This is a genomic window from Pseudomonas sp. (assembly GCF_030683065.1).
In the GTDB taxonomy this organism is placed as follows: Bacteria; Pseudomonadota; Gammaproteobacteria; order Pseudomonadales; family Pseudomonadaceae; genus Aquipseudomonas.
Genome location: NZ_JAUXMX010000043.1, coordinates 1 through 56,506, shown reverse-complemented (window position 1 = coordinate 56,506; position 56,506 = coordinate 1). Strand labels below are relative to the sequence as shown.

Below are 56,506 nucleotides of genomic sequence, written 5' to 3'. Positions count from 1 at the left end.
GCAGCAGACTGGGTTACCATTAATCGTCAGTCGCCTGGCCGCGCGCGTCGCCATTATCCGGCGAGCACCGCGCCCGCCAAGGCCTGGCGAGCAAACGCCGCCAACTGACAACGCTCTCGCCGGAGGCCGAACCCAGGTCTTGTGTGCGCTCTGCAACTCGCCAAGGATCAGTCGTCATGCTCAGCCAACAGACTCCGCTCAACCCCGCGCCACTTTCGCCCGAGCAGCTGCGTAAGCTCGATGCCTACTGGGCTGCGAGCAATTACCTGGCGGTCGGGCAGATTTATCTATACGCCAATCCGCTGCTCAAGCAGCCGCTGACCCTCGACCATGTAAAGCCACGCCTGCTCGGTCATTGGGGCACCACGCCGGGCTTGAACTTCATCTATGTGCACCTCAATCGGCTGATCAAGCAGCACGAGCTGAACGTGCTGTATGTCGCCGGGCCTGGACACGGTGGCCCGGCGCTGGTGGCCAATACCTACCTGGAAGGCAGCTACAGCGAGGTGTACCCGCACATCTCCCAGGACGAGCAGGGCATGCAGCGGCTGTTCAAGCAGTTCTCCTTCCCGGGCGGGATTCCCAGCCATGTGGCCGCAGAAACCCCGGGTTCGCTGCATGAAGGCGGCGAGCTGGGTTATTCGCTGTCCCACGCCTTCGGTGCGGCCTTCGATAACCCGGATCTGCTGGTCGCCTGCGTGGTCGGCGATGGCGAGGCGGAAACCGGCGCGCTGGCCACCAGTTGGCATTCCAACAAGTTTCTCAACCCGGCGCAGGATGGCGCGGTGCTGCCGATTCTGCATTTGAACGGCTACAAGATCGCCAGTCCGGCCATCCTCGCGCGGATCCCGCATGACGAGCTGTATGCGCTGTTCTACGGCTACGGCTATGCGCCGTATTTCGTCGAAGGTGACGACCCCGCGAGCATGCACCAGTTGATGGCGGCCACTATGGACGCTGCACTGGCCGACATCCAACGCATCCAGCATGAGGCGCGGGTCAATGGCGTGAGCACGCGGCCACGCTGGCCGATGATCATTCTGCGCTCACCGAAAGGCTGGACCGGCCCGGCGCAGGTCGATGGGCAGACGGTCGAAGGCACCTTCCGCGCGCACCAGGTGCCGATGGGCGAGATGAGCAAAACGGGACATGTGCAGATTCTCGAGACCTGGATGCGCAGCTATCGCCCCGAGCAGCTGTTCGATGCAAGCGGCAAGCTGTTGGCCGAACTGGCCGAGCTGGCGCCCCAGGGCAAACTGCGCATGGGCGCCAATCCGCACGCCAATGGCGGTGTGTTATTGCGTGAGTTGCAGCTGCCGGACATACGCGACCATGCCGTTGCTCTGGAGCGCCCGGGTGCGGTCAAGGCCGAGGCCACGCGGGTGATGGGGCGTTTCTTGCGCGATGTGATGCGGCTCAATCTGGGCAGTAACAACTTTCGCCTGTTCAGCCCAGACGAGAACAACTCCAACCGCTGGCAGGACGTGCTCGACGTCACCCCGCGCAGCTGGATGGCCGAGCAGTTCGACTACGACGACAAGCTTGCGCCTACCGGGCGAGTGATGGAGATGCTCAGTGAGCACCAGTGCCAGGGTTGGCTGGAAGGCTATCTGCTGAGCGGGCGCCACGGTTTTTTCTCCTGCTACGAAGCCTTTATCCATATCGTCGACTCGATGTTCAATCAGCACGCCAAATGGCTGAAAAATGCTAACCAGATTGCCTGGCGCCAGCCGATTGCCTCGCTCAACTACCTGCTGTCGTCGCACGTCTGGCGTCAGGATCACAACGGCTCCAGTCACCAGGACCCAGGCTTTATCGACCATGTGCTGAACAAGAAAGCCGAGATCGTGCGGGTCTACCTGCCGGCCGATGCCAATTGCCTGCTGTCGGTCACCGACCACTGCCTGCGCAGCCGCAACTACGTCAACGTGGTGGTCGCCGGCAAGCAGCCCGAGGCGCAGTGGTTGGACATGGACGCCGCCATCGCCCATTGCCGTGCCGGCATTGGCGTGTGGTCGTGGGCCAGTAATGAGCAGGGCGGCGAGCCTGATGTGGTGCTGGCCTGCGCCGGCGATGTGCCGACCCTGGAAGCGCTGGCGGCGGTGCAGTTGCTCTGGGAGCATTTCCCCGCGCTCAAGGTGCGGCTGATCAACGTGGTCGACCTGATGCGCTTGCAGCCGGCCAGCGAACACCCGCATGGCTTGGCCGACGCCGACTTCGATGGGCTGTTCACCACGGATAAACCGATCATCTTCGCCTATCATGGCTACCCGACGCTGATCCACCGCCTGACCTACCGCCGGCGTAATCACGCCAACCTGCATGTGCGCGGCTTCAATGAAGAGGGCACGACCACCACGCCGTTCGACATGGTGGTGCTCAACCAGCTGGACCGATTCCACCTGTTTGCCGAGGTGGTCGCACGCTTGCCACAACTGGCTGAACAGGCTGCGGCAGCCCGGCAATTTGTCGACGACAAGTTGCTGCAGCACCGCCGGTATATCGAGGAACACGGTGAAGATCTGCCGGAAATTCGCCAGTGGCGTTGGCTGGGCAAGGCGGATTGAGCGGCAACAGAGCCTGACAGCCTGTACACATTATTCAGGGAGATTATTTTGAGTTCACGTATTCATCCGTTGGCCGGCAAGCCGGCACCAGCAGACATGCTGGTCGATATTGAGCAACTGCTGGCCGCTTATTTCGACCTGCAGCCTGACCCCAGTGTGGCGGCGCAGCGCGTGGCCTTTGGCACCTCGGGGCATCGCGGCAGTTCGCTGGCCGCCAGCTTCAACCAGTGCCATGTACTTGCCATCAGCCAGGCGATCTGCGATTACCGCAGCGCGCAGGGCATCGATGGTCCGTTGTTTATCGGCGCGGACACCCACGCCCTGTCGCAGCCGGCGCTCGATACGGCGCTGGAAGTGTTGGCCGCCAATGGTGTGCAGACCATGATCTCCGCTGGCGGCGAGTTCACCCCGACCCCGGCGATCTCTCATGCCATTCTGGTGCACAACCAGGGCCGTAGCACGGGCCTGGCAGACGGCATCGTGATCACCCCATCACACAACCCGCCGGACAGCGGCGGTTTCAAATACAACCCGTGCAATGGCGGCCCTGCCGACAGTGACATCACCAACTGGGTGCAGAACCGCGCCAATGCCTTGCTCGAGGGCGGCCTCAAGGCGGTCAAGCGCATGCCGCTGGCCCTGGCGCGTCAGGCGGCGACTACCCATGAGCACGATTACCTGACGGCCTATGTCGGCGACCTCGGTAGCGTGATCGATTTTTCGGTGATTCGTGCTGCCGGCCTGCGTATAGGCGTCGATCCGTTGGGCGGCGCGGGCGTGCATTACTGGTCGCGCATCGCCGAGCAGTACGCCATCGACTTGCAAGTCGTCAGTCAGGTGATAGACCCGCAGTTCGCCTTCATGAGCCTGGACTGGGACGGCCAGATCCGCATGGACCCCTCATCGAGCCACGCCATGCAACGGCTGATCGGTCTCAAGGATGGCTATGACATCGCCTTCGCCTGCGACACCGATTACGACCGCCACGGCATAGTCGCGCCGAGTGTCGGCTTGCTGCCGGCCAACCACTTTCTCAGTGTGGCCATCGATTACCTGTTCCAGCATCGTCCGCAGTGGAGCGCCACCGCAGCGGTAGGCAAGACCCTGGTCAGCAGCGCCATGATCGATCGGGTCAGCGCCCGTCTGGGCCGACCCATGCAGGAAGTGCCGGTGGGCTTCAAGTGGTTTGCCGGCGGCCTGTTCGACGGCTCGCTAGGTTTTGCCGGTGAGGAAAGCGCCGGCGCCACCTTCCTGCGCCGCGATGGTCGGGTCTGGACCACCGACAAGGACGGCATGGCGCTGGCTTTGCTGGCGGCGGAAATGACTGCCAGTTGTGCTCGCGATCCCGGTGAACTGTACCGCGGCCTGACCGAGGAATTCGGCGCGATAGTGGCCGACCGCGTCGATGCGCCGGCCACCCCGGTGCAGAAAAAAGCCCTGAGCCAACTCTCGCCGGAGCAGGTGCGCAGCACCCAACTGGCTGGCGATGCGATCACCCAGGTTCTGGACAAGGCGCCGGGCAACGGCGCGGCGATTGGCGGGATCAAGGTGATCAGCGACGGCGGCTGGTTCGCCGCCCGACCTTCGGGCACCGAGGACATCTACAAGATCTACGCCGAGAGCTACCGCGACCAGGCGCACCTGCAGCAGATTCTTGGCGAGGCGCAGCAGATCGTCGACGTGGCGCTGAGCAAGGATTGAGCGCGTGTGAAAAAACGCTCGCCTACTGCGATCGCCCCCTAGCGTCCGCTGCTGGCGCGGCCGCGGAGATGGGGTCGCGCCAGCGCTCAAGCCGGTAAAAACTGTACGCTCACGGCAAACCCGTCGGGTTTGCCAGGTGCCGGTGAAGCAAACAGCAGGCTGGCGCCCACCCCCTGGGCAATAGTCGTGGTGATCGCCAGGCCAAGTCCCGATCCTTGCGCCTGGCTGTTGCCGCGCACAAAACGGCCACTCAGTTGCGCCAGCAGCGCCGGGGGAACCACCGGGCCTGCATTCACCACCTGCAGCAGGGCTGCGCTGGACAGACTCACCTCGATAGCCTGATCGCTTGCGCCATGTTTCATGGCGTTCTCGATCAGGTTGCGCAGCAGAATGGCAAAGGCGTCCGGATCGATTGTCACGAGCACCGCCTCGGCGTTTGGCAATTGCAGCTGCAGACGCATGCTGGCGGTGCGGCGCAGGTCATCGACAACGTGGGCGAGCAGCGGCACTAGGTCTTGCGGCGTCTCGGACAGCAGGCCAGCGCCCTCGGCCTTGGCCAGTTGCATGAGTTTTTCCGAAAGCCGTGTCAGTTCGCGCAGTGACGCCTCGATCTGCGCCGCTCGCTCCTGCAGCGGACCGTCGGGGGCTTCGCGGCGCAGGCGTTGCACCTGAGCCAGGGTCGCCGCCAGCGGAGTGCGCAATTCATGGGCACTGTTGGCGGTAAAGCTGCGCTCGGCCTCCAGCGCTCGGCGCAGTCGTTCCATCAGGTGGTTGACGGCGTCCGCCAGCGGGTTGATCTCGGCGGGTAACTGCGCGGCTTTGATCGGCGACAAATCACCGGCTCCACGGGTCTCGATGGCGTGCCGATAGGCCAGCACACTGCGCAGGCTCAGGCGCACCCATAGCCAGGTGCCGAGCAGGCTAAGCGGAATCAGCAGCAGCAATGGCAGCAGCAGTGCCAGGGATGTTTCCCAGGCTGCTTCGCGGCGATGCGCCAGGGGCTCGGCGACCTCGATGAATACAGTTTCGCGCAGCGCGCTGGCAGCATAAAGGCGGTGCGTGGCGGTCGTGGAAAAACCCTCGCGCGGCTGCGCACTGAACAGTGCCGGGTCGGCATCATGGGATTGCAGCAGGGTAGTGCCGTGGTTATCGCGCACCAGGTAAGTCAGGTACTCGTTGTGTGCTTGCAGCGAGGCAATATGCTGCAGCGCGTCAGGCTCCTCACGACTGACAATCTCGAGGACAGCCAGAGGCAGAATCCGCTGCGCGGTTTCCTCCAGGGCACTGTCGAAGGCTTCACCCAGCTCATGCTGCACAACCATGCCGGCGATGGCCGTAGCGATCAGCCAGAGCAGGGTAATACCCAAGGTCAGACCCAGCCCCAGGCGTTTTTGCAAACTGGCGCCAGCGTTCATTTCGCCCCCAGCCGATAGCCCATGCCGCGCACGGTTTCAATCAGCTCGCGGCCCAGTTTCTTGCGCAGGCGGCTGATGTACACCTCGATGGTATTGCTCTCGATTTCGGCGCCGAATGCGTACAGGCGCTCTTCAAGCTGCGACCTCGACAGCAGTGCGCCGGGGCGCTGGATAAAGGCTTCGAGCAAGGCCCACTCGCGCGCGGTCAGATCCACGGCCATGCCGGCGCGCGCAACGCTGCGCGCAGTCAGGTCGATGTGCAGTTCGCCCAGCTGCACCAGCGGGTTGGGGTTGCCACTGTAGCGACGCGCCACTGCGGCGACTCGCGCGGACAGTTCGAACAGGTCGAAGGGCTTGACCAGGTAATCGTCGGCCCCGGCATTCAAACCGGCAATCCGGTCGGAGATCTGATCCCGGGCGGTGAGGATGATCACCGGGGTGGCATCGCCCGCGCTGCGGCGTTGGCGCAGAAAGTCCAGACCACGCCCGTCTGGCAGCATCAGGTCGAGCAAGATCAGGTCGTAGGCGGTCGTGCGTACGCTCGCTTCGGCATGCGCGAGCCGTTGCACCCAATCCACCGCATGGCCGTCATCGACTATCTGTTCGCGTACAGCGTCGCCCAAGCCTGGCGAATCCTCGACCAGCAATACCCGCATGTCACACCTCTTGTGCTCAGTGGCTGGGCTGCAGATTAACGGTTGTACCTGAAGGCAACCTGAAGGGCGGCCCTTCAGGTTGCCTTCAGAAAGCCGCGCTAGGGTATGCCGCACATGCCCAGGCAGGAGGAAACATCATGAACGCTGCGTTTTTTGTAAGTGTCGCGCTACTCGGTGCGCTGGTGAGCGGCAACGTGCTGGCCAGCGACGATTGTGTAGACCCGGTAGCCGACTGGCAGCCGCGCGAGGTACTGCGCCAGCAGGTCGCGCAGTACGGCTGGACGGTGCAACGGATCAAGGTCGACGACGGCTGCTACGAAGTCCGGGGGATCGATCGCTGGGGTAACAGGTTCGAGGCCAAATTCGCCCCCGCCTCGTTGTCGATTCGCACCCTGGAAATTGACTTCAGACCCGACGGCGATGCCGCCGAATACCTGCAGAGCAGTCAGTAAACCCAGTGACCCGCCTACGTAACTTGCGGCAGCGCATTCAGCGTGCTGTCAGCTCTCGGCGCTAGGGTAGGGGCATAACCATTGAGCCGGAGATACACGATGAAACCCTATGCCATGAAAAAGATTGCGGCCGCCGTTTGTCTGGCCGGCGCCATTGTGCTGCCAGGCGTTGCTCAGGCACGCGAAGTGACCTTGACCACCGAGCTGAAGAGCTATCGAGGTAACGACGCCTACCTGGCGTTCTACCTCACCGATGCAGATGGCCAGTACCAAAGCACGCTCTGGGTCGCTGGCAAGAAGGCCAAGTACTACAAACATCTGCGCGATTGGGCGCGTGGCAGCGGCTTGAACGCCAGTGAGTTCGACGGCGTAAGCGGTGCCAGTGTTGGCAGTGGGCAGACCCTGACAGTGACGGTTGAGCTGGCCGATGCGCTGATCGATGCCGGTTATGAAATACGCGTGGACAGTGCGGTCGAGGACAAACGCGATAACCGTGCCGAGGTCAAAGTGCCGCTGACCCGTCAGGGCGCCGGCCAGCCAGCTAGCGGCAGCGGCTATATCGAATCCTTCAGCTACGACCTGTAATCCCCGTCCAGAGGAGGCACACCATGCTACGCCAGCTTCATTCACTGCCCGGTCTGTTTGCCGCTCTGCTGGTCATGTTGCTGGCGCTCAGCGGTGCAGTGCTGTCGGTCACCCCGGCGCTGGAACGGCTTGACGCCAGCGTGCCAGCCGCCGGCCAGATCAGCGTCGCCGAGTTGGCAGGGCGGGTGGCGCAGCATTATCCGGGAGCCGAGCAGCTGCAGCGCAGCCCCTCCGGCACACTCATCGTGTATTACAGCGAGCACGGCCAGGCCGGTGCCGCACGCATTGACCCGCGCACCGGGCAAGGTATCGGCGCCTATGCCCCGGCGCAATTCTTGTCTTGGGTGAAGGAGCTGCATCGCTCGTTGTTGCTTGATACCCCGGGGCGTGCGGTCTCCGGTGTTGCCGCGCTGCTCATGCTGCTGCTGTCGATCACCGGGGCCGCCTTGTTGGCCAAACGCCTGGGTGGCTGGCAACAGTTGCTGCATCCGTTACGGGGCAGCTTCAGCCCGCGCTGGCATGCCGAAGTGGCTCGCCTGGTGGTGTTGGGCCTGCTGCTGTCTGCGCTGAGCGGGCTTTATATGTCAGCGGCGACCTTCGGCCTGATTGCCGATGGCATGCAGCGCGAACCCGAGTTTCCGCAAGCCGTGGACGCGGGTCCTGCTGCTTCGGTGGCAAGCCTGGCGGCGCTGCGGGCTACCGATTTGAATGACCTGCGTGAGCTGGTGTACCCCAATCCAAACGATTCCAGTGATGTCTATTCGCTGCGTACCGCCCAGGGCGATGGCTATGTCGATCAGGCCAGTGGGGCGCTGCTGTCTTACCAGGCGCATGACGCCGCGCGTCGCACCTATGAGTTGATCTACCAGTTACACACCGGGGAAGGCCTCTGGTGGCTCGGTCTGCTGCTGGGTGTGTGCGCGCTGGGCGTGCCCCTGCTAAGCGTTACCGGCGCGCGGCTCTGGTGGCTGCGCCGCCAGGCCATGCCGCGGCTGGCCAATAACTGCGCCGCGCAATTGGCCGATACGGTGATTCTGGTCGGCAGTGAAAGCAACAGCACCTGGGGTTTTGCGAAAACCCTGCACGATGCCCTGCACCAGGCTGGCCTGCGCGTGCACACGGCAGCAATGAACCAGCTGGCGAGCGAATACCGCCACGCGCAGCGCCTGTTCATCCTCACGGCAACCTATGGCGATGGCGATGCGCCGGCGTCGGCCCGGCAATTTATGGCGCGGCTGGCCAAGACTACGCTCAGACCCGGGGCAGGTTTCGCCGTGCTGGGCTTTGGCGATCGGCAGTTTGCGCAGTTCTGTGGGTTTGCCAAGGCGACTGAAACGGCCCTGCTTGAACGGGGCTGGCCGCGCTTGCTGGCGCTAGAGACTATCGATCGCCAATCCACGCAGGCGTTTGCCCGCTGGGGCCATACCGTCGGCCAGTTACTCGGTAAGGAGCTGGCGCTGGAGCACACGGCCGTGCGTCCGCGCTGTCAGTCCTGGCAGCTGGTGGAGCGGGTCGAGTATGGCGAGCAGGTGCAAGCGCCTACCAGCGTGTTGCGCTTCAAGGCCGCTGCGCCGGCGGGTAAGGTCGGCTGGCTGAAGCGCAGGCTCGGCGCTAATCCCCTGGGCCATTTCGAGGCGGGCGATCTGCTTGGCATCGTGCCGCCGGGCAGTCCTGTGCCGCGCTTCTATTCGCTGGCCAGTGGTTCGCGTGACGGGGTGCTGGAAATCTGTGTGCGCAAGCACCCCAATGGCCTGTGTTCCGGGTTTCTACATGACATGCCGCTCGGTGCCAGGATGGACGCCTTTATCCAGCCCAACCCGGATTTTCGGCCGGCCTCGGGTAAAGCCCCGGTGATCCTGATTGGCGCGGGCACGGGCATCGGGCCCTTGGCCGGCTTTATCCGCAATAACCACGCCAGGCACCCGATGCACCTGTACTGGGGTGGGCGCAATCCGGCTTCCGATTTTCTCTATGAGCCAGAGCTCAACGACTACCTGGCGGATCGGCGCTTGACCCGCTTGAATGCGGCTTTTTCGCGGGTCAACGACTGCAGTTATGTGCAGGACCGGCTCGTTGGCGATGCCTTGCAGCTGCGCCGGCTGATTGAAAAAGGCGCGCAGATTCTGGTCTGTGGCAGCCGCGAGATGGCCAAGAGCGTGGCGCAGGCACTGGATCAGGTGTTACTGCCGCTCAACCTCAATGTGCTGACGCTCAAAACGCAGGGACGATACCGTGAAGATGTCTACTGATACCGCCGCGTTGCAGCGCTACAGCCTCAATGGCGCAACCATGGGCACGCGTTACAGTGCCCTATTCTTTGCCGCGCCGGGGTTGGATGAAGTGGCTATCGCGGCCAGCCTGTTCGCCGCCGTGGACCAGGTGGACCGGCAGATGTCCACCTGGAAAGCCGATTCGGATCTGAGCCGGCTTAACGCCACGCCCGAGCAGCAATGGTTGGACATCCCGCAAGAACTGCTCAGCGTGCTGACGATGGCGTTGCGCATCGGCCGCCAGTCCAATGGCGCGTTCGATATCGGGGTCGGCGACCTGGTAAATGCCTGGGGCTTTGGCCCTGGCCGGCAAGTGCCGCGCAATTTACCGGCACAGCGGCGGCGCCAGTCAGCGGCAGAGCTGCTGGAGATCGACCAACTGCACAGCCGGGTGCGTAAGCGCGCAGCGATTACCCTGGATCTATCAGGCATCGCCAAAGGCTTTGCCGTCGACCAACTGGCCCGCTGTCTGGACGGCTGGGGGATTAACCGTTACCTGGTCGGGATCGATGGCGAAATGCGCGCCTGCGGCCTGAAAGCCGCTGGGCAACCTTGGACGATTGCCGTCGAAAAGCCGCTGCGAGGTGTGCGCGAGGTCATGGGCGTGATGGAACTCAGCGATGTCGCCATCGCCACCTCGGGTGATTACCGGCACTGGGTCGAGATTGCTGATACGCGCTATGCGCATACCATGCATCCCGCGTTGGGCGCGCCTGCCTGCAACCAGCTCGCGGCGGTAACGGTGTTGGCGTCCAGCTGCATGCTCGCCGATGCTTGGGCAACGGCATTGCTGGTGCTGGGTGAGGTGGCCGGGCCTGAACTGGCACAGGCGCGCGGCATGGATGCGTTGTTCGTGGTGCGCGCCTGTGAAGGTTTTCGCCAGCTGTCCTTTGCCGGTGGACAGCTGCAGGCGTAATTCCGGCGACCATGGCTGGTCGGCCCTCAGTTCTCGGTCAGGGTCATCAGGATGTCGGCGTACCAGGTGCAGTTGAGCCCGAGTGCTTCGTCCAGTTGCAGGTCACGGGTGCCCACATCGAGGCGCGCCGAGTGCACGCCCAGGAGCATCCAGGGCAGGTCGCCGAGGCCGTTCTGCGGGGTGTCGGCGACCCGCGTCACCACGGGTGCGCCGCTGATCCCGCGGTGGGTCCGTGCATCGCTGAGGAAGTAGCCTTTGCTCTGAAAACGCAAACCGAATGACGAGGCGATCACCGCCTGGCGCACCACCGGCATGTGGTGCAGGGTGTCGTGGAACCCCAGGGGGAAGCCGACCACCAACAGGGAGGTGCCGACCTCGACCTGGGCGGTCGGGCCATACAGGTGCTCGGGGGTGAAGGCGCGATAGAGCGCGTTCACCGGCAAGGCGGCGCGATCCAGTTCGATCACCGCCACATCGATTTCCCCGGCGGTGTCGAGGCCCTGGCGCCACAGGCTTTCGCCGTCGCGGTAAAGCGGGATCGAAATGCCGATGGATTGGGCGAGATTGTCCGGGTCGGTATGCAGTTCGATCTCGATGCGATCCGGGAAGTGTTGATTCTGCGCGTCGATCATCACGTGCCGGCTGGTGACCAGGAACAGGCGCTCGTCACGGGCGAAGAAAAAGCTGCTGGCATTGGTCAGCTGCCGCCGCTCGTTGAAGGTGCACAGGCGGGCTGCGGTAAGCAGCAAAGGTTCGATGATCATGCTGTCCTTGGATTATCCAGTTTGGCCGGGGCGGCCACGCGTGGCTGGAGGGCTGAGCGGGTGGCGCTGTCTGTTATCGGGCAAGCCTACGCCACCCGCGGCATGCCTGATAGGCGCATCATCAAGTTGTGCATGGGCGATGCCAATATGGCGCAGGGCTACCTGACTCGCGAGCAGGTAATCGATTACCTCTGTTAGCACGAGCAGCGCTGTAAATTCCCGCGTGCAGTGCACCAGCGTTGTGCTGTGTGAAAACACGCATCAGGCATTGCGCAATAGTGGTCTGCAGGCCGAGGTGCTCAAGGTCAGCGAGTTCGCCGAAATTACTGCCTATGGGGTCATGTCGACGCCTGCTCTGGCGATCGACGACCAGGTGCTGACAGCCAGTGAAACAGAGACTTTACTTGCAGACTTGCTGATGCCGTTTTCGGCTGGCGCAATCAGGTACGCTCAAGCCATTGATAAGCAGAGGAGCGTGAGCAATTGGAATTCAAGGATTATTACCAGGTTCTCGGTTTGGACAAGGCTGCCGGTGCAGATGAAATCAAGAAGTCCTACCGCAAGCTGGCGCGCAAATATCATCCGGATGTAAGCAAGGAAGCAGACGCCGAACTGCGCATGAAAGATGTCAACGAGGCCTATGCAGTGCTGGGCGACCCGGAAAAGCGCGCGGCTTATGATCAGCTCGGCAGCCGTTACCGCGATGGTCAGGAGTTCCAGGCGCCGCCGAACTGGAATGGCGGTTCTGGCTTTTCCGGCGCCGACATGGGCGAGTACAGCGACTTTTTTGCCAACCTGTTTGGTCAGTCTGCCCAAGGCCGTGGCGGGCGTGCAGGGCCTCGGCCACGACGTGGCCAGGACAGTCACGCCAAGATCGTCATCGACCTGCGCGATGCCTATCAGGGTGCGCCACGCACCATCACATTGCGTGGTGAACGGGCCGATGCCCAAGGCCGCGTGAGCGTGCAGGAACACAGCCTGAATGTGCAGATCCCCAAGGGCGTGAGGGAGGGCCAGCAGATCCGCTTGGCCGGCCAGGGCAGCCCGGGCACTGGCGGCAGTGCGGCGGGAGATTTGTTCCTTGAGGTGCATTTCAAACCAGATCCGCACTACCGGGTAGATGACCGTGACGTGTACCTGACCCTGCCAGTAACCCCGTGGGAGGCCGCCCTGGGCGCCAGCATCGAGGCGCCAACCCCATCGGGCAAAGTGCAGGTAAAAATACCCGCCAATTCAAAAAATGGTCGCAAATTGCGCCTCAAGGGCCGCGGTATTCCCGGTGAGCCAGTGGGGGATCTGTATCTGCTGCTCGATATTGTGCTGCCGCCCGCCGACACAGAAAAGGCGCGGCAGTTGTATGAAATGATGGCGCGGGAGATGGCCTTCAATCCGCGCCAGGCAATGGGAGTCTGAGCCATGCCACACATTGAGATTGTCACCGGCGTTGTGGTGGATGAGGTCGCCCTCGACCTTGATGAACTGGCCCAGGCCTGTTCGGTTGATGCCCTGTGGATCGTCGAGCGGGTCGAGTCCGGGCTGCTCTGCGAGGAAGCTCAGCAACTGCGCTTCAGCAGTGCCGAACTACTCCGCGCCCGGCGCCTGCTGGCAATCGAGCGCGATTTTGACGCCAACCCTGAACTGGCCGCCCTGGTGGTGGATTTGATCGAGGAAGTCGGGCGGCTCAAGGGGCGGCTCAGGGCGGCGGGCATCGACGACAAATAGTCGCGGCTGGGCTTTCCGAGTGCAGGGGTGAGTTCGCGCAATAAGACTCACAGAGTCGGTTGTGAACCGGCTTGGCTTTGCTGATTGTTCCTGCTGGCCGGCAGGAGCTGATCGCGTAAGTGACTGCAGTGCCTGAGCGGGTCGTTCATGGGCGTGCTGCCGACGGCAATCTTGCGCGCTAATTCTTCATTCCAATACTTCAACAATAGTTGTAGTGTTGGAGCATGGAAAAGATAACCGCCACCAGCATTTTCGAGTCCCTGTCATCCGGCCTGCGCCTGGATGTCTACCGGCTATTGGTCAAACAGGGCAGCGCCGGCCTGGTCGCCGGCGAAATTGCGGCGACCCTCGATGTGCCGCCAACTAATCTCTCGTTTCACCTCAAGGCGCTGACCCAGGCCGGGATGCTGACGGTGCAGCAGGAAGGCCGCTTCCAGCGCTACCGGGCCAATATCCCGCTGATGCTGGACCTGATCGCCTACCTCACCGAGGAGTGTTGCGCCGGCCACCCGGAGCAATGCGCCGGCCTGCGTGCCCAGTCCAGCTGCGCGCCGGCAGTGCTGCCATCGCTGACCTGACGCAAAGCCGAGTACAGGTGAATTGTGTCCCACTGCTATGCATAACCATTCAACAATTGTTGGAGAGTTAAAATGAAAGCCGTTGAAGTTTTGATCCTGCCCTCTGCTGCAATGGCGTGTGCGGCGTCGCAGTCGACCAGGCATTGGTCAGCTTCGCGGCTTACGTGGACTGGGCGCGCCAGCAGGGTGCCAAGATCGCGCCTTTCAATCTGGCCCAGCCGCTGCTGCTGAGTCCAGCGGTTGTGAACACAACCAAGGCCGTCGTGACGATGGCCGCAGTAGGCAGGCCATTTTTTAGCGTCTCTCAGGAGAGCCCCATGCAATTTCTCGATCAACCACCACGCTTTCTGTTTTTTACCGGCAAGGGCGGTGTGGGTAAAACCTCGATTGCCTGCGCCACCGCCGTGCGCCTGGCCGCCGAAGGCAAGTCCGTGCTGCTGGTGAGTACCGACCCAGCCTCCAATGTTGGCCAGGTGTTCGGCGTCAGCATCGGTAATCAGGTCACCCGTATTCCGGCGGTGGCGAACCTGTCGGCACTGGAAATCGACCCGCAGGCGGCCGCACAACTGTATCGCGACCGCATCGTTGGCCCGGTGCGCGGCGTGTTGCCCGAAGACGTGGTGAAGAGCATCGAGGAGCAGTTGTCCGGTGCCTGCACTACGGAAATTGCCGCCTTCGACGAGTTCACCGCGCTGCTCACCGATGCGGCGTTGACCCAGGACTACCAGCACATCATCTTCGATACCGCGCCCACCGGGCACACCATTCGCCTGCTGCAACTGCCCGGCGCCTGGAGTGGTTTTCTCGAAGATGGCAAGGGCGATGCCTCCTGCCTCGGCCCGCTGGCCGGCCTGGAAAAGCAGCGCAGCCAGTACCAGGCTGCGGTAGAAGCCCTGGCCGACCCACGGCGAACTCGCCTGGTACTGGTGGCCCGCGCACAGGCCTCGACCCTGCGCGAAGCTGCGCGCACCCATGAGGAACTGGCCGCGATTGGCTTGCGCCAGCAGTACCTGGTGATCAATGGTGTGCTGCCCGCTGCCGAGGCGGCAGAGGATGAGCTGGCTGCGGCGATTTACACCCGCGAACAGGCGGTCATTGCGGCGATTCCTGGCGTGTTGCAGGCGCTGCCCCGTGACCAGATCGCGCTCAAGGCATTCAATCTGGTGGGGCTCGACGCGTTGCAGCACCTGCTCGGTAACGACGCACCGCCGATTGCCGCCGCGGATCTGCAACAAGCGCCAGCGCTGGATGCGCCAACGCTGGCGGCGATGGTCGATGAAATCGCCGCCGACGGCCATGGCCTGATCATGGTGATGGGCAAGGGCGGGGTGGGTAAAACCACCCTGGCTGCGGCCGTCGCGGTCGAGCTTGCGCAGCGTGGCCTGCCGGTGCACCTGACCACCTCGGACCCGGCTGCGCATCTGAGCGAAACCCTCAGCGAAGCCCTGGACAACCTGCGGGTCAGTCGCATCGATCCCCATGCAGAAACCGAACGCTACCGTCAGCAGGTGCTGCAGAGCAAAGGCGCCAAGCTCGACGCCCAGGGCCGAGCCATGCTCGAAGAAGATCTACGCTCGCCCTGCACCGAGGAAATCGCCGTGTTCCAGGCCTTCTCGCGGATCATCCGCGAAGGCGGCAAGCAGTTCGTGGTGATGGATACCGCTCCGACCGGCCATACCCTGTTGTTGCTCGATGCCACCGGCGCCTATCACCGCGATATCGCTCGGCAGATGGGCGACAAAGGCGTGCATTTCACCACGCCGATGATGCAGCTGCAGGACCCCAAACAGACCAAGGTGCTGCTGGTGACCCTGGCCGAAACCACCCCGGTGCTGGAGGCGGCCAGCCTGCAGGACGACCTGCGCCGTGCCGGTATCGAACCCTGGGCCTGGGTCATCAACAACAGCATCGCCGCTGCCACCACCCGTTCCCCACTGTTGCTGCAACGCGCCGCCAACGAGCGCCACGAGATCGCTGCCGTGGCCAATCTGCACGCCCGTCGTTATGCCCTGGTGCCGCTGCTCAAGCACGAGCCGGTGGGCATCCGCAACCTGCGCGCGCTGGCGCATAGAGAAGAGGTTTGAGTATGAGTGGGACACAGCCGATTGGCTTTTTCGAGCGCTACCTGTCGGTCTGGGTGGCGCTCTGTATCGCCGCCGGGATTGGCCTGGGCAGCCTGTTTCCACAGCTGTTCCAGAGCATGGCCAGCCTTGAGTACGGTTCGGTCAACTTCATTGTCGCCGTGCTGATCTGGCTGATGGTCTACCCGATGATGGTGTCGGTGGACTTCTCCAGCCTCAAGCGTATTCACGAACGGCCCAAGGGGCTGATCATCACCCTGACGGTCAATTGGCTGATCAAGCCGTTCACCATGGCCGGCCTGGGTGTGTTGTTCTTCCATTATTTCTTTATCGACTTGATCGACCCGACTGACGCCAGCCAATACATCGCCGGTTTGATCCTGCTCGGTGCCGCGCCCTGTACCGCCATGGTCTTCGTCTGGTCGCAGCTGACCCGCGGTGACGCCACCTACACCCTGGCCCAGGTGGCGCTGAATGACGTGATCATGATCTTCGCCTTCGCCCCGCTGGTTGCGCTGCTGCTTGGGGTTACCGATATCGAGGTGCCCTGGGCAACCTTGATTCTCTCGGTCGGGCTCTACGTGTTGATTCCGCTGATCGCCGGGGTGTTCACCCGCCTCAAACTCAGTGCCGGCGCCAACACGGCGGTGGAGGCCGAACAGGCCGTTTCGCGCTTCACTGCCCGGGTAAAACCCCTGTCGGTGCTCGGCCTGCTCGGCACCGTGGTGTTGCTGTTCGGCTTTCAAGGGCAGATCATTCTCGATAAGCCGCTGTTGATTGCCTTGATTGCCGTGCCCTTGCTGATTCAGTCCTACGGCATTTTTGCCATTGCCTACGCGGCGGCGCGGCTATGGAAAGTGCCCTTCAATGTGGCAGCGCCCTGCGCCCTGATCGGCACCTCGAACTTCTTCGAGCTGGCGGTGGCGGTGGCGATCGGTTTGTTCGGCCTCAACTCCGGGGCCGCCTTGGTCACCGTGGTCGGGGTGCTGGTGGAAGTGCCGGTGATGCTGTCGCTGGTGGCTTTTGCCAACCGCACCCAGGGCTGGTTTCCGCAGGCGGCGGCCACCTGCGCTGCGACAGTTGCATCTCAATCAGCAGCACCTCAAGCAGCACCTAAAACAGAAGGACAGTTGCACTGCGGGGCACCTGTTAGCCAATCCCCTCCGCGCGGAAATTGATATGAGCAAGCCGCTGCTACATCTGTGTGACAACGACGCGCGCGCTATCTCGACTGCTGCTGCCCTGGCCGGGGTTTCGATCGAGACGCTGAACAGTCGCTGCTTCTGCATCAGTCTGGACCCCGAGGCGCTGCGCGATGCCCTGGAGTCGACCCTGGGCCAGCCCGGTCTGTTCGAGCTGGTGCAGCAGCGTTGTCCCTATCTGTTTGCCGCGCATCCGGTGTTTATCGCGCCTGCGCACTTGCAGCGCATGGCCGAGGTGGTGCGCGCGGTGGAGTCGGTGGTTGCGCTGCCGGCATACCGCGAGCGGGTATTGGCGCGCTCGCCGGCCATCGCGGCGCATGATCCGGGCGGTGCCAAGGGGGTGTTCTTCGGCTACGACTTTCATGTCACCGACGACGCTTTCGGCCTGATCGAGATCAACAGCAATGCTGGCGGGGCGATGCTCAACGCCGTGCTGGCGCGGGCGCAACGGGCCTGTTGCCCGGCCATCGAACAGCTGCTGCCGCCGGCGCTGCGGGCTGAGACGCTGGAGGCCGGGATTATCGCCATGTTCCGACAGGAATGGGCCTTGGCTGGTAATCAACGGCCACTGCGCAGCATCGCTATCGTCGACGAAGCGCCGCAGCAGCAATACTTGTACCCGGAGTTTCTGCTGTTTCAGCAGCTGTTCCAGCGCCATGGCTTGCAGGCGGTGATCGCCGACCCCGGCGAATTGAGTCTGCGCGACGGTCAGCTCTGGCATGGCGAGCTGGCCATCGATCTGGTCTACAACCGCCTGACCGATTTCGCGCTAGAAGCCCCGGCCAATGCCACGCTGCGCCAGGCCTATCTTGAGCACGCAACCTTGCTCACGCCGCATCCCCAGGCCCATGCCCTGTATGCCGACAAGCGCAACCTGGCGCTGCTCTGCGATGCCGAGCAACTACAGGCGCTCGGCGTATCCGAGGATATTCAGCAACTGCTCTTGGCGGCCATTCCGCATACCGAGGTGGTCGAACCGGCCAGTGCCGAGCGTCTGTGGCGCGAGCGCAAGCGGTTGTTCTTCAAGCCCTGCGCCGGTTATGGCAGTCGCGCCGCCTACCGTGGCGACAAACTGACCCAGCGCGTCTGGCAGGAGATTCTTGCCGGCGATTACGTGGCCCAGGCCCTGGTGCTGCCGGGGCAACGGGTGATGGCCAGCGATACTCCGGCGTTGAAGTTTGATCTGCGTGACTATGCCTACGACGGTGCGGTGCAATGGGTGGCGGCGCGCCTGTATCAGGGTCAGACCACCAACTTCCGCACCCCCGGCGGCGGTTTTGCGCCGGTCTACCCGGTGCCGGAGGGCGGTTGTGGGGCGGACTGCGACTGATCAGCGCGCTGGCTGCTCAGCGTGCCTGGGCAGCCCCAGAGAAATCAGCGCGGCGAGCAGGACGAAGGCCGAGGAAATCCACAGGCAGGCTTCCAGCCCATAAGCCTGATAGACCCAACCCGAGAGCAAGGTGCCGAGCAGCCGGCCCATGGCGTTGGACATGTAGTAAAAACCCACGTCCAGCGACACGCCGTCTTCCTTGGCGTAGCTGACGATCAGGTAGCTGTGCAGCGAGGAATTGACCGCGAACAGCGCACCGAACACCAGCAGGCCGCCGAGCAACACCCAGTGCGCCGACACGTCGCTGTATAAGCCGAGGGCTATGGCTGCTGGCAGACCCGCCAGCAAGGCGGCCCAGACGAAGGCGGCACGGCCATCGGGTACCTCGCCGCGCGCATTGCCGGTGATCGACGGAGCGAAGGACTGGACGATGCCGTAACCGATCACCCAGGCCGCGAGAAAGCCGCCGACCATCCAGAAGTCCCAGCCAAATACACTGGACAGGTACACCGGTAGCGCCACCACGAACCAAACATCACGGGCGCCGAACAGGAATAAACGCGCGGCCGAAAGGATGTTGATCGCCCGGCTTTTCGACAGGATGTCGCGAAATTTCGGCTTGGCGCTGGCCTTGCCCAGGTCCTTTTTCAGCAGCATCAGGCTGGCCAGCCAGACCACCGCCAGCAGCGCCGCCATCACCAGAAGTGCACCGCGAAAGTCGAGCAGGGCGAGCAGGGCGCCGCCGAGGAAAAAGCCTACGCCCTTGAGCGCATTCTTCGAGCCGGTAAGGATCGCCACCCACTTGTACAGCGTGCCCTGCTGGCTGTTCGGCACCAGCAGCTTGATCGAGCTCTTGGCGCTCATCTTGTTCAGGTCTTTGGCGATCCCGGACATGGCCTGTGCGCCCATTACCCACGGGATGGTCAGCCAGGCTGCCGGCACCGTCAGCATCAGCAAGGCGGCCACCTGCAGGCCCAGGCCGATGTTCATGGTGCGATTGAGACCCAGGCGTGCGCCCAGGTAACCGCCGACCAAGTTGGTGATCACACCGAAAATCTCGTAGAACAGAAACAGCGCGGCGATCTGCAGCGGCGTATAGCCCAGGCTGTGGAAATGCAGCACCACCAGCATGCGCAAGGCGCCGTCGGTGAGGGTGAAGGCCCAGTAGTTGCCGGTTACCAGCAGGTATTGGCGGACTTCTGGAGCCAGGCGGGACAAGGCATGCATTGAGGGGTCCTGTGCTGCTGTGATGGGTATCGCTAAGCTCAACCCATCCTACGAAACGATGTTCTGTAGGAGGGGCTTTAGCCGCGAACAGCGCGATGCCAATCGCGGCTAAAGCGGAATGCCGCCCAGCCCCTCCCACAACTGCGTTGTCAGTCCGCCAAACCAACCAGCCGCGCCAGTTCCACGGTGCGATTGGCGTAGGCCCATTCGTTGTCGTACCAGGCGTACAGCTTGACCTGGGTGCCGTTGATCACCATGGTCGAGAGCGCATCGATGATCGAGGAACGCGGATCGGTGCGGTAGTCGATCGACACCAGCGGACGTTCCTCGTAGCCGAGGATGTCTTTCAGGGAACCGGCTGCTGCCGCCTTGAACAGGGCATTGACCTCAGCCACGGTGGTGGCGCGTTCGACCTCGAACACGCAGTCGGTCAGTGAGGCGTTGGCCAGTGGCACGCGCACGGCCAAGCCGTTCAAACGGCCCTTGAGATCGGGGAAGATCTCGGCAATTGCACTGGCCGAGCCGGTACTGGTGGGGATCAGACTCATGCCCGCAGCGCGTGCGCGGCGCAGATCCTTGTGCGGCTGGTCGAGGATGCTCTGGCTATTGGTCAGGTCGTGGATGGTGGTGATCGAGCCGTGGCGGATGCCCAGGTGTTCGTGGATCACCTTGACCACCGGCGCTAGACAGTTGGTGGTGCAGGACGCGGCGGTGACGATGCGGTGCAGGGCCGGGTCGAACAGGTCCTGATTGACGCCCATGACGATATTCAGTGCGCCGGCTTCCTTCACCGGCGCGCTGACCACCACGCGCTTGACCCCTTGCTCCAGGTAACCCGAAAGTACCGCGACGGTTTTCATCTTGCCGCTGGCTTCGATGACCAGGTCGCAGCCCGACCAGTCAGTGTCGGCGATGGCCTTGTTGGCAGTGAGCTTGATCCGCTTGCCGTCGATCACAATGCAGTCGTCAGCACTGCTCGCCTCATGCTGCCAGCGGCCATGCACCGAATCGAAATTGAGCAGGTGCGCGTGGGTTGCCGCATCACCGGCCGGGTCATTGATTTGCACGAACTCGAACTCCGGCCAGCCCCAGGCAGCGCGCAATGCCAGGCGGCCGATGCGACCAAAACCGTTGATGCCTACTTTGATGGTCATGCTGGTTTCCTCATGCAGTGAATGTGTCGGTGCAATGAATTTATAGCGCGTGCTGGTTGACCCGTTTGGACAAGGCTTGCGCGGATTCCTTGCGCTCGGAGTAGCGATCCACCAGATAGTCCTGGCGTTCGCGCAGCAGCAAGGTGAACTTGACCAGTTCTTCCATGACGTCCACTAGCCGATCATAAAAAGATGACGGTTTCATCCGCCCATCGGCGTCGAATTCGAGAAACGCCTTGGGCACCGAAGACTGGTTGGGGATGGTGAACATGCGCATCCAGCGGCCCAGCACACGCAACTGGTTGACCACGTTGAACGACTGCGAGCCGCCGCAGACCTGCATCACCGCGAGGGTCTTGCCCTGGGTCGGGCGTACCGCGCCGATGGCCAGGGGAACCCAGTCGATCTGCGCCTTGAACACCGCACTCATTGAGCCGTGACGCTCTGGCGAACACCACACCTGGCCTTCTGACCACTGCATCAGGTCGCGCAACTCCTGCACCTTGGGGTGGCTGTCAGGCGCGTCATCCGGCAGGGGTAAACCGGCGGGGTCGAACACCCGCGTCTCGGCGCCAAAATGTTGCAAGAGGCGCGCGGCTTCTTCAATCATCAGGCGGCTGAACGACCGCTCCCGGTTCGAACCGTAAAGCAGCAAAATGCGTGGCTTGTGAGTGAGCGTTAGCTGGCTGCCGAGTGTCTCAAGGGGCGGCAGCCCGACCAGCGCGGTATCCAGATTAGGCAGGTGATCGTTGTCCATCAGTTCATTCCAGTGGTGTCGCAACAGATGGCGAGGCGCGCGGGCCGCTCGCCCATGCCGTCGAGGCGCTTGGCGTCGGGGCTGAGCCAGTGCCGGTTGGCGGCCAATGTGGCGTCCAGTACGGCAATTACCCATACGGGCAGGTTAGGGTGCAGGCGGTAATACACCCACTGGCCCTGGCGTCGGTCCGCCAGCAGCCCGCAGGTGCGCAACTGCGCCAGGTGCCGTGAGACCTTGGGCTGGCTTTCGTCCAGCGCGCAGGTCAGCTCGCAGACGCAGAGCTCTTGCTGCGCCGTGATCAGCAGCATCAGGCGTATCCGGGTGTCATCGGCCAGGCACTTGAAGACGCTGGTCGGGGTCAGGTGTTCTACCATTGCTGCTCTCAACGTTTGGTTTTTACCAGCACGAACATCTTGATCCGTTCATGGATCTCATGCAGGCAGTGACGGAAGGCATCCGGCTTGTCACTGGTCACCGGATCTTCGAAGTTCCAAGCCAACTTTTCGCCAGCGAAGTTGATGTGTTCGCATTCCTGGGCCGATTTATCGCACAGGCTGATGACGTATTCGAAGTCATTGAAATTGAACTCATCGAGCGACTTGCTGCGCAAGCCTTGGGTGTCGACGCCCAGGTGCTGTAAGGCATCGAGGGTGCGCGAGTCGACTGCAGTGGGTGTACTACCGGCACTGAACGCGGCAAAGTTTTCCCGATCGGTGTGCCTGAGCAGCGCCTCGGCGAGTTGCGAGCGGGCGGCATTGGCGACGCAGACGAACAGTACGCGGGTTTGGTAGGCCATTGCAGGGTCTCGATTTATATATGGCTGTCCGAATATACGTTTTATCGTATGTACGGTAAAGCCCCGCGGCTAATCGATGCAGCTGCCTCCCAGCCGCGAATCGCCTGATTGGCAGGTATAGTGCGTGCGGTGAGCAACAGCTCTTCTCCCATTCAGCGCAAGAGCCCCATGCACCGACTCGACCTGAAAATTCGCCTGCACTGTGGCGCCGATATCGCTATTGGCCCCGGCAAGGCCGACTTGCTCGAAGCCATCCAGCAAACCGGCTCGATCAGCGCAGCCGCGCGCAGCCTGGGTATGTCCTACCGGCGTGCCTGGCTGCTGGTCGAAACCATGAACCGCTGCTTTACGTCCCCCTTGGTGACCACCCTGGCGGGCGGCCGTCATGGGGGCGGCGCCCAGTTGAGCGAGCTGGGCGTGCAGGTGCTGCAGCGCTACCGTGAACTCTGCGATCAGGCGTTGGCCGCCGTGCAGGATGGCCTGGATGATCTTGGCGCCTTGTTAGCGAATCCCACGCCCGTGCCCCGCTAAGCAGCCGCCAGAAGTCATCCCTGGAGGGATTCGCGTACGCTTAAGCAGGTTTTTACGAGGACGTGTAGCGCGGCGCGGCCTGTGAGGCTGACGGCGATGGGGCGGTGCGCGCGGGTCGCGCATCCTACGCAATCGATTGCGACTACCACGTAGGGTGCGCTGTGCGCACCAGCAGCTATTCTGAGCAGGTGAACCGCGCTCAGGAGACAGGGAATGTCCGACTACCGCCGCGCCCAGGATTTGGGCGCCTGCTATTTCTTCACCCTGGTGACCCACCAGCGCCAGCCCTTGCTGACCCAGCCGAGGTTGCGTGAAGCCTTGCACCTGGCCATCGTTAAGGTGCGTCAGCGTTACCCCTTCAACATTCGCGGCTGGGTGCTGCTGCCGGATCATCTGCATTGCCTGTGGCAGATGCCCGTGGGCGATGCCGAGTTTGGCTTGCGCTGGTCGATGATCAAGCGTCTGACTTCTCAGGAGCTGCCCCGCGCGCCGGGGGTGATCAGCTTGAGCCGCTGCCTGCGCCGTGAGTCTGGGTTGTGGCAGCGGCGCTTCTGGGAACACCGCATCCGCGATGACCAGGACTACCGCCGGCACCTGGATTATTTGCATTGGAATCCGGTGCGCCACGGCCTGGTCGAACGAGTGGCCGACTGGCCTTGGTCGAGCTATCACCGTCTGGTGCGTGAGGGCGTTTATCCGGCGGATTGGGGTGGTGCCGGGGGTGTGGAGGGCGGCTTTGGCGAATGACCGCTGTCGCCGCGGTGCGCACGGCGCACCCTACGCGGTGGGGCGGCGTGCCGTAGGGTGCGCCGCGCGCACCGGGGTTAACCGCCACTGTGTGAGGCCAACGCCTGCTGCGGTGTCCGGTCGAATTGTTGCGAGGGCATGGGGCAGAGAACCGCTGCCGCCATGGTGCGTATGGCGCACCCTACGCGGTGTTGCGGCGTTCCGTAGGGTGCGCTGCGCGCACCGGGCATGACCCGGTGCGGATGTCAGCAAAGGCTTTGCTTTAGCTGACCAGGGTCAGTTCGACCTGCGGCTGTTGTTCCGGCTCGGCTACTCCGGCGAGGAATTCATCACCCCAACGGCGGATGTCGTTGTAGTTGACGATGTCGAATAGCTCGCGCAGCCGCGCCTGGGCTTCTGCCTTGGGCATGTTCAGCGCCAGGTAGCAGACTTGCGCCAGATCCGCAGTGTCATGCGGGTTGGTCAGCAGCGCGCCCTTGAGTTCGGCGGCGGCGCCGGCGAATTCCGAGAGCACCAGCACACCAGGGCCTTCCAGCAGGCCCTGGACGGCGACGAACTCCTTGGCCACCAGGTTGAGACCGTCGCGCAGCGGGGTGATCCACATCACGTCGGCCATGGCGTACCAGGCCACCACCTGCTCGAAGGGGAAACTGCGGAAGAAGAACTGCACCGGCGTCCAGCCGATGCTGGCGAAGCGGCCGTTGATGCGACCTACGGCTTGCTCGATCTGCGCTTGCAGCTCGTCATAGATGGTCATTTCACTGGCGGCAGGCACGCAGATACTGACCAGGGTGACCTTGCCCAGCAGCTCCGGGTTGTCCGCCAGCAGGCGCTCGAAGGCCTGGAGTTTTTCCAGGATGCCCTTGGTGTAGTCGAGGCGTTCCACCGAGAGGATCAGTTTCAGCCCGCTAAGCTCCTTGCGCAGGTCGGCCATCAGCTCCTGGATCTTCGGTTGCTCCAGGGCGCTGCTGATCCGGCCGATATCCAGGCCGACCGGGTGGGCGCCGAGTTTGACGATCCGGCTACCGGTGTCCACCGCAGTGGTCATGCGCTCCAGGCCCACGGCGCAGCCATAGGTGATGAAGCGCGGGGCGCAGTTCTGCCGGCTGACGGTTTGCAGTGGGGTGACGCCGCGTGCCACGTCGACGAAATTCTCCACCTGGCGCGGGATGTGAAAGCCGATGTAGTCGCATTGCAGCAGGCTGCCGATGATCTGCCGGCGCCAGGGCAGCACGTTGAATACATCCGCCGAGGGGAAGTAGGTGTGGTGGAAGAAGGCGATGCGCAGATCCGGGCGCAACTCGCGCAGGTAGCCAGGCACCATCCACAGGTTGTAGTCATGCAACCAGACGATCGCACCTTCGGCGGCTTCCAGGGCGGTGCGTTCGGCGAAGGCACGGTTGACCTTGAGGAACACCTGCCAGTCGTCTTCGTTAAAGGTGGCGCGCTCCCAGAAGGTGTGCAGGGTCGGCCAGAACGCTTCCTTGGAGAAGCGCTTGTAGAAAATGTCGACTTCTTCCTTGCTTAGCTTGACCCGCGCCGCCTTGAGCTTGGGGTAGCGCTCGGCATCTACGCTTGTGTGGATGTCGAACGGCTCGTCGTCGTCTTCATGCACCGCCCAGGCGACCCAGGAGCCGGGGCGACCGTCACCGAAAAAGCTCAGCAGGGTAGGAATGATGCCGTTCGGCGAGGTCGGTCGGCGGCGTTGTAGCTTGCCGTTGACCCGGTGTTCTTCATAGGGCAGGCGGTGGTAGACCATCACCAGTTCCGACTTGCCGGGTTCAGCCGCAATGCGCCGTTCGGCGGCAATGCCGTGCTCGCCGAGGAAACCGAAGTGGGCGAATGCCTGGAGAATCCCGCCGCAACCTGCGCGGCTGGCGTGCAAGGTGTGCGAGGACTGTTCGGTGGCTTTCAGCAAGCCAGCTTCCGAGTTACCAACGCAGACACTGTTGAAGGTGCCATTGAGCATGCTCAGGTCGTTGAGGCTGTGGCCAGCTGCCAGTACCTGGTCATTGTCCAGTTCCAGCCAGTCGGCCAGGGCTTGCAGGCTGCTGCCTTTATTGACGCCCTGCGGCAGAAAATCCAGGTAGCGCTCGGCGGAATACAGCAGGTCACAGCCGAGCGATTGGGCAGCGGCAAGCAGGGCCGGGTTGGCGGCTTGCTCAGGGCTGCAGAAGTAGGAGCAGCGGCGCATCTGCGGTACGTCCTGGCGCTCCAGTTCGAAGCCTTCGATGGCGCTGGCAACCTGGCTCTCGCCGGGCCAGAGCGCATCGATCTTGCTTTGCAGCGGCTGGATCGGCTGCAGGGTGTCGCCGTGGGTAAAGCTGGCGCCGACATCCGAGATGATGAAGTCCGGCTGAGGCAAGGTTGGGTCGGCCAGCAGCGGCAGTACCGACTCCAGGCTGCGGCCGGTGACATAGGCCAGGCGGATTTCCGGGTGCGCGGCGATGATCTGATAAAGGCTTAAGCGATCCTCGGGATCACCGGAGAGAAAGGTTCCATCGAGATCGGTAGCAAGTAACATGCGCAGTCTCCTTATGCAGTTGACGCGCCGACATGGGCCGACGTGCTAAGTATCGGGCGGACTCGCTTTGCAGCGGTCGCCTCTTTTGTTATGCAGGGGCAGAACCTTGGTTCGGCTCCTGCGCTGATTCGGTTAGCGGTTCTTCGCTGCTTTCGTCTGCCGGCGGTGCATCGGGCATCAGTTCCAGCACTGTATGGCTGGTGCGCAGCATTGGCATGAAGTGCCCGTGCGGCTCGCTGACCAAGTCGCTGACGTGGCGCAACCGGTAGAGGGTGTAGGCAGCGAGCAAACCCAGGGTCGCGGCGAAGTACAGCGGCAGTGCCTGAGCGCCCAGATGTTGCATGAGCAAGCCTGCCAGCAGGGGGCCGCACACCGAGCCGATGCCGTTGACCATCAGCAGGCTGCTGGAACCGGCGAGCACCTCATCGCTGTGCAGCTGATCGATCAGCTGCGCCACGGCAATTGGGTAAATCGCGAAGGCCAGGCCGCCCCAGACGAACATCGCTGCGAGCAGCAGACGCCCGGCAGGCAGCACGCTCATCAGCAGGGCCACCACCACCGACAACGCGACCACCCATAACAACACCAGGCGCCGGTCGTGCTTGTCGGAGTAAATGCCGATCGGCCACTGCAGCAGGGCGCCGCCGAGAATCGCGCCGCTCATCAACAAGCCAATGCCGGTGGCGTCGAAACCGCTGAGGCTCGCATACACCGGCGCCATGCCCCAGAAAGCGCCTAGGGCCAGACCGGAAAGGCCGGCGGCGGCAATCGCCAGCGGAGCAATGCCAACCAACTGGCGCAGGTTGGTGTGCATGGTTTCCGGTACGCTGGGCTGCGGTTGGCGGGTCAGGGTGATCGGCATCAAGGCAGCACTGATCAACATGGCGGCGAGCACGAACAGCACAAAATCGCTGGGGTCGGCCAGATTGAGCAGCTGCTGCGCCGCCGCCAGGGCGCCGAGGTTGACCGCCATGTAAACAGCGAACACCTGGCCGCGTTTGTCGTTGGGTGCCCGGGCGTTGAGCCAGCTCTCGATCACCATGTACAGGCTGACCAGCGCCAGACCATAAAGCACACGCAGGCCGAGCCAGACCCAGGGGTCGATGATCAGAATGTGCATCAGTGCGGTGATGGCGGCCAGTGCGGCACAAAAGGCAAACGCGCGGATATGCCCAACGCGGCGAACCAGCGGAATCGCTAGCCAGGTGCCAAGGAGAAAACCGACGAAGTACCCGGACATAATCAGTCCGAGCATCCCGGTGGAGTAGCCTTCGGCCACGCCGCGCAGGGTCAGTAGGGTGTTGAGCAGGCCATTGCCGAGGAGGAGTAAAGCAACCCCACCGAGCAATGAGCTGATAGGGGCAATCAGGGACCACATAGCGAAATACCCTAGGGGACTATGCCTGCAATAGCAAGCATGAATCGCGCCAATGGCTGTTGTGGTTTCGGGTTAAGCTATTGTTTTTAAAGACTTATTTTTATTGATGAACGGTCTTTTGGTTATCTTGACGCGCTGTCTGATTTGATTGGTTTTCCGCCGGCGAGCCCTGCTCGAGCAGTGGGCAGTGAAAGCCAGGCGTCAACGCTTTACTACGGTGCATCCAGTTATAGGGGATAGCGTCGCGGCCGGCTGAGCCTCTTTTAACCGAGACTCAGCGGCGCAGATAGGCGGCGAAGTCGATATCGCCCGCCGACAGGATTGCCTGCACCCGATTGTGCACGTTGAGCTTGCGCAGGATGGCGGAGACGTGGGCTTTGACCGTGGTTTCGGCGATGTCCAGGCTGTAGGCAATCTGCTTGTTTGACTCGCCTTTGGTCATGCGTTCCAGCACCAGCAGTTGCTTGCGGGTCAGGGCTTGCAGCAGTTCCTGGGGGAAGCCGTGGTGATCCGAATGACTGCGGTGTGAGGTGGCTTTTTGCGAGCGAATGATGTCTGGCGGCAAATAGACATTGCCGTTGAGGATCTGCTGGATGGCATCGGTCATCTGCGCGCGCGGTGAGGATTTGGTGATGAAACCGACGGCGCCGTAGGTGATGGCCTGGAGCACGACCTGCTTGTCCTGCTCGGCTGAAACGATCACCACCGGGATGGTCGGTGCCTCGTTGCGCAGGGTTATCAAACCGTTCAGCCCGTGCATGCCTGGCATATTCAGGTCGAGCAGGATCAAGTCGAGGTCGTCATTTTCCAGGGTCATGGCCAAGGCGCTGTCGAGGTCAGCGGTTTCCATGATTTCGCTACCGGGGAAGCCGTCGCTGATCACGTTGTGGATGGCTTCGCGAAACAGCGGATGGTCGTCGGCAATCAGAATTTTGTACATGGCCTTTCACCTCATTGTTGTGATTATGGTGTGGCTTTAGCCGTAGGAAAATGGATGCACGTTTATAGCAAGACGAGCGGTTAGCGATTGAGCGCACTCCAGCCCCGCCAGCAGTCGGGGCGGCAGTAGAACACCGGGGGCGAGCCTTTGTCGCCATGGCTGATCTGCCGGTGGCGGAAAAGAGTGTTGTGACTCTTGCAGTGGTCGGTTTTGGCTGACCATGCGCGGCCGAACCGGGCATCCGCCATGAGTGGGCCATGCAGGCCAAGGAGCTGGCAGACCTCAAACAGGCGGGTCTGCGGTTGTTTGTCGAGTAGGCGTTGCGCCGCCTGAATGTCGACGCTGGGCGCGCGGCTGCCGCCTGTGTAAAACAGGCTTGGCTTGGCCCTTGGCGGCTTAGCCAGCGGTAAGCTTGCGGTCAATGAAAGACCGGTTGGTAGAGGTAGGCAGAACGTCATCGCCTTAAGTCTCACTTCTTTTTGTGTGCGTATTACAGGGCAATACTCCTGCTTTGGAAATTCTACATTGGAGAGTAAAAGCAGTACCAAAGTAGTAGGTGGATGATCGCAAATGGCTGATTTATCGAGGCGCAAGCGGTTGCTGGCGGTGTTCGTCCAGATTGTTTGAGTGGATTGGCCGGGCGACGCTCAGCCGCGAACGGCTGACGCGGAGCGTCTGGGGCTGCATGCACGCGGGTGGTTCGACGGCAGCGCTCGGCAAAGAGCATCGCGGCCAAGGCCCCTCCCACAGGGTCACCAGATCACCGCTAAACCTGCGGGAGCGGTCTTGACCGCGAAGATTTTAAGGGGGATTGGAGCGTTCGAAGCTACAGCCGCTTCTCCGGGGAGTAACCCGTCAGGCAAGAGGGGGAGCCGCGAAGCTGTGCTGTGCAGCGAAGAATTCGCGGCGTTGCGCTTTAGCCGCGCGTGGACCTAGCTGGCGCGGCGCAGGGCGGCGTGTTGCGGGTTGAAGGTGACCACGGCGAGCACTGCGAACAGCGCGGTCAGGCCCAGGCAGATCAGCAGGGCGCTGAGGCTCAGGCGCTGGTAGAGGGCGAAGCGCACCAGTTCGACCGCGTGGGTGAAGGGGTTGAGTGCACACAGCCAGTACAGCCACTCGTTGGCCTCGCGCATCTTCCACAGCGGGTACAGCGCAGACGAGAGGAAGAACAGCGGGAAGATCACGAAATTCATCACCCCGGCGAAGTTCTCCAGCTGGCGGATGCCGTTGCTCAGCAACAGGCCCAGGGCGCTGAGCAGCAGCGCCACCAGCAGCAGCGCGGGCAGGGCGCTTAGCAGGCCCCAGGGCGGAGGCTGTACGCCGTAGAACCAGGCAATGGCGAGAAAGGCATAGACCTGCAGCAGCGAGATCAGGGCGATCGCCAGCAGCTTGCTGGCGAGCAGGAAGGCGCGTGGCAGCGGGCTGGTCAGCAGCACGCGCATGCTGCCCATCTCGCGGTCGTAGACCATCGACAGCGAGCCCTGCATGCCGTTGAACAGCAGGATCATGCACGCCAGCCCCGGGACTATGTAGGTCTCGTAGGTGATGTAGGTGTCGTAGGGCGCGATGATGGCGATGCCCAGCGCCGCGCGGAAGCCGGCGGCGAACACTAAAAGCCATAGCAGCGGCCGCACCAGGGCGCTGAAGAAACGCGAGCGTTGCAGCACGAAGCGCAGCCATTCGCGTTGCACGATGCCTTGCAGGCAGTACCAGTAGGCGTTCACGGGCGAGTCTCCATGGGTGGGTGTGCCAAGCGAAGAGCATCGCGGCCAAGGCCCCTCCCACAAGTCATCAGGTAACTTGCGACGAAGGCTTCTTCAGCAAATCGCGAGGCCACCGCTAAACCGGTGGGAGCGGTCTTGACCGCGAAGCTTTTGTGATCGATTGGAAGAGTCGCGGTTACAACCGCGGCTACCAACACCTCACGCCGTGGCAGCGGCTTCAGCCGCGCAGCGTTCATGCTCGCGTCTCACTGGCGGTCAGGTGCTCGAAGGTGGCGGCCAGGCTGGCGTCGTCGGCGCCGATTTGGCTGGCCAGGCCTTGGGCGACCAGGCGACCACGGTTGAGAATCAACAGTTCGTCGCTGGCCTGTACTTCATCGAGCAAATGGGTGGTCCACAGCACCGCCAGGCCGTCGTCACGACAGAGCTGGCGCACATGCCGGTTGAGCGCCAGGCGGCTGGCCGGGTCGAGGCCGACGCTGGCCTCGTCGAGCAGCAGCAGGCGCGGCTGATGCAGCAGGGCGCGGGCGATTTCCACGCGGCGGCGGTGGCCACCGTTGAGGTCGCGAACCTTCTCGGCGCGCCGTTCGCCGAGCTGCTGGCGCGCCAGTTCCTCGTTGATCCGTGCGCTGGCCAATGGTTTGGCCATGCCGTGCAAGGCCGCGTGGTAGCGCAGGTTCTGCTCCACGCTCAAGTCCAGGTCCAGGGTGCTCTGCTGGAACACCACGCCGAGTTGGCGCAATGCCTGGCGTGGATGCTGGCGCAGGCTGCACCCCATTACCTGGATGTCGCCCTGCTGCAGGTCATAGAGGCGGGTGAGCAGGGCGATCAGGGTCGATTTGCCGGCACCGTTCGGCCCCAGCAGCGCGGTGAAGCTGCCGGGCGCGACGCTGAAACCGACGCCCTGCAACGCCTGGCGCGTGCCGTAGGCGAAAGCTACGGCGCTGACCTCAAGGGCGTTCACGGGGTGACGACCACGCCCCAGGGATATCGGCCGACCTTGATCGACTTGGTCACCTTGAGCGACTTCACATCGATCACCGAGACGTCGCCGCTGACGCCGTTGGTGGTCAGCAGTTGGCTTTGGTCCGGGGTGAATGCCATGTGCCAGACGCGCCGACCGACCAGCAGGTAATCGAGCACCTCATAAGTCTTGGCGTCGACCACCGCCACATGGTTCGAAGGGCCGAGGGCAACGAAGGCATATCTGCCGTCGGCGCTGAGCTTGACCCCGACCGGTTGCACTTTGTCGGGGTGTACGCCCTTGATCTGGAAGGTCAGGACTTTCTCGATCTGCCGGCTGGCGACGTCGATCACGCTGACCGTACCGCCGATTTCCGCCGAGGCCCACAGGCGCTTGCCGTCAGCGTCGAACTCGACATGCCGCGGGCGCTGGTCGACCAGGGTGTTGTCGATCAGGGTCTGGGTGCTGGTGTCGATCCAGTGCAGCATGTTGGTGGTTTCGCTGGTGTTGACCGCCCACTTGCCGTCCGGGCTGACGGCCATGCCTTCGGGCTCTACGCCGACATCGATCTGCGCCAGCACTTCATCGCTTTGCACATCGACCACGGTGACCAGCGCATCGTCTTCGTTGGAGATATACAGCCAGCGGTCATTGGGGTGCAGGGCGAACTGCTCGGGGTCGGCGCCGGAGGGCAGTTCCTTGATGATGGTGCGCGTGGCCAGGTCCATCACCTGGACCCGATCCGAGTCGCTGGCGCAGATGTACAGCAGCTTGTTGTCGCTGGACAGCAGCAGGCCACGCGGACGCATGCCGACCTCCAGGGTGGCCGTCACCTCCATGGTCTTGAGGTCGATCACGCTGATGCTGTCGTCCTTTTCGTTGGAGACGTAGGCAGTGGCGGCGACTGTGGTGCCGGTGCTGATCAGCAGCGTTGCGCCGATCAGGGTGGCGAGCAGGGTCTTGCGCATGTGGTGTCTCCTTTTTGTTCTTGGGCGAGGATTGGTGCGCGCGGCGCACCCTACGGGTTGCTATGCCACGGGCTCCGTAGGGTGCGCCGTGCGCACCATCAAGTACGACTACCAGCCAGATCACAGCTGACTTCCGGTTGATCGAAGCCAAGGCTGTCCAGCTCGCTGGTAGGATGCAGAAAACCGTCCTGCGGCGAGTTGCTGACCAGGGCGCGGGGATGTACCAGAGGGATTGGTTGGCGCAGTTGACCGTTCCAGCTGCGGAAACTCAGCTTGCGACCCTTGAAGCCGTCCAGCGGCAGTTGATCGCTAAGGGCCAGGGTGCGGATTGCGTCGGCGTCGGTCTGGCGCAGTTTGCTCACCGCGCTGGCGATACTGCGCACCGCGATCCAGGCGGCGAAGTCGCGGTCGTTCATCCAGCGCTGGGCGTGGGCTTCGAAGCGCTTCTGCAACTGCGCGGCGCCATAAGTCTCGACAGTCTTGTGCCAGCCGGTCGGGGTCAAACCCTGGGTGCCAGCCACCGGACGCGGGTACCAGGTCTGGTAGGGCAGGTACTCGCCGAAGTCGCCGCGCTCGTCCGCCACCAGCACCACGTCGTACTCCTTGGTCTGGGTGAACAGCGGCATCTCGGCCTGGGCGCTGCGGCGCTGATCGTTGTCAAAACTCCAGGCCTTCTCCGCGACTATCTGGTGGCCGAAGCGCTTGGCCGCCCGGCGCAAGGCCGCGGCATAGGCCTGATCATCTTCGGTTGGCCCGGTGATCAGCAGCCAGCGCGACCATTTGCGCACGGTCAGGAACTGCGCCAGGGCATCAGCCAGCATCGCCCGGCTGGGCAGGGTGTGCAGCACGTTGGCCAGGCATTCGCTCTGGCGCAGGGAGTCGTCGCCGCTGCCGGCATTGATCAGCAGGCTGTCGTCGAGTGATTGGCTGAGCTGACGCAGGGTCGCGGCGGGGGCGTTGACCACGAATAGGCGCACGCCTTGGTCATGCAAGGCGCTGGCGGCTTGGAGCAGACTGTCGCTGTCGGCATGTTCGGCGACAGCGAGGCTGTAGGCATGCTTGAGAAAGCGCCCGGTGCTATTGCTGTCGGCGATCCCCAGTTCGGCGCCGCGCAGGCCGGCGTCCGCAGGTTCGCCAATCACATTGGACAACAATGGCCCGGTTTTCGGGGTGTAGGCCAGGTAGCCGATGCGCACCTGCAGTTCGGGCGCCGGGTTGTTGGCCTGGCCCAGGCCCGCATAACCAAGGACGGCACAGAGCAAGAGGTGACGACTGATCTGGCGCATGGGCAACTCCTGTGTAGGTGTTGCCAGCATAGGAACAGCCCGGCGCCCGGGGAATATGCCCAAAGTACCAGTACCGTTGTACAAAGGTAGTAACCACTCGGGCGTTCAACGTTCCAGGCGGCGGATGTCCAGGCGCAGATGGTCGATCTGCGCCTGGCCGTTGATCACCCTCAGCTGGGCGTTCTCGCGGATCTCCAGTAACTGGGTCGCACCGTTGCTCTGTAGCCGCTCGCTGATACTGGAGAACGCCAGGATGCGCTCATCGACCCGCAGCAGTTCGGTGTTGTCGCGCTGGTACTCGTAGCGCTGGGCGCGGTCGAAGGTGGCCTGCCAGAGTGCCGCCAGTTGCGCCTTGTCCAGGGTAAGCCAGGCCGAACTGTCGGGTAGCCGCACCACTGCCTTCGCCTGCGGGCTGAGGGCCGCGACCAGGGCTTGGGCATCTTGGTTCTGGGCGGCCTGATCGCTGGCGGCCAGAACGGCCATGACGGCGCGCTGCTCGGCGGCACTGGGGCGGCTGAGCGGGTTGCCTGGGCCATCCAGGTTGCTGAGGAATTGGCTGGCGGTGGGGTTGTCGCCTTGCCGGGCGGCTGCGCGAATCCAGTGCAGGCCGGCGATATGCTGTCCCTGCTGATAGAGGCTGTTGCCCAGCGCCCATTGCGCCGAACTGTTGTCCAGTTCGGCGGCGCGCAGGTACCAGGTCGCTGCCTTGGCCTCATCCCGCGGCGTGCCCAGGCCCAGTTCATGGGCGCGGCCGACTTCATGCATGCCAATGGCGTCACCGGCGTCGGCGGCCTGCTGATACCAGTTCAGCGCCTGCACATGATCCTGCTTCACTGCCAGCCCCGCCGCGTGCATGTTGCCGAGGTTGAGCATGCCTTGGCGGTTGCCGGCCTCGGCGAGCTTTCGGTAACGCACATAGGCTTCGTCAAAATCGCCCATCTTGTAGACCGCGTAAGCCTCCAGCACTTGGATCATTTCCCGGGCGATGCGCGGCTGATCGTCGTCGGCCTGTTCAGCCGGTAGAGACGCGCAATACAGCAGCGCCAGCAGCGCTGCGGCCAATGTGCGGAGCGAGGAAGGAGCAGACGTGTGCATGGGTGTGACCTGTCGGCGGGATGACTGAGCGTGTAACGCTAGCAACCAGCGCACGGGTGCGCTCTAGGCTTTAGGTGGCGCCTGGCAGGGCAATTAGTCCGGGGTGCGCGAGAAAACCCTGGCGCAGGTGCGCGGCCAAGGCTTCTGCGAGCTGCGCCGCTTTCGGCGCATGCCATCTGGCTGGGCTCCAAAGTAGCAGTACCCCTGTACCAAGGTAGTAAGCCAGCGCAGGGCGAGGGGTTTTAGCATGGTGGCATCAACCCATAACAACAATCGGTGATCCCCATGCGTGCTCTCAAAGCGATGTTTCTTCCCCTGCTGCTGATCGGCAGCCTGATTGGCTTCGACAATCTGCATGCGGCTGGTGACCTGACTCGGCGGGGCACCGCACTGCCTGATTTGCGCCTGGGCAGCGAAGAGAGCGACTACAGCATGTCGCAGAAGGAATACCAACTGGAAACCGGCAAGGCTTACCAGTTGAAAATTATCGCCAGCGGGCAGAAGGAATACGCCTTCCAGGCGCCGGAGTTCTCCACCTCGATCTTCCTACGCAAGATCGAAGCCGGCGGCGTGGAAATCAAGGCGATCACCCTCACCGAGCTTGAGTTCGAGGATGCCGGCGAGGCAGAGATCTTCTTCGTGCCGATCAAACCCGGCAAATTCCCCTTCTTCGCCAAGGGCCTGGAAGGCAAGGGCATGCTCGGCCACTTCGTGGTCAAGTAAGGCATGTCGGCGCTTTGGCGCATCAACCTGTTAGTCAGCCTGTTCTTTGTCCTGGTGACTGCTGCTGGCTTGGCGTTACTTCTGCGCCAGGCCAGCCATGACGTGCAGCGTGAAATGCAGGCCGCCGAAACGGTGGTTGAATACCTGCACGAGGCCGCATTGCGCGACCCTGCAAGCATGCAGCCGAGCCTGACCGGCAGCCTGCGCCATATTCGTGTGCAATGGCTGGAAGTCGGCCAAGTCGCAGTCGAGAGCGGCCCAGGCTGGCTGGATCGCTGGCTGGGCCAACACTTGCTGAGTGCTCAACAGCCGCCGCCGGTACTGCAGATGGCTGACGGCCGCCAGGTCCAGATTGCTGTCGACCCCACGGACGAAATCGACGAAGTCTGGGATTCCCTGCTGCAACTCCTGGTGCTCAGCACCCTGGCGCTGATCTTGAGCTTGCTGACCATTCGCTGGGCGGTGGGTCAGGGGCTGGCAGTGCTTGATGAGTTGTTCAGTGGTTTGCAGCAAGTCACCCAAGGGCAACTCGATACGCGCCTGCAGACGCACACGCTGCCTGAGGCGCGGCGCTTGGCTGGGCATTTCAACTCCATGGCCACCACCTTGCAGCAGGTGCAGCTGGATAACGCCGAACTGACCCAGGCTCTGCTGGCGCTGCAAGAGCGCGAGCGCACTCGCCTGGGGCAGACCCTGCATGATGACCTTGGCCAATACCTCAGTGGTATCCGCGCCCAGGCCTGTCTGCTGCGTGCCGTGGCCGATCAACCTGAGGCAGTCAGAGTCACCGCGCAGTGCCTGGAAGCCAACTGCCAGCAGTTGCAGGATGGTTTTCGGGCGCTGATTCGAGATCTCTATCCGCTGGTACTGGAGCGTCTCGAGTTGGGCGAGGCCTTGCAGCAACTGACGCAGGACTGGCAAACCAGCCAGGGTGTACGTTGCCGGCTGTTGGTCAGTGAAGGCCTGCCGCAACTGCCATTGCCGAGCAAAGCCCATCTGTATCGCCTGATCCAGGAAGCCCTGACCAATGTGGCGCGGCATGCCCAGGCCAGCGAAGTGCGCGTGCGCTTGCAGCATCAGGGCGGCCGTTTGCGTCTGCTGGTGCGCGACAACGGCATCGGCGCGCAGATGCCTCAGCGCGCAGGCATCGGCCTGCGCTCGATTCGCGAACGGGCACGCTGCCTTGGCGGCGTGTTACGCCTGCATAGCCGGCCTGGTGCCGGTTGGGCGCTGTGCCTGAGTATTCCACTGACGGGGAATGACTGATGAAGATTCTGCTGGTCGACGACCACGCGGTGGTGCGTCAGGGCTATGCCAGCCTGCTGCGCGCCTTGCTCCCGGACGTGCTGGTAAGCGAGGCCTGCGATGGCGAGCAGGCCCTGCAACGGGTCCAGGAGGAAATTCCCAACCTGGTGATCATGGACATTGGTCTGCCGGGCATCAGCGGCCTGGAAACCACCCGGCGTTTGCGCCAGCGCCTGCCACAACTGCGCGTCTTGTTCTTCAGCATGCATGACGAATTACCGCTGGTGCGTCAGGCGCTGGACGCCGGAGCGATTGGTTACCTGACCAAAAGCTCGGCGCCGGAAGTACTGGTCGAAGCAGTCAAGCGTACCTTGGCCGGGCATGCCTATATCGAACAACCGCTGGCCACCCACCTGGCCTGCAACCCGGTGCATCAGGGCAGCACCGACCCGCGCCTGCGCAGCATGACCCAGCGCGAGTTCGAGATCTTCGTGATGCTGGCTAAAGGCATACCCACGCGCATCATCGCGGAAAAACTGTGCATCAGCGGCAAGACCGTCTCCAACTACATGACCTTGTTGAAGAACAAACTACAGGTCGGCTCGCAAGCCGAACTGGTGCACCTGGCCATCGATACCGGGATACTGCGGGTGGGGATGGAGAGCGCGTAGGGCTTGTTTTTTTGCAAGCGCTTTCGCGGTCAAGGCTCATTAAAAAAAATAACTCGTTGTTTTATATCTAGAAATTAAATCAGAACTGGTCCTTTTAGGAGCGGCTTTAGCCGCGAATTCTTAGCTGCTCAGCCAAAGTTTCGCGGCTGAAACGGATCGCCGCCCGGCCGCTCCTAGCAGGTGCAGTCGGATCAGCAAGCGCGATTAGCTCCGTTTACTGCGTGACAGCGCGGCGTCTGGGCGACGGGGGATCTCCTACTGAACTGCGGCGAACAGCGAACCGTAGGAGCGGCTTCAGCCGCGAATGCTTTTACCTGCTATACCCAATGCGAACCAATAGTATCGAGGCGAGGGAATGCCTAGACCAGATTTTTCCTGTGCGCATCGTTTGCGTACCGGCCGTTTCTCCGAACCTAGCCGCATCTACCTGCTGACCACCGCCGTCCACAAACGCATGCCGCTGTTCCGGGATCTAAGCCTGGGACGCCTGCTGGTCGCTGAATTGCGTGCCGCTCATGATCAGGGCTGGGTGTCCTCCCTGGCCTGGGTGGTGATGCCGGATCATCTACATTGGTTAGTCAGGCTTGAGTCGCAGTCGTTGGACGAATTGATGCAGGGCATCAAGGGTCGTAGCGCCAGACGGATCAACCACCAGCTCACACGACGTGGGCCGGTGTGGCAGAGCGGTTATCACGATCGTGCCCTGCGCAAGGAGGAGGATATGCAGGAAGTAGCCCGTTATGTGGTGGCCAATCCCCTGCGGGCAGGACTGATTGAGAGGGTTGGCGATTACCCGTTGTGGGATGCCATTTGGCTGTAGAGCACATTCGCGGCTGAAGCGGAACGCCGCCCGGCCGCTCCCACGGTTGTATACCTTTTCAGTCCCAGTCCTGCGGGCAGGCCGTGCAGCCTTGCATATTAGCGCCCTGGAAATTGCCGTAGTGCCTGCGGGTACCGCTCAGGTCGGCGTTTTCCAGGTTGGCGCCGGACAGTTTCACTTCCTGCAAATTGGCATCGATCAAGGACGCGCCCTTGAGGTCGGCTTTGCTCAGCCAGGTCATTTCCAGGTTGGCTGCCCGCAGGTCGACGTTGTGCAGTTTGGCGCCGGACAGGCGGGCGAATTCCAGGTCGGCGGCGCGCATATTGGCATTCTGGAACTGCGCGGCCTGGGCGAACAGGCCCCAGCCGCGGATGGCCACCAGGGTGCTGTCGGTGAAGTCGGCCAGGCGCAGGTTGCTTTGTTGCAGGCTGGCGCGGGTCAGGTTGGCGCCTTGCAGGCTGGCGTTTTCCAGGTTGGCCAGGTCGAGGCGGGCGTGACGCAGGTTGGCGCCGGAGAGATCGGCACCGGCCAGGTTCATTCGGCGCATGTCCTGGTTGTTCAGGTCGGCATTGCGCAGGTCGGCGTTGGGGCATTGGCTGTCGGCTTCTATGCGGCAACCGTTGACGGTCAGTACCTCATCGGCGGCCAGTACCTTGCAGCCAATGACCAGTAAAATCAGGGGTAAAAACAACGTCAGGTAGTTCATGGCGATTGCTCGGTAGGGGGTGCGGGGCCGCTTATGCCGTGCGCACCGAGGTATACGAAGGCGGGTGCCCGGCAGGGCACCGGAACGAGGAGGGCTGTGCGCATGGCGCACCCTACGAGGTGCACCATGCGGGCTGGGCTCAGCGCTTGGCCGTGCTCTTGTCCCAGCTCGGCAGCTTGAACACCCAGAACGAACCGCCTTGGGCGATCGGCTTGGTCAGTTCGGCCATGTCGCCGCCCCACAGCGGCACTGCGCCGCCGTAGCCTGAGGTCACGCCGATGTACTGCTCGCCATCCTGTTCCCAGGTGATCGGCGGGGAGATGATTCCGGTGCCGACCTGGAACTTCCACAGCTCCTTGCCGTTCTTCGCGTCGAAGGCCTTGAAGTAGCCGTCACCGGTGCCGGTGAACACCAGGTTGCCTTTGGTTGCCAGCACTCCGGCCCACAGCGGCAGTTGTTCCTTGTGTTCCCATTCAACCTTGCCGGTGGTGGGGTTCATGGCGCGCAGGATGCCGACGTGGTCGTCGAATAGACGTTTGATCCTGAAGCCCATGCCCAGGTAAGCGGAGCCTGGCTTGTAGACGGCTTCCTCGGCCCAGTAGTCCTCTTTCCAGTGGTTGGCAGGCACGTAGAACAGGCCGGTGTCCTGGCTGTAGGCCATCGGGTTCCAGTTCTTGCCACCAAGGAAGGGTGGCGAGACTTCGACCGATTTGCCTTTGGTTTCGCCCGGCTCGGGTTTGGGCGGACGCTGACCTTCATTTTCCACCGGGCGGCCGGTTTTCAGGTCGATATGGCTGGCCCAGGTGATCTTGTCGACGAAGGGGAAGGCGTTTTGCAGCTTGCCGTTGGCGCGATCAACCACATAGAAGAAGCCGTTGCGGTCGGCATGGGCAGTGGCCTTGACGGTCTTGCCATCCTTGTCCTTGTAGTCGAACAGCACCAGTTCGTTGTTGCCGGAGAAGTCCCAGGCATCGTTCGGCGTGTGTTGGTAGAACCACTTCACTTCGCCGGTGGTGGCGTCGACGCCAACTTGGCCTGAGGTGTAGAGGCTGTCGAAATCTTTCGGATCGCCACCGTCGGCGGTCCGCGCCCAACCGTTCCACGGGGCCGGGTTACCAGCACCGACGATGATGGTATTGGTCTCTGCATCGAAGCTGGCGCTCTGCCATGGCGCACCGCCGCCCTGGCTCCAGGCTGCCTTCTTGCCGGTTGGGTGGTTGGGGTCATCCGGCCAGGATGGCGCTTTTACGTCGCCGGTTGGCGTGCTGTCCTTGCCGTTCATGCGGCCCATATGGCCTTCGACGAAGGGGCGCATCCAGACTTCTTCACCGGTATCCGGGTCGCGGGCGAACAGCTTGCCGACCACGCCGAATTCATCGCCGGAGCTGCCGTGGATCAGCAGGGTTTTGCCGCTCTTCTGGTCTTTAACCAGGGTCGGTGCGCCGGTCATGGTGTAGCCGACCGCGTGATCACCGAACTTCTTGTTCCATACCACTTTGCCGGTGTCTTTGTTCAATGCCACGACGCGTGCATCGAGGGTGCCGAAGAAGACTTTATCGCCGTAGATTGCCGCACCGCGGTTGACCACATCGCAGCACGGCCGAATGTTGTCCGGCAGGCGGTGGCTGTAAGTCCACAGGCGTTTGCCGGTCTTGGCGTCGAGGGCGAATATCCGCGAGTAGGAGCCGGTGACGTAGATCACCCCGTCGTGGATCAGCGCTTGCGATTCCTGGCCGCGCTGCTTCTCGTCGCCGAAGGAGTAGGACCAGGCCGGGGTCAGCTTGAACACGTTCTGGTCGTTGACCTGAGCCAGTGGGCTCCAGCGCTGGGCGTTGGTGCCCATGCCGTATTGCAGCACGTTGGTGGTGGTCAGGTGGTCGTTGGCGATGTCGTCCCAGGTGACGTTCTTGGCCAGCGCACTGCCGCTCAGCGCCAGGCCGCCGACCAGCAGCAGGCTGTGGATGGCGAGGGCCACGGGATGTGGCGTGCTGGGTAACGATCTTATTGTCATGGTTGTGGTTCCCATTGGTGGTGGAGGCAAGGTCGCCGGTGAGCGACCTGTGAACCGATAGTGGAACCACGGCCGTTTCGCCGAAACGGAAAAGCTCCCGCTCGTGCCGGGAAAAATGCCCAAACCGGACATGACTTAGGCTTGCTGCGAAAGCCCTGCCCAAGGCTCGCCACAAGCTCTACTACCAAGGGACTAGGTACGAGCCACCAAAGCAGCATTCGATGCGTGTCGAGGTCTTTCTACTATGGCTACAACCAAGCTCCATAAAGTCTGTGTTGCGTGCACTCGAAGAGGTCTCGATCATGAAAATCCAACAAAAAACCGCTGCCGCCCTGCTGCTATTGGCGTTCTCGACCACGCTCTGGGCGCATGGCGATGTGGTGCCGCAAGCCGTCAAGACCGAAGGGCTGGAAGCGCTGGGTGAAGAGTGGCTGGAAGAGAACCCCTACCGAGAAAATGCCAGGGCCATTGAAATCGGCGCCTCGGCCTACAACCAGAACTGCGCGGCCTGCCACGGCCTGGAAGCCAAATCGGGTGGCATTGCCCCGGACCTGCGCCTGCTCGAAGTCGGCGCCTTGGGTGATGAGTGGTACAAGGAGCGGGTGATCAACGGTGCGGTGCGTGACGGTCGCGTGTACATGCCGAAGATGGCGGATTACCTCAGCCAGGAAGCGTTGTGGGCCGTGCGCAGTTACCTGGAGAGCTTGGCGATCGAGGAGTGACGGCCATGCGCCTGAGTGTCCTGCTGTTGAGTGCGTTGCTGAGCACCCTGGCCGTGGTCGCTGCACCGGCCCAGGCCCAGGCGCCGGTGCGCAGCTATGATTCGATCATCGAATCGGGTGTGCTCAAGGTCGCCCTTTATGATGATTTCCCGCCTTACAGTTTTCAGCAGGATGGTCAGCCACGCGGGGTCGACTATGAAGTGGCTCAAGCCCTGGCCAGCGGCCTGGGTCTCAAGCTGGAGCTGATCTGGGCGCCAGCCGGGGAGAAGCTCGACGACGATCTGCGTGACTACATCTGGCGTGGTCATTACCTGCGTCCGCAGGTGTTGGCCGACGTGATGCTGCGCGTGCCTTACGATCGTGAATTTTCCCACATGAGCAACGAGTTCGGCGAGCTGGTGAACGAGTTGGTGGTGATGTTTGGCCCTTACCAGCGCGAACGCTGGCAAGTTGCCTATGATCGGCGCCGGCTCGAGGCCGTGCCCAGTGTGGCGGTCTTCCAGAAGCACCCGATTGGTGTCGAGGTCGACAGTGTGCCGTCCTTTTATATGTCCTCGGTGTTCGACGGCATGCTCAGTGGCAAGACCCATCACTTCAGTAATCCTCAGGCGGCTTTTGCCGGGATGAAGAATGGCGAAGTCGATGCAGTGATGGCCATGCGCGGCGAAATCGACTGGCAGGTGAAGCAGGCTGCAGACAGCAATCTGGTCTTGGCCGAGAACGCCTACCCGAACATGGGCAGGCAGGTCTGGGACATTGGCATGGCGGTGCACGAAACCAACCGGCAGCTGGCGTATGCCCTGGAAGAAAAACTCGAAGAGCTGATTCTTGCCGGTGATCTCAAGCAGCTCTATGGCCGCTATGGTCTGCGTTACGAGCTGCCGGGCTTGTACCAGGAAATCGAGTGAAGCTGACGAACTGTCGCGCACGGCAATTGCGCCGTGCGCGACAGCGTCGCCCATGATTGGCACATGGCCAAATATCAGAGCGTGGCTTGCACCGCAGGCACGTTGTCTTTTAGTTCAACGATGTCGGGGGCGACCGGGGTGAATGTCAGCTCCAGGCGCTCGCTGCTCCAGGCGCGAGTCTTGTTGGTCAGCTCCAGGTTGCCATCCAGCTTCTGGCCGTAGGAGGGGATGATCTCCTTCAGCTTGGTCTGCCAGGCTTCGCTCTGCAGTCTGTCCTTGAAGGTGCGCTCAAGCAGGTGAAGCATGATTGGCGCAGCGGTCGAGGCACCTGGCGAGGCGCCCAACAGCGCAGCGATGCTGCCGTCTGCCGCACTGACCACTTCGGTACCGAACTGCAGAATGCCGCCATTTTCAGCGTCCTTCTTGATGATCTGTACACGCTGACCGGCCTGCAGCAGGCGCCAATCTTGATCCTTAGCCGCCGGGTAGTAGTCGCGCAGCGAGTCCATCCGGTCGTCCTGGCTTTGCATCAACTGGCCCATCAGGTAGGTGGTCAGTGACATGTTATCCAGGCCGGCGTGAGCCATGGGCATGACGTTGTGGGTGGTCAGGCTGGCGAACATGTCCGTCCAGGAACCGTTTTTCAGGAACTTGGTGGAGAAGGTGGCGAACGGGCCAAACAGCAGCGCCTTCTGGCCATCGATCACGCGGGTGTCCAGGTGCGGTACCGACATGGGCGGCGAGCCGACCGAGGCCAGGCCATAAACCTTGGCCTGGTGCTGGCTGACCAGTTCCTGGTTGTTGGTGACCAGCCACTGGCCGCCAACCGGGAAACCGGCATAGCCGTCAGCTTCGGGGATGCCGGATTCTTGCAGCAGCTTGAGGGCGCCACCGCCAGCACCGATGAACACGAAGCGGGCGTTGACAGCGATCTCTTTCTCGCCGTTGGCCAGGTCCGCGACCACGACTTTCCAGGTGTTGTCATCGTTGCGCGAGATGCCGCGCACTTCATGCTGCAGGTGCAGGTTGAAGGTGTCGGCCTTGCGGTTTAGCGAGGCGATCAACTGGCGGGTGATTTCGCCGAAGTTGACGTCGGTGCCAAAGGTCACGCGGGTGGCCGCGAGTTTTTCGCCAGGCTGGCGCTCGGCCATGACCAGCGGAACCCACTCGGCAATCTTGGCCGGGTCTTCGGAGTATTCCATGCCGCGGAACAGGGTGCTGTGCTGCATCGTCTCGTAGCGCTTCTTGAGGAAGGCGGTGTTCTTCTCACCCCAGACGAAGCTCATGTGCGGGACGTTGTTGATGAACGACTTGGGGTTGTTGAGGAGGCGCTGCTCGACCTGGTAGGCCCAGAACTGCTTGGAAATCTCGAAGGATTCGTTGATCGCCACGGCCTTGCTGATGTCGATGCTGCCGTCGGGCTTTTCCGGTGTGTAGTTCAGCTCGGCCAGGGCCGAGTGGCCGGTACCGGCGTTGTTCCAGGCGTTGGAGCTTTCGTCGGCGACTTGATCGAGACGCTCGTAGAGGTCGATGGTCCAGGTCGGCTCCAGCTCAGTGAGGTAAGTGCCCAAGGTGGCGCTCATGATCCCGCCGCCGATCAGCAGTACGTCCACGGTTTTTTCGGGCTCGGGCTGCTTGGCGCAACTGATTACGCTCAGGCACAGCAGGGGTATTAGCAGTTTTTTCATTAGGCAGACCATTTGGCAGATGAATGTTGCTCACGACGGACGGGCCGGTGGGCAGTGAAGCGACGGTGTTAGACAGGCGCGTGGGCGGCCAGTGCGGACTTTTGTGCTGCCCTACCAAGCAAAAGCGATGCCGAAACGATTCAGCAAGCGTTTTTCGCCTGCTGTAGCGGCAATCTGCCGCAATCAACGATCCGCCGATGGCGGAAACTCGCCAGCACGCTATCGATTTTACCGACATACCTGGCGGTTTCTCGCCACGTGTTCTGCCCGGCCTGGTCTGTGAGTCGGTATTGCTACCAAGGGAGTAGTTAAATCGGCACTGCGATCAATTGTTGCGCGGGCCTCTGCAGCCAAGAATTAACGGCAGACCGGGAAAATTTCCCGGGGATAACAATTAACCCGCAGAGGTAACCGCAATGAAACACTCCGGTCTACGTAAGCCCTTCGTGCTGAGCGCACTGTGCGCCGCCATGTTCTTCCCCGCCGCATCGGCGTGGGCGGTCACCGATCAGGAAATCCTCAACGATGTAAACACAACCCATGAGATCGTGACCAACGGCATGGGCCTGCAAGGTCAGCGCTACAGCACGCTGGATATTCTTAATACCGACAACATCAAGGACCTGCGCCCGGTCTGGGCGATGTCCTTCGGTGGTGAAAAGCAGCGCGGCCAGCAAGCCCAGCCGATGATCAAGGACGGTGTGATGTATGTCACTGCCTCCTACTCACGGGTGTTCGCCGTGGATGCGCGCACTGGCAAGGAACTCTGGCAATACGATGCGCGCCTGCCGGATGACATCCGCCCGTGCTGCGACGTAATTAACCGTGGCGTGGCCTTGTACGGCGACCTGGTGATCTTCGGCACCCTGGACGCCAAGCTGGTGGCCTTGCACAAGGACACCGGCAAAGTGGTCTGGCGCAAAAGCGTCGCCGACCACAAGGCCGGTTACTCGATTACCGCGGCACCGCTGGTGATCAATGGCAAGTTGATCACCGGGGTTTCCGGTGGCGAGTTCGGCGTGGTCGGCAAAATCGAAGCCTACGACCCGAAAAACGGCGAACTGCTGTGGAGCCGCCCGACCGTGGAAGGCCACATGGGCTATATCTACAAAGACGGCAAGGCGGTCGAGAATGGCATCTCCGGCGGCGAAGCTGGCAAGACCTGGCCGGGCGACCTGTGGAAGACTGGCGGCGCGGCGCCTTGGCTAGGCGGCCTGTACGACCCGGAAACCAACCTGCTGCTGTTCGGTACCGGTAACCCGGCGCCGTGGAACTCGCACCTGCGCCCTGGCGACAACCTCTACTCGTCCTCGCGCCTGGCCCTGAATCCCGACGACGGCACCATCAAATGGCACTTCCAGACCACCCCGCACGACGGCTGGGACTTCGACGGCGTCAACGAGGTGGTGTCCTTCAACTACCAGGAAGGTGGCAAGACCATCCAGGCCGCGGCTACCGCCGACCGTAACGGCTTCTTCTACGTGCTCGACCGTACCAACGGCAAGTTCATCCGTGGCTTCCCCTTCGTCGACAAGATCACCTGGGCCAAGGGTCTGGACAAGAACGGCCGGCCGATCTTCGACGACAGCAACCGTCCGGGCGCACCGGGCGGCGAAACCAAGGGCACTTCGGTGTTCTCCGCGCCAGCCTTCCTCGGCGCGAAGAACTGGATGCCGATGGCCTACAGCCAGGACACCGGGCTGTTCTATGTGCCGTCCAACGAGTGGGGCATGGACATCTGGAACGAGGAAATCGCCTACAAGAAAGGCGCAGCCTACCTCGGTGCCGGTTTCACTATCCGTCCGCTGAACGAAGACTACATCGGCGTACTGCGCGCCATCGACCCGAAAACCGGCAAGGAAGTCTGGCGTCACAAGAACTACGCGCCGCTGTGGGGCGGGGTGATGACCACCAAGGGCAACCTGGTATTCACCGGTACCCCTGAGGGTTTCCTGCAGGCCTTCAACGCCAAGACCGGCGAGAAAGTCTGGGAATTCCAGACCGGTTCCGGCGTACTCGGTTCGCCAGTTACCTGGGAAATGGACGGCGAGCAGTATGTCTCCGTACTCTCCGGCTGGGGCGGCGCAGTGCCGCTGTGGGGCGGTGAAGTGGCCAAACGGGTAAAAGACTTCAACCAGGGCGGCATGCTCTGGACCTTCAAACTGCCGAAGGAGCTGGTGGCCAAGCGCTGATCGTTTATCGCTGAGGCACCCATGAGGCACAAGGCCGGCTTATTAGCCGGCCTTGTGCTTTCTGTTGTCTGGCGGATTGGTAAATCTATCTAGGGGCAAGCCATACAGAACACAGGTGATACCCCGTTGCGCAGCAAACTCTGTAGTAGCCGGTGGGACGCTTAGTCCTTGCGGTGCTCCGTCGATGCTTTCGATCTACAACGGCAGGAGCTACCCCGTCGTCCAGACGCCGCGCTGTCGCGAAGCAAGCTAGGTGCCCAAGGATTAAGACGGGTCGCCTAGGTCGGGCCGCGTAGGTTAGGCGCCCACAAATTGACCTGCTGCCAGCAGAATAACCGCTCCGTAACCCATCATGGATTTCAGCCACAACAACCGGATACAGGTATGAATCGCTCGATGGGTATCGCTGCGCTCAACGCCATCCTACGGTTACCGGCTCCTACAAGTGCACGCAAGCCGACAGGCGTGAATTGTCCCCAGTTTGCTGCGCGACGGGGGATCTCCTACGAAACCCGTAGCCCAGATGAACATACAAGTCCGGATTGCCTCCGGGTTATGGATGCGCAGGACTGTGTGGGAGGGGCAGGTGGTGAGCGGTGAACCTTTCGCGTCCTCGACTGCCAACCCTCTGTCGGGCGTGGGTTGGTGGTAGCGTCTATGCTGATCAGCCAAAGGTCATGTCACTTGGCATACGGTCGGACTCTCTACTACCAAATGACGAGAGGTTATGTGCCATGGGCGCATACCGGCCGCGCCTGCAGCTTCCTAATATCGAACCATGACCTGCTCCACGTTCCCAGGAGCAGGCTCCGACAATCGAAGAGAGGTCATCATCATGATTTACGCGAAACCCGGCACACCAGGCGCAGTCATCAACCTCAAGCCGCGCTACGGTAATTTTATCGGTGGCGAATTCCTTGCGCCGGTCGACGGTGCGTATTTCACCAACACCAGCCCGGTCGATGCCTCGGTAATCGGTGAGTTCCCCCGTTCCAGCGCTGCAGACATCGAGCTCGCCCTGGATGCCGCCCATGCCGCCGCCGATGCATGGGGCAAGACGTCAGTGCAGAACCGCTCCCTGGTGCTGCTGAAAATCGCCGACCGCATTGAAGCCAACCTCGAAGTGCTGGCTGTGGCTGAAACCTGGGACAACGGCAAGGCCGTGCGTGAAACCCTCAACGCCGACGTGCCGCTGGCTGCCGATCACTTCCGCTACTATGCCGGTTGCATCCGTGCCCAGGAAGGCAGCGCTGCCGAGATCGACGAACACACCGCCGCCTATCACTTCCACGAGCCGCTGGGCGTGGTTGGGCAGATCATTCCTTGGAACTTCCCGCTGCTGATGGCCGCCTGGAAACTGGCTCCGGCCCTGGCTGCTGGTAACTGCATCGTGCTCAAGCCGGCCGAGCAGACCCCGCTGTCGATCACCGTATTGATGGAGCTGATCGGCGACCTGTTGCCGCCGGGCGTGCTCAACGTGGTTCAGGGCTTTGGTCGCGAAGCCGGTGAGGCCCTGGCCACCAGCAAGCGCATCGCCAAGATCGCCTTTACCGGCTCCACCCCGGTCGGTTCGCATATTCTCAAGTGCGCCGCCGAGAACATCATTCCGTCGACCGTGGAGCTGGGCGGCAAGTCGCCGAACATCTTCTTCGAAGACATCATGAACGCCGAACCGGCCTTCATTGAAAAAGCTGCAGAAGGTCTGGTACTGGCCTTCTTCAACCAGGGCGAAGTGTGCACCTGCCCATCCCGCGCCCTGGTGCAGGAGTCGATCTACGACGCCTTCATGGTTGAGGTGATGAAGAAGATCAAGGTGATCAAGCGTGGCGACCCGCTGGATACCGAAACCATGGTCGGTGCCCAGGCCTCCGAGCAGCAGTACGACAAGATCCTCAGCTACCTGCAGATTGCCCAGGAAGAAGGTGCCGAGCTGCTTACCGGCGGTGCCGCCGAGCGTCTGGAAGGCGATTTGGCCAGCGGTTACTACATCCAGCCGACCCTGCTCAAGGGCAACAACAAGATGCGCGTGTTCCAGGAAGAAATCTTCGGCCCGGTGGTGGGTATCACCACCTTCAAGGACGAAGCCGAAGCCCTGGCGATTGCCAACGACACCGAATTCGGCCTCGGCGCCGGTCTGTGGACCCGCGACATCAACCGCGCCTACCGCATGGGTCGGGCGATCAAGGCCGGTCGCGTATGGACTAACTGCTACCACCTGTACCCGGCGCACGCCGCCTTCGGTGGTTACAAGAAGTCCGGTGTCGGCCGCGAAACCCATAAGATGATGCTCGACCACTACCAGCAGACCAAAAACCTGCTGATCAGCTACGACATCAACCCGCTGGGCTTCTTCTGATTGCTGTTTGCTACCCGGCACGTTCGCTCCAGCGTGCCGGTTCCAACCTGCGATAGGCCCCCAGGGCAGGATTTGCAGCAGGCTGCAGCGGCCTGATATGTACGGCAGCAAATCACTCTCGCAACGCGGCTTCGGCCGCGTTTTTTAATGCTGACGGTTAAGCCGCTTTTCGCAGGGCGGGTTACGCGGCGCGCCACGCTGGCGGTGCCTGATTATTCGTGGGTTGGCGCCGCTAACCCATCGGGCAGGGACAGTTCGTAGGACGCGGGCCGCGCCGTTCGTAGGATGGGTTGAGCGCAGCGATACCCATCAGCGATTCATGCTCGCGGGCTAATCCAGCGCGCAGGCAAAGTTGCACCGTGAGCAGGTCGGTTAGCGGTGCAGGCCGCCGGATCATAGGCCGTTGCGTCATTCGGGCGCTGCGTCAGCAGGCACGCCGCCATGATGGGTTACGCCGCGCAGAAAATGCAGTCTTGCCGGATATCGCCTGGGCGGCTAACCCATCCGAGAATCACAACAGCCTGTGGCTCAACGGCTTCTAGGCGCCGGTTTTCGCGGGCAATGTCCCCGAAAGATCTGTTTCCGTTTATCGCGCGCGGCGCTGTTCGTCGATGGCAAAGGTATTGTGCGTCAGGCGCAAAGCCGGGTTGATCGGTAGCGTGCTAATCTTCTTGGCCGGCCAGCCCAAGGCCGTGCCTTGTGAGTTTACCGATGCCCGCCAATGTTTCCGCTACCCACCTTACCCGCGGCACTGTCGCTTATCGCCGCGCCACCCTGGCGCTGTTCTGCGCCGGGTTTGCCACTTTTGCCTTGCTCTATTGCGTGCAGCCGTTGTTGCCGTTGTTGGCCGCGCATTTTTCGGTGTCGGCCGCCGGTAGCAGCCTGGCGTTGTCGCTGACCACCTTGAGCCTGGCGCTATGCCTGTTGCTGTCGGGCGCACTGGCCGAGAGCTGGGGGCGCAAGCCGGTGATGGTCGCCGCCTTGGGCCTGGCCTGTGTGCTCGGCATTGCCTGTGCGCTGGTCGAAACCTGGGACTATCTATTATTGCTGCGCGCGTTGCTCGGTCTGGCGTTGAGTGGCCTGCCAGCGCTGGCCATGGCGTATGTCGGTGAGGAATTCGACCCCGAAGCGCTGCCGGCTGCCATGGGCCTGTATATCGGTGGCACCGCACTGGGCGGCCTGCTGGGGCGCCTGCTCGCCGGCCTGCTCAGCGACATCGGTGGCTGGCCGTTGGCGTTGGGCGGCATTGGCGGCATGGGGCTGCTGGCCTTGGCGCTGTTTATCTGGCTGTTGCCGCCGTCGCGGCATTTCCGCGCGCAGCCGTTGTCGCTGCGCGGCTTGCTCGGCAACTTCGGCCAACATCTGGGTAACCCACAGTTGCGTGCGTTATTTATGCTGGCATTCCTGTTGATGGGCGGCTTCGTCGCGCTGTTCAACTATGTGGGCTTTCGCCTGGCGGCGGCGCCGTTCAATTTATCGTCGAGCCTGATCGGCCTGCTGTTCACGGTGTACCTGGTCGGGATTGTCAGTGCCGGCTGGGCCGGGCGCCTGGTATCGCGCCTGGGTGCGCGTCAGGTGCTGCAGGGCGGTATCGCGATCATGCTGCTTGGCGTCGCGCTCTGTGCCACGCCCTGGTTGAGCGCCGTGGTGCTGGGCCTGGGGTTGTTCACACTGGGATTTTTCGCTGCCCATGCAGTGGCCAGCGGTCAGGTGGGTCGGCATGCCAAGGGCGCCAAGGCGCAGGCCTCAGCCCTGTACCTGTGTGCTTATTATCTGGGCTCCAGCGTGGTCGGCTATGCCGGTGGCTATGTATGGGAGCATGCCGGCTGGCTGCCATTGCTGGCGGTGTTGGCCAGTTTGTTCGTGTTGGCGGGATGCTGGGCGCGCCGGTTGTGAGCTGTGCAGTTTGGTTCAGCTTAGGTTCAGCAAGGGTTCAGCGGCTGTTCAGCAAGACTCGGGCAACATAACTCCTGAGTTAAGCGACGCAACCATTCAGAACACTTTCCACTGAGGACGCCTTCCATGAACTTCAATCTGAGCAAGCTGGCCCTGGCCACTACCTTGACCTTTGCTGCAGTGGCCGCTAATGCCGGTGATAATTTCGTCGGTCTGACCTTGGGTCAAACCGATAACAACATCCAGAAATCCAGTGCGCTGAACAGCAACCTGAACAATCCCAAGCTCGACAAGGTGATTGATGACAGCACAACCTGGGGTGTGCGCGCCGGTCAGCAGAGCGATGATGCTCGTTACTACCTGACCTACGAAAATGTTTCCGACAGTGATCGTGGTTTCAAGCTGCGTCAGCAGAATTTGCTCGGTAGCTATGACATGTTCCTGCCGGTTGGCGATTACAACACCAAGCTGTTCGGTGGTGCTACCGCTGGCCTGATCAAGCTGGATCAGGAAAGCAAAGGCCTCAAGCGCGACAACGACATCGGTTACGCAATCGGCCTGCAGGCCGGTATTCTCCAAGAGTTGAATGGGAATGCGTCGGTTGAAGCCGGCTACCGCTATCTGCACAGCAATGCCAGCACTGAAGTGGCTGCCCACGGTGGCGGTAAGCTGGGCTCCCTGGACTTGCAGAGCAGCGGTCAACTCTATCTGGGTGCCAACTACAAGTTCTAAGAAGTTTTAACACTATCGCGCGCCATCGCGAGACTGTTACTCCGCTGGGGTCCGTGCTTGTAGCGCAATGCCAGCAGTGGGCGGAGGGTTTCTCACCGCCTCTAAACACTCTTGCCGCATCAAGGCCGGGCCATGTGCCCGGCCTACTTCATAGGGGAAGAAGCGCACCATGAAATTGCTGGTCGTGGAGGACGAAGCGCTATTGCGTCACCATCTCTACTCTCGCCTTGGTGAGCAGGGGCACGTGGTCGATGCCGTAGCGAATGCCGAGGATGCGCTGTATCAAGCCGATCAATACAGCCATGACCTGGCAGTGGTCGATCTTGGTCTGCCCGGCATGGGTGGCCTGGATCTGATTCGACAATTGCGCAGTCAGGGCAAGAGTTTCCCTATTCTGATTTTGACCGCGCGCGGTAATTGGCAGGACAAGGTCGAAGGACTGGCTGCCGGCGCCGATGACTACGTGGTCAAACCGTTCCAGTTCGAAGAGCTGGAAGCGCGCCTCAATGCGCTGCTGCGGCGTTCTTCGGGCTTCACCCAGTCGCGTATCTGCGCCGGCCCCTTGTTGCTGGATCTCAACCGCAAGCAGGCAACGCTCGATGGCCAGAGCCTGCAATTGACTGCCTTCGAGTACCGCATCCTCGAATACCTGATGCGCCATAATCAACAGGTTGTGGCCAAGGAGCGGCTTATCGAGCAGCTCTACCCCGATGACGAAGAGCGCGATCCCAACGTGATCGAGGTGCTGGTGGGCCGCCTGCGGCGCAAGCTGGAGGCCGACAGCGGTTTCAAACCGATCGAAACCGTGCGCGGTCAGGGTTATCTGTTTACCGAGCGCTGCCGATGAAGTTACGCATGCCGTATGGCCCTGCCATCAAGCGAAGGCGCGGCTCCTCGCTACGCTTGCGTTTGCTCCTGGGCACCGCCGTGCTGGCCGTGCTGTTTATGTTGGCACTGCTACCGGCTCTGCGGGGGGCCTTTGTGATTGCCCTCGAACAATCCATCGAACAACGCCTGGCCGCCGACGCGGCCGTTTTGGTGTCTGCGGCGCGTAGCGAAAACAATCGGCTGCTAATGCCCGATCAGTTGCCGGATGAAGAGTTTGAAAACATCGATGCCAGGCTGTTGGGGTTTATCCACGACCGTACTGGCAATCTGGTGTGGCGCTCGCGTTCATCCGAAGAGCATGGATTCGACTACCTACCCAAGTATGACGGCCAGGGCCATGAGTTCCTCAGGATACGAACCGCGCAAGGGCAGGAGTTCTTCGTCTATGACGTCGAGGTTGATCTGCTGCGTGACCAGAGTGCGGCCTTCAGTATCGTGACCATGCAGCCGGCCAGCGATTATCAGGGCATGTACAAGCGTTTCAATAATCAGCTGAACCTGTGGTTGGGCGGCGCGCTGCTGGTGTTGCTGACCCTGCTCTGGTTCGGTCTGACCTGGGGCTTTCGTAGTCTGCGCGGGCTCAGCGCCGAGCTGGATCAGGTGGAATCCGGGACGCTGGAGAGCCTGAGTGAGGATCACCCGCGCGAACTGTTGCGCCTGACGGGGTCGCTCAATCGCTTGCTCGACAGTGAGCGCCAGCAGCGCGAGCGTTACCGCCACTCCCTGGATGACTTGGCGCATAGCCTGAAAACCCCGTTGTCGGTACTGCAGGGGGTGGCCGAGGTGATCGCTACCCAGTCGCATAATCGCGAGCAAGCCCAGGTGCTGCAGAATCAGATCGAGCGCATGAGCCAGCAAATTGGCTACCAGCTGCAGCGCGCCAGCCTGCGCAAGAGTGGCTTGGTGCGCCATCGGGTGCGCTTGGCCGGGGTGCTCGACAGCCTTTGCGAGGCGCTGGACAAGGTCTATCGGGATAAGCAAGTAACCGTGCTGCGCGATTTCGACCCGAAACTGGACATTCCGATGGAGCGAGGCGCGCTGCTCGAACTGCTCGGTAATCTGCTGGAAAACGCTTATCGCCTGTGCCTGGGACAGATCCGCGTGAGTGCACGGTTGCAGGAAGGGGTATGCGAACTGCTGGTGGAGGACGATGGCCCTGGGGTGCCGGCGCATCAGCGCGAGCGCATCCTGCAGCGCGGCGAACGTCTGGATGTCCAGCACGCGGGGCAGGGCATCGGTACGGCCGTGGTCAAGGACATCATCGAAAGCTATGCCGGCGAGCTGTTTCTGGATGACTCCAGCCTTGGTGGCGCGGCCTTTCGTATGCGTTTCCCGATGGGCTGAGACGCCCTCTCAGTTTTCCTGTGCGCGATAAGCACCCGGCGTCAGCCCGGTCCACTTCTTGAACGCGCGGTGAAACGCCGAAGGCTCGGAAAAACCGAGCTGCTCGGCGATGTCCTGGATCGGCAGGTCGTCACGGCCCAGGTGATAGATCGCCAAGTCGCGGCGCAGGTGATCCTTCAACTCCTGAAAACTCGAGCCTTCTTCGCGCAGATGGCGGCGCAGGGTTTGCGGGCTCATGTGCAGCTGCCGGGCGACTGCTTCCAGGTCCGGCCAGGCGCTGCAATCACGGCCGAGCAGGCGGCGGATCTGGCTGATCAGGCTGTCGCCGCCATCCGGGCGGGCCAGCAGATCGGCTGGTGAATGCTCCAGGAACAGCTTGAGCGTGCGCTCGTCCTGCAACAGCGGCATGTCCAGGTAGCGTGCCTGGAACAGCAGGCTGGTGCTGCCCGCCGCATAGCGCCGCGGGCAGGGAAACAGCAAGTCGTATTCGTCGCTGTGGACCGGTTCGGGATAGCTGAAGGTGGCTTCCTCCAGGCGGATACGCTGGCCGATCAGCCAGCTGCCGAGGCGGTGCCAGATCACCAGCAGGCTTTCCAGCAGGAAGTGGTCCGGGTCCCACAGGTTGCTGTCATCCACACTCAGCCTGACCCGGTCGCCCTCACGTTCCAGACTGATGCCCGGCGCCTCGGGGAACAGGCTGTAGAACAACGCGCCGCGGCTCAGCGCTTTATCCAGGGTGCGGCAGTGGATGATCGCGTAACACATCATGGCGAAAGTACCGCGTTTGCTGCGCAGGCGGCCAAAGCCCATGTACTCGTCGTCCAATGCCTCCCACAACAGTTGCAACAGGCGGGTTAATTGCTCCGGAGCAATGCGCGCGCGCGGTTCGTCGAGCAGGGCCGGCTGAATATTTGCCTGGCGCAACAGCGGCGTGCAGTCATGGCCCAGGCGCTCGGCACCACGCAGGGCGGCACGGACGAAATGGCTGGCGATGGTGCGTTCGCGCATAAGGGATCGCTCGTTGATAAAGGCGCGCTGATGGTAGCCAGACGTGGGCCTGTGCAACAAGCAAACCCGTGCGGCTATGCATTCTTATTAAGGCGATGGCCGCTCACTGTGGCATCCAATGGCTAGCACTGCGTCGTGCGCGGCAGCGAAGCCCAACGGGACATGATCGATTGGGTCAACCCAGGCTGAGCGCATGGGTCATTGAGGCTACGGGTACGCGGGGCCTAACCTGCTGCACGACTTCAGCCACGGGAGCAACGCCCCATGCAGCGCATCATTTTCGACACCGAACACAGCATGTTCCGCGACGCCTTCGCCGCCTTTCTGAAAAAGGAAGTGCTGCCGCATCAGGACGAATGGGAAGCCGCCGGGGTGGTCAGCCGCGAGGTGTGGAAGAAGGCCGGCGACATGGGCTTTTTGCTGCCCTGGGCGGATGAGGAGTACGGCGGCGCCGGGCTCAAGGATTTTCGCTACGAGCAGATCATGTGCGAGGAGCTGGCCACGATAAACGAGCCGGGTTTTATGCTGCCGTTGCACTCGGCCCTGTGCGGCCCCTATATCGCCGAATACGGCAATGCTGAGCAGAAGGCGCGCTTTATGCCGGGCATCATCAGCGGCGATTTGATTCTGGCGGTGGCGATGACCGAACCCAGCGCCGGCTCCGATCTGGCGGGTATGCGCAGCACGGCGGTGGATCAAGGTGATCACTATCTGCTTAACGGCTCCAAGGTGTTTATCTCCAACGGCTTGCTGGCCGATGTGGTGATCGTGGCGGCCAAGACCGATCCGGCCAACAAACACGCCATGGGCCTGTTTCTGGTCGAGCGTGGCATGCCAGGCTTCGAGCGCGGCGCCAAGCTGAAGAAGCTCGGCATGCACAGCCAGGACACCGCTGAGCTGTTTTTCAATGACGTCAAAGTGCCCAAGGCCAACCTGTTGGGCGATGCCAAGGGCGGCTTCTTCTACCTGATGAATATGCTGGCCCAGGAGCGCCTGACCAACGCTTGCGCCGCGGTGGCGGCGGCCGAGGCGGCGTTGCAGGTGACCATCGATTATGTGCGCGAGCGCAAGGCGTTCGATCGACCGATCTCGCACTTCCAGAACACCCGCTTCAAACTGGCGGAGATGCGCACCCAGATCGACGTGGCTCAGGTGTTCGTCGACCGCTGCGTGATGGACCATAACCAGAAGAAACTCACCCCGGAAGTGGCCGCCGAGGCCAAGCTGTTCACCACCGAGCTGCTCGGCAAGGTGGTCGACGAGGGCGTGCAGTTACACGGCGGCTGGGGTTATATGTGGGACTACCCGATCTGCAAGATGTACGCGAACGCACGCATCCAGCGCATCTTTGCCGGCACCTCGGAAATCATGAAAGAGATCATCAGCCGCGGGATGAAGCTCTGAGCAGCAGGGGTTTAATGCTGTAGGAGCCCGCTTGCTGTGGTTCGGCACTCCGACGATGCTTTCTCGATGATCTGATCGCCAGCAAGCTGGCTCCTACAAAGGGCAATATTTAACTTCCCAGGCGTTGCACTTATTCTATGAATTCAGGGAGCGAGTACCGGGTTGTTGTTAAAGCGCTAAGGTTCATCTCGGCAAAACAATAAGAACGAGGGATTGTGATGACTGAGCAACTGCCCCTGAAGCGCCTGGCGCTCTGGGTCGAGAAGCGCCCCGATGCGGCCTGGCTCAGCCAGCCGGTAAATGGCCAGTGGCATGACTTCATCTGGGCGCAAGTGGATGAGCAGGCGCGGCGCATGGCCAGTGTCCTGCACACACTCCCGTCATTTTATTCTGCTGCGTGAAACCTGGACCGTGGACAACGGCTGCATGACGCCGACCATGAAAATCCGCCGCAATGTTGTCGAGGCGCGCTTTGTCGACCACGTGAGCGAACTGGATACCCGGCAGCCGCTGCATTGGCAGTGAGACGTTTGCTTTTGTAGGAGCCAGCTTGCTGGCGATCATTACTGCGCAAAAGCATCGCCAGCATCGGGTGGATGACGCTCTATCCATCCACCCATAGCGATGGTGGATGAAACAGGCGTTAGCTACGCGCCCCGGTCCACCCTTCATCGCTCTCGTGGCCCGGATGCAATCCGGGAGTTTGTTGATATTCCCCGGATTACATCCGTATATGGACTCCCCCCGTTTTGCCAGTGATACGCTCTTCAAACGAACCTAGGTACGACTGCTTCCGTATATCCGGCTTCTAATTAAGGCATTAGGTGCCTTGAGCCATAATGAAAATCCGCTCATGTGCTCCTGA

Annotated in this window: 51 protein-coding genes and 1 pseudogene; 31 read left to right on the top strand and 21 right to left on the bottom strand. The window is 62.0% G+C overall.

What is annotated here, in order from left to right:
* Nucleotides 1–176 precede the first annotated feature (176 nt).
* Together Q8K09_RS14245 and pgm are read left to right on the top strand one after the other, a co-directional pair.
* On the top strand, nt 177–2,567 hold the full coding sequence (locus Q8K09_RS14245; RefSeq protein ID WP_305255633.1) for a phosphoketolase: 2,391 nt from the start codon (nt 177–179) through the stop codon (nt 2,565–2,567).
* 48 nt (nt 2,568–2,615) lie between these two features.
* The gene (gene pgm, locus Q8K09_RS14240) at nt 2,616–4,268 is read left to right on the top strand and encodes a phosphoglucomutase (alpha-D-glucose-1,6-bisphosphate-dependent) (protein ID WP_305255632.1); all 1,653 of its coding nucleotides are present in this window, start codon (nt 2,616–2,618) and stop codon (nt 4,266–4,268) included.
* An 86-nt stretch (nt 4,269–4,354) separates the two neighbouring features.
* On the opposite strand, the gene Q8K09_RS14235 is transcribed toward pgm, so the two are convergent.
* Nucleotides 4,355–5,683: a HAMP domain-containing sensor histidine kinase gene (locus tag Q8K09_RS14235; RefSeq protein WP_305255631.1), complete on the bottom strand. Its 1,329-nt coding sequence runs from the start codon at nt 5,681–5,683 to the stop codon at nt 4,355–4,357.
* Nucleotides 5,680–6,339 (bottom strand): response regulator transcription factor, encoded by a 660-nt coding sequence (locus tag Q8K09_RS14230; protein WP_305255630.1) that lies wholly within the window; start codon nt 6,337–6,339, stop codon nt 5,680–5,682. The genes Q8K09_RS14235 and Q8K09_RS14230 overlap by 4 nt, the downstream gene beginning before the upstream one ends.
* Before the next feature lie 137 nt (nt 6,340–6,476).
* Here Q8K09_RS14230 and Q8K09_RS14225 point away from each other — a divergent pair, with 137 nt between their 5' ends.
* From Q8K09_RS14225 to Q8K09_RS14210, 4 genes are all read left to right on the top strand, one after another.
* Nucleotides 6,477–6,791, top strand: a complete 315-nt coding sequence (locus Q8K09_RS14225; protein ID WP_305255629.1) for a PepSY domain-containing protein — start codon at nt 6,477–6,479, stop codon at nt 6,789–6,791.
* Nucleotides 6,792–6,905: 114 nt separating this feature from the next.
* Nucleotides 6,906–7,376: a DUF2271 domain-containing protein gene (locus tag Q8K09_RS14220; protein ID WP_305255656.1), complete on the top strand. Its 471-nt coding sequence runs from the start codon at nt 6,906–6,908 to the stop codon at nt 7,374–7,376.
* A 23-nt stretch (nt 7,377–7,399) separates the two neighbouring features.
* The gene (locus Q8K09_RS14215) at nt 7,400–9,625 is read left to right on the top strand and encodes a PepSY domain-containing protein (RefSeq protein ID WP_305255628.1); all 2,226 of its coding nucleotides are present in this window, start codon (nt 7,400–7,402) and stop codon (nt 9,623–9,625) included.
* Nucleotides 9,615–10,562: an FAD:protein FMN transferase gene (locus Q8K09_RS14210; protein WP_305255655.1), complete on the top strand. Its 948-nt coding sequence runs from the start codon at nt 9,615–9,617 to the stop codon at nt 10,560–10,562. The genes Q8K09_RS14215 and Q8K09_RS14210 overlap by 11 nt, the downstream gene beginning before the upstream one ends.
* A 26-nt stretch (nt 10,563–10,588) precedes the next feature.
* Here Q8K09_RS14210 and Q8K09_RS14205 read toward each other — a convergent pair whose 3' ends face one another.
* Nucleotides 10,589–11,326: a trypsin-like peptidase domain-containing protein gene (locus Q8K09_RS14205; protein WP_305255627.1), complete on the bottom strand. Its 738-nt coding sequence runs from the start codon at nt 11,324–11,326 to the stop codon at nt 10,589–10,591.
* 60 nt (nt 11,327–11,386) lie between these two features.
* Between Q8K09_RS14205 and Q8K09_RS14200 the strand changes: the two genes are divergently transcribed.
* The 9 genes and pseudogenes from Q8K09_RS14200 to Q8K09_RS14160 all read left to right on the top strand — a co-directional run bounded on the left by Q8K09_RS14200 (nt 11,387) and on the right by Q8K09_RS14160 (nt 18,239).
* On the top strand, nt 11,387–11,524 hold the full coding sequence (locus tag Q8K09_RS14200; RefSeq protein WP_305255626.1) for a hypothetical protein: 138 nt from the start codon (nt 11,387–11,389) through the stop codon (nt 11,522–11,524).
* A 25-nt stretch (nt 11,525–11,549) separates the two neighbouring features.
* Complete coding sequence (locus Q8K09_RS14195) at nt 11,550–11,918, top strand: thioredoxin family protein (protein WP_370869540.1); 369 nt, start codon at nt 11,550–11,552, stop codon at nt 11,916–11,918.
* Nucleotides 11,810–12,739 carry a DnaJ C-terminal domain-containing protein gene (locus tag Q8K09_RS14190; RefSeq protein WP_305255625.1) on the top strand — a complete coding sequence of 310 codons (930 nt, stop codon included), beginning with the start codon at nt 11,810–11,812 and terminating at the stop codon, nt 12,737–12,739. The genes Q8K09_RS14195 and Q8K09_RS14190 overlap by 109 nt, the downstream gene beginning before the upstream one ends.
* 3 nt (nt 12,740–12,742) lie before the next feature.
* On the top strand, nt 12,743–13,048 hold the full coding sequence (locus tag Q8K09_RS14185; protein ID WP_305255624.1) for a chaperone modulator CbpM: 306 nt from the start codon (nt 12,743–12,745) through the stop codon (nt 13,046–13,048).
* 224 nt (nt 13,049–13,272) lie between these two features.
* Nucleotides 13,273–13,626: a helix-turn-helix transcriptional regulator gene (locus tag Q8K09_RS14180; RefSeq protein ID WP_305255623.1), complete on the top strand. Its 354-nt coding sequence runs from the start codon at nt 13,273–13,275 to the stop codon at nt 13,624–13,626.
* Between the two features lie 101 nt (nt 13,627–13,727).
* Nucleotides 13,728–13,832, top strand: a pseudogene (locus Q8K09_RS14175) (arsenic metallochaperone ArsD family protein); the annotation flags it as partial.
* A gap of 111 nt (nt 13,833–13,943) precedes the next feature.
* Nucleotides 13,944–15,710 (top strand): arsenical pump-driving ATPase, encoded by a 1,767-nt coding sequence (gene arsA, locus Q8K09_RS14170; protein ID WP_305255622.1) that lies wholly within the window; start codon nt 13,944–13,946, stop codon nt 15,708–15,710.
* A 2-nt stretch (nt 15,711–15,712) separates the two neighbouring features.
* Nucleotides 15,713–16,885 carry an ACR3 family arsenite efflux transporter gene (gene arsB / locus Q8K09_RS14165; RefSeq protein ID WP_305255621.1) on the top strand — a complete coding sequence of 391 codons (1,173 nt, stop codon included), beginning with the start codon at nt 15,713–15,715 and terminating at the stop codon, nt 16,883–16,885.
* 1 nt (nt 16,886) lies between these two features.
* A complete protein-coding gene (locus Q8K09_RS14160; RefSeq protein ID WP_305255620.1) occupies nt 16,887–18,239 on the top strand; it encodes a hypothetical protein in 1,353 nt (450 codons plus the stop codon).
* On the opposite strand, the gene arsJ is transcribed toward Q8K09_RS14160, so the two are convergent.
* The 5 genes from arsJ to Q8K09_RS14135 all read right to left on the bottom strand — a co-directional run bounded on the left by arsJ (nt 18,240) and on the right by Q8K09_RS14135 (nt 22,173).
* Entirely contained in the window at nt 18,240–19,466 is a 1,227-nt protein-coding gene (arsJ, locus tag Q8K09_RS14155) for an organoarsenical effux MFS transporter ArsJ (protein WP_305255619.1), read from the bottom strand.
* A gap of 149 nt (nt 19,467–19,615) precedes the next feature.
* Nucleotides 19,616–20,620 (bottom strand): ArsJ-associated glyceraldehyde-3-phosphate dehydrogenase, encoded by a 1,005-nt coding sequence (locus tag Q8K09_RS14150; protein WP_305255618.1) that lies wholly within the window; start codon nt 20,618–20,620, stop codon nt 19,616–19,618.
* Between the two features lie 40 nt (nt 20,621–20,660).
* Entirely contained in the window at nt 20,661–21,377 is a 717-nt protein-coding gene (arsH, locus tag Q8K09_RS14145) for an arsenical resistance protein ArsH (protein WP_305255617.1), read from the bottom strand.
* Nucleotides 21,377–21,751 (bottom strand): metalloregulator ArsR/SmtB family transcription factor, encoded by a 375-nt coding sequence (locus Q8K09_RS14140; RefSeq protein ID WP_305255616.1) that lies wholly within the window; start codon nt 21,749–21,751, stop codon nt 21,377–21,379. The genes arsH and Q8K09_RS14140 overlap by 1 nt, the downstream gene beginning before the upstream one ends.
* 8 nt (nt 21,752–21,759) lie before the next feature.
* Nucleotides 21,760–22,173, bottom strand: coding sequence for an arsenate reductase ArsC (locus Q8K09_RS14135; protein ID WP_305255615.1), 414 nt, complete (start codon nt 22,171–22,173; stop codon nt 21,760–21,762).
* A gap of 168 nt (nt 22,174–22,341) precedes the next feature.
* Between Q8K09_RS14135 and Q8K09_RS14130 the strand changes: the two genes are divergently transcribed.
* Nucleotides 22,342–22,704 carry a winged helix-turn-helix domain-containing protein gene (locus Q8K09_RS14130; protein WP_305255614.1) on the top strand — a complete coding sequence of 121 codons (363 nt, stop codon included), beginning with the start codon at nt 22,342–22,344 and terminating at the stop codon, nt 22,702–22,704.
* A gap of 213 nt (nt 22,705–22,917) precedes the next feature.
* Entirely contained in the window at nt 22,918–23,451 is a 534-nt protein-coding gene (locus Q8K09_RS14125) for a transposase (RefSeq protein ID WP_305255613.1), read from the top strand.
* A gap of 262 nt (nt 23,452–23,713) precedes the next feature.
* Here Q8K09_RS14125 and ggpS read toward each other — a convergent pair whose 3' ends face one another.
* The 9 genes from ggpS to Q8K09_RS14080 all read right to left on the bottom strand — a co-directional run bounded on the left by ggpS (nt 23,714) and on the right by Q8K09_RS14080 (nt 34,327).
* Nucleotides 23,714–25,975 (bottom strand): glucosylglycerol-phosphate synthase, encoded by a 2,262-nt coding sequence (gene ggpS, locus Q8K09_RS14120; RefSeq protein ID WP_305255612.1) that lies wholly within the window; start codon nt 25,973–25,975, stop codon nt 23,714–23,716.
* 88 nt (nt 25,976–26,063) lie between these two features.
* The gene (locus Q8K09_RS14115) at nt 26,064–27,353 is read right to left on the bottom strand and encodes an MFS transporter (protein WP_305255611.1); all 1,290 of its coding nucleotides are present in this window, start codon (nt 27,351–27,353) and stop codon (nt 26,064–26,066) included.
* A 274-nt stretch (nt 27,354–27,627) separates the two neighbouring features.
* Nucleotides 27,628–28,293, bottom strand: coding sequence for a response regulator transcription factor (locus Q8K09_RS14110; RefSeq protein WP_305255610.1), 666 nt, complete (start codon nt 28,291–28,293; stop codon nt 27,628–27,630).
* A gap of 80 nt (nt 28,294–28,373) precedes the next feature.
* On the bottom strand, nt 28,374–28,886 hold the full coding sequence (locus tag Q8K09_RS14105; protein ID WP_305255609.1) for a hypothetical protein: 513 nt from the start codon (nt 28,884–28,886) through the stop codon (nt 28,374–28,376).
* Nucleotides 28,887–29,225: 339 nt separating this feature from the next.
* A complete protein-coding gene (locus Q8K09_RS14100) occupies nt 29,226–30,017 on the bottom strand; it encodes an ABC transporter permease (protein WP_305255608.1) in 792 nt (263 codons plus the stop codon).
* Between the two features lie 232 nt (nt 30,018–30,249).
* Nucleotides 30,250–30,978 carry an ABC transporter ATP-binding protein gene (locus Q8K09_RS14095; protein ID WP_305255607.1) on the bottom strand — a complete coding sequence of 243 codons (729 nt, stop codon included), beginning with the start codon at nt 30,976–30,978 and terminating at the stop codon, nt 30,250–30,252.
* Nucleotides 30,975–31,946, bottom strand: a complete 972-nt coding sequence (locus Q8K09_RS14090) for a YVTN family beta-propeller repeat protein (protein ID WP_305255606.1) — start codon at nt 31,944–31,946, stop codon at nt 30,975–30,977. Before Q8K09_RS14090 ends, Q8K09_RS14095 begins: the two co-directional genes overlap by 4 nt.
* Before the next feature lie 98 nt (nt 31,947–32,044).
* Entirely contained in the window at nt 32,045–33,232 is a 1,188-nt protein-coding gene (locus Q8K09_RS14085) for an ABC transporter substrate-binding protein (protein WP_305255605.1), read from the bottom strand.
* A gap of 105 nt (nt 33,233–33,337) precedes the next feature.
* On the bottom strand, nt 33,338–34,327 hold the full coding sequence (locus tag Q8K09_RS14080; RefSeq protein WP_305255604.1) for a tetratricopeptide repeat protein: 990 nt from the start codon (nt 34,325–34,327) through the stop codon (nt 33,338–33,340).
* A 285-nt stretch (nt 34,328–34,612) separates the two neighbouring features.
* Between Q8K09_RS14080 and Q8K09_RS14075 the strand changes: the two genes are divergently transcribed.
* The 4 genes from Q8K09_RS14075 to Q8K09_RS14060 all read left to right on the top strand — a co-directional run bounded on the left by Q8K09_RS14075 (nt 34,613) and on the right by Q8K09_RS14060 (nt 37,786).
* On the top strand, nt 34,613–35,050 hold the full coding sequence (locus Q8K09_RS14075; RefSeq protein WP_305255603.1) for a copper-binding protein: 438 nt from the start codon (nt 34,613–34,615) through the stop codon (nt 35,048–35,050).
* Between the two features lie 3 nt (nt 35,051–35,053).
* Entirely contained in the window at nt 35,054–36,316 is a 1,263-nt protein-coding gene (locus Q8K09_RS14070; RefSeq protein ID WP_305255602.1) for a histidine kinase, read from the top strand.
* On the top strand, nt 36,316–36,966 hold the full coding sequence (locus Q8K09_RS14065; protein WP_305255601.1) for a response regulator transcription factor: 651 nt from the start codon (nt 36,316–36,318) through the stop codon (nt 36,964–36,966). The genes Q8K09_RS14070 and Q8K09_RS14065 overlap by 1 nt, the downstream gene beginning before the upstream one ends.
* Nucleotides 36,967–37,321: 355 nt before the next feature.
* On the top strand, nt 37,322–37,786 hold the full coding sequence (locus tag Q8K09_RS14060) for a transposase (RefSeq protein WP_305255600.1): 465 nt from the start codon (nt 37,322–37,324) through the stop codon (nt 37,784–37,786).
* A gap of 58 nt (nt 37,787–37,844) precedes the next feature.
* Here the strand turns inward: Q8K09_RS14060 and Q8K09_RS14055 are convergent, their stop codons facing one another.
* Both Q8K09_RS14055 and exaA read right to left on the bottom strand, forming a co-directional pair.
* Nucleotides 37,845–38,492, bottom strand: a complete 648-nt coding sequence (locus Q8K09_RS14055) for a pentapeptide repeat-containing protein (RefSeq protein ID WP_305255599.1) — start codon at nt 38,490–38,492, stop codon at nt 37,845–37,847.
* Between the two features lie 139 nt (nt 38,493–38,631).
* Nucleotides 38,632–40,503 carry a quinoprotein ethanol dehydrogenase gene (exaA, locus tag Q8K09_RS14050; RefSeq protein WP_305255598.1) on the bottom strand — a complete coding sequence of 624 codons (1,872 nt, stop codon included), beginning with the start codon at nt 40,501–40,503 and terminating at the stop codon, nt 38,632–38,634.
* A 302-nt stretch (nt 40,504–40,805) separates the two neighbouring features.
* Between exaA and pedF the strand changes: the two genes are divergently transcribed.
* Complete coding sequence (gene pedF, locus Q8K09_RS14045; RefSeq protein WP_305255597.1) at nt 40,806–41,225, top strand: cytochrome c-550 PedF; 420 nt, start codon at nt 40,806–40,808, stop codon at nt 41,223–41,225.
* Nucleotides 41,226–41,230: 5 nt separating this feature from the next.
* Nucleotides 41,231–42,133 (top strand): ABC transporter substrate-binding protein, encoded by a 903-nt coding sequence (locus Q8K09_RS14040; RefSeq protein WP_305255596.1) that lies wholly within the window; start codon nt 41,231–41,233, stop codon nt 42,131–42,133.
* A 74-nt stretch (nt 42,134–42,207) separates the two neighbouring features.
* On the opposite strand, the gene mqo is transcribed toward Q8K09_RS14040, so the two are convergent.
* Complete coding sequence (gene mqo, locus Q8K09_RS14035; protein ID WP_305255595.1) at nt 42,208–43,821, bottom strand: malate dehydrogenase (quinone); 1,614 nt, start codon at nt 43,819–43,821, stop codon at nt 42,208–42,210.
* 416 nt (nt 43,822–44,237) lie between these two features.
* Here mqo and Q8K09_RS14030 point away from each other — a divergent pair, with 416 nt between their 5' ends.
* From Q8K09_RS14030 to Q8K09_RS14005, 6 genes are all read left to right on the top strand, one after another.
* A complete protein-coding gene (locus Q8K09_RS14030) occupies nt 44,238–46,013 on the top strand; it encodes a PQQ-dependent methanol/ethanol family dehydrogenase (protein ID WP_370869539.1) in 1,776 nt (591 codons plus the stop codon).
* A gap of 835 nt (nt 46,014–46,848) precedes the next feature.
* The gene (locus Q8K09_RS14025; protein WP_305255594.1) at nt 46,849–48,369 is read left to right on the top strand and encodes an aldehyde dehydrogenase family protein; all 1,521 of its coding nucleotides are present in this window, start codon (nt 46,849–46,851) and stop codon (nt 48,367–48,369) included.
* 711 nt (nt 48,370–49,080) lie between these two features.
* Entirely contained in the window at nt 49,081–50,265 is a 1,185-nt protein-coding gene (locus Q8K09_RS14020) for an MFS transporter (protein WP_305255593.1), read from the top strand.
* Nucleotides 50,266–50,391: 126 nt separating this feature from the next.
* Complete coding sequence (locus Q8K09_RS14015; protein ID WP_305255592.1) at nt 50,392–50,997, top strand: hypothetical protein; 606 nt, start codon at nt 50,392–50,394, stop codon at nt 50,995–50,997.
* A gap of 169 nt (nt 50,998–51,166) precedes the next feature.
* On the top strand, nt 51,167–51,844 hold the full coding sequence (locus tag Q8K09_RS14010; protein WP_305255591.1) for a response regulator: 678 nt from the start codon (nt 51,167–51,169) through the stop codon (nt 51,842–51,844).
* Between the two features lie 8 nt (nt 51,845–51,852).
* Nucleotides 51,853–53,229: an ATP-binding protein gene (locus Q8K09_RS14005; RefSeq protein ID WP_305255590.1), complete on the top strand. Its 1,377-nt coding sequence runs from the start codon at nt 51,853–51,855 to the stop codon at nt 53,227–53,229.
* 9 nt (nt 53,230–53,238) lie between these two features.
* On the opposite strand, the gene Q8K09_RS14000 is transcribed toward Q8K09_RS14005, so the two are convergent.
* Nucleotides 53,239–54,237: an AraC family transcriptional regulator gene (locus Q8K09_RS14000; protein WP_305255589.1), complete on the bottom strand. Its 999-nt coding sequence runs from the start codon at nt 54,235–54,237 to the stop codon at nt 53,239–53,241.
* Between the two features lie 264 nt (nt 54,238–54,501).
* On the opposite strand from Q8K09_RS14000, the gene Q8K09_RS13995 reads away from it, so the two are divergent.
* Both Q8K09_RS13995 and Q8K09_RS13990 read left to right on the top strand, forming a co-directional pair.
* A complete protein-coding gene (locus Q8K09_RS13995; protein WP_305255588.1) occupies nt 54,502–55,641 on the top strand; it encodes an acyl-CoA dehydrogenase family protein in 1,140 nt (379 codons plus the stop codon).
* 218 nt (nt 55,642–55,859) lie between these two features.
* Nucleotides 55,860–56,042, top strand: coding sequence for a hypothetical protein (locus tag Q8K09_RS13990; RefSeq protein WP_305255587.1), 183 nt, complete (start codon nt 55,860–55,862; stop codon nt 56,040–56,042).
* Nucleotides 56,043–56,506 lie beyond the last annotated feature (464 nt).

Excerpts from the sequence above, each read along its gene's own strand:
- Q8K09_RS14210 (WP_305255655.1), top strand. The coding sequence starts at position 9,615 with ATGTCTACTGATACCGCCGCGTTGCAGCGCTACAGCCTCAATGGCGCA.
- Q8K09_RS14125 (WP_305255613.1), top strand. The coding sequence starts at position 22,918 with ATGTCCGACTACCGCCGCGCCCAGGATTTGGGCGCCTGCTATTTCTTC.
- Q8K09_RS14220 (WP_305255656.1), top strand. The coding sequence starts at position 6,906 with ATGAAAAAGATTGCGGCCGCCGTTTGTCTGGCCGGCGCCATTGTGCTG.
- mqo (WP_305255595.1), bottom strand. The coding sequence starts at position 43,821 with ATGAAAAAACTGCTAATACCCCTGCTGTGCCTGAGCGTAATCAGTTGC.
- arsA (WP_305255622.1), top strand. The coding sequence starts at position 13,944 with ATGCAATTTCTCGATCAACCACCACGCTTTCTGTTTTTTACCGGCAAG.
- Q8K09_RS14110 (WP_305255610.1), bottom strand. The coding sequence starts at position 28,293 with ATGTACAAAATTCTGATTGCCGACGACCATCCGCTGTTTCGCGAAGCC.
- Q8K09_RS14005 (WP_305255590.1), top strand. The coding sequence starts at position 51,853 with ATGCCGTATGGCCCTGCCATCAAGCGAAGGCGCGGCTCCTCGCTACGC.
- Q8K09_RS14020 (WP_305255593.1), top strand. The coding sequence starts at position 49,081 with ATGCCCGCCAATGTTTCCGCTACCCACCTTACCCGCGGCACTGTCGCT.
- Q8K09_RS14060 (WP_305255600.1), top strand. The coding sequence starts at position 37,322 with ATGCCTAGACCAGATTTTTCCTGTGCGCATCGTTTGCGTACCGGCCGT.
- Q8K09_RS14055 (WP_305255599.1), bottom strand. The coding sequence starts at position 38,492 with ATGAACTACCTGACGTTGTTTTTACCCCTGATTTTACTGGTCATTGGC.
- exaA (WP_305255598.1), bottom strand. The coding sequence starts at position 40,503 with ATGACAATAAGATCGTTACCCAGCACGCCACATCCCGTGGCCCTCGCC.
- Q8K09_RS14015 (WP_305255592.1), top strand. The coding sequence starts at position 50,392 with ATGAACTTCAATCTGAGCAAGCTGGCCCTGGCCACTACCTTGACCTTT.
- Q8K09_RS14185 (WP_305255624.1), top strand. The coding sequence starts at position 12,743 with ATGCCACACATTGAGATTGTCACCGGCGTTGTGGTGGATGAGGTCGCC.
- Q8K09_RS14030 (WP_370869539.1), top strand. The coding sequence starts at position 44,238 with ATGAAACACTCCGGTCTACGTAAGCCCTTCGTGCTGAGCGCACTGTGC.
- Q8K09_RS14010 (WP_305255591.1), top strand. The coding sequence starts at position 51,167 with ATGAAATTGCTGGTCGTGGAGGACGAAGCGCTATTGCGTCACCATCTC.
- Q8K09_RS14140 (WP_305255616.1), bottom strand. The coding sequence starts at position 21,751 with ATGGTAGAACACCTGACCCCGACCAGCGTCTTCAAGTGCCTGGCCGAT.
- Q8K09_RS14215 (WP_305255628.1), top strand. The coding sequence starts at position 7,400 with ATGCTACGCCAGCTTCATTCACTGCCCGGTCTGTTTGCCGCTCTGCTG.
- Q8K09_RS14085 (WP_305255605.1), bottom strand. The coding sequence starts at position 33,232 with ATGCGCCAGATCAGTCGTCACCTCTTGCTCTGTGCCGTCCTTGGTTAT.
- Q8K09_RS14090 (WP_305255606.1), bottom strand. The coding sequence starts at position 31,946 with ATGCGCAAGACCCTGCTCGCCACCCTGATCGGCGCAACGCTGCTGATC.
- Q8K09_RS14180 (WP_305255623.1), top strand. The coding sequence starts at position 13,273 with ATGGAAAAGATAACCGCCACCAGCATTTTCGAGTCCCTGTCATCCGGC.
- ggpS (WP_305255612.1), bottom strand. The coding sequence starts at position 25,975 with ATGTTACTTGCTACCGATCTCGATGGAACCTTTCTCTCCGGTGATCCC.
- Q8K09_RS14235 (WP_305255631.1), bottom strand. The coding sequence starts at position 5,683 with ATGAACGCTGGCGCCAGTTTGCAAAAACGCCTGGGGCTGGGTCTGACC.
- Q8K09_RS14075 (WP_305255603.1), top strand. The coding sequence starts at position 34,613 with ATGCGTGCTCTCAAAGCGATGTTTCTTCCCCTGCTGCTGATCGGCAGC.
- Q8K09_RS14115 (WP_305255611.1), bottom strand. The coding sequence starts at position 27,353 with ATGTGGTCCCTGATTGCCCCTATCAGCTCATTGCTCGGTGGGGTTGCT.
- Q8K09_RS14065 (WP_305255601.1), top strand. The coding sequence starts at position 36,316 with ATGAAGATTCTGCTGGTCGACGACCACGCGGTGGTGCGTCAGGGCTAT.
- Q8K09_RS13995 (WP_305255588.1), top strand. The coding sequence starts at position 54,502 with ATGCAGCGCATCATTTTCGACACCGAACACAGCATGTTCCGCGACGCC.
- Q8K09_RS14135 (WP_305255615.1), bottom strand. The coding sequence starts at position 22,173 with ATGGCCTACCAAACCCGCGTACTGTTCGTCTGCGTCGCCAATGCCGCC.
- Q8K09_RS14205 (WP_305255627.1), bottom strand. The coding sequence starts at position 11,326 with ATGATCATCGAACCTTTGCTGCTTACCGCAGCCCGCCTGTGCACCTTC.
- arsJ (WP_305255619.1), bottom strand. The coding sequence starts at position 19,466 with ATGCATGCCTTGTCCCGCCTGGCTCCAGAAGTCCGCCAATACCTGCTG.
- Q8K09_RS14150 (WP_305255618.1), bottom strand. The coding sequence starts at position 20,620 with ATGACCATCAAAGTAGGCATCAACGGTTTTGGTCGCATCGGCCGCCTG.
- Q8K09_RS14070 (WP_305255602.1), top strand. The coding sequence starts at position 35,054 with ATGTCGGCGCTTTGGCGCATCAACCTGTTAGTCAGCCTGTTCTTTGTC.
- arsB (WP_305255621.1), top strand. The coding sequence starts at position 15,713 with ATGAGTGGGACACAGCCGATTGGCTTTTTCGAGCGCTACCTGTCGGTC.
- Q8K09_RS14160 (WP_305255620.1), top strand. The coding sequence starts at position 16,887 with ATGAGCAAGCCGCTGCTACATCTGTGTGACAACGACGCGCGCGCTATC.
- Q8K09_RS14025 (WP_305255594.1), top strand. The coding sequence starts at position 46,849 with ATGATTTACGCGAAACCCGGCACACCAGGCGCAGTCATCAACCTCAAG.
- Q8K09_RS13990 (WP_305255587.1), top strand. The coding sequence starts at position 55,860 with ATGACTGAGCAACTGCCCCTGAAGCGCCTGGCGCTCTGGGTCGAGAAG.
- Q8K09_RS14245 (WP_305255633.1), top strand. The coding sequence starts at position 177 with ATGCTCAGCCAACAGACTCCGCTCAACCCCGCGCCACTTTCGCCCGAG.
- pedF (WP_305255597.1), top strand. The coding sequence starts at position 40,806 with ATGAAAATCCAACAAAAAACCGCTGCCGCCCTGCTGCTATTGGCGTTC.
- Q8K09_RS14080 (WP_305255604.1), bottom strand. The coding sequence starts at position 34,327 with ATGCACACGTCTGCTCCTTCCTCGCTCCGCACATTGGCCGCAGCGCTG.
- Q8K09_RS14130 (WP_305255614.1), top strand. The coding sequence starts at position 22,342 with ATGCACCGACTCGACCTGAAAATTCGCCTGCACTGTGGCGCCGATATC.
- Q8K09_RS14000 (WP_305255589.1), bottom strand. The coding sequence starts at position 54,237 with ATGCGCGAACGCACCATCGCCAGCCATTTCGTCCGTGCCGCCCTGCGT.
- Q8K09_RS14225 (WP_305255629.1), top strand. The coding sequence starts at position 6,477 with ATGAACGCTGCGTTTTTTGTAAGTGTCGCGCTACTCGGTGCGCTGGTG.
- arsH (WP_305255617.1), bottom strand. The coding sequence starts at position 21,377 with ATGGACAACGATCACCTGCCTAATCTGGATACCGCGCTGGTCGGGCTG.
- Q8K09_RS14230 (WP_305255630.1), bottom strand. The coding sequence starts at position 6,339 with ATGCGGGTATTGCTGGTCGAGGATTCGCCAGGCTTGGGCGACGCTGTA.
- Q8K09_RS14040 (WP_305255596.1), top strand. The coding sequence starts at position 41,231 with ATGCGCCTGAGTGTCCTGCTGTTGAGTGCGTTGCTGAGCACCCTGGCC.